Origin of the sequence: Parasaccharibacter sp. TMW 2.1884 (assembly GCF_023337695.1) — a bacterium.
GTDB lineage: Bacteria > Pseudomonadota > Alphaproteobacteria > Acetobacterales > Acetobacteraceae > Bombella > Bombella apis.
Map to the genome: position 1 here is coordinate 341,598 of NZ_QORR01000001.1, position 57,043 is coordinate 398,640.

At 61.8% G+C, this 57,043-nt stretch carries 50 protein-coding genes and 1 tRNA gene (2 of these 51 only partly in view); 23 read left to right on the top strand and 28 right to left on the bottom strand.

Features of this window, described 5'->3' with window-relative positions; translation table 11 throughout:
- Together DTI93_RS01505 and rfaE2 are read right to left on the bottom strand one after the other, a co-directional pair.
- Nucleotides 1–291, bottom strand: partial view of an AGE family epimerase/isomerase gene (locus DTI93_RS01505; RefSeq protein WP_249079419.1) — the start only. 843 nt of this gene lie to the left of the window's left edge; only the first 291 of its 1,134 coding nucleotides appear in the window; it begins with the start codon at nt 289–291; its stop codon lies off the left edge, out of view.
- Nucleotides 288–1,778 carry a D-glycero-beta-D-manno-heptose 1-phosphate adenylyltransferase gene (gene rfaE2, locus DTI93_RS01510; protein WP_249079421.1) on the bottom strand — a complete coding sequence of 497 codons (1,491 nt, stop codon included), beginning with the start codon at nt 1,776–1,778 and terminating at the stop codon, nt 288–290. The genes DTI93_RS01505 and rfaE2 overlap by 4 nt, the downstream gene beginning before the upstream one ends.
- A 254-nt stretch (nt 1,779–2,032) precedes the next feature.
- Here rfaE2 and DTI93_RS01515 point away from each other — a divergent pair, with 254 nt between their 5' ends.
- Entirely contained in the window at nt 2,033–2,851 is an 819-nt protein-coding gene (locus tag DTI93_RS01515; protein WP_249079423.1) for a sulfotransferase, read from the top strand.
- Nucleotides 2,852–2,864: 13 nt separating this feature from the next.
- Here DTI93_RS01515 and truA read toward each other — a convergent pair whose 3' ends face one another.
- The 3 genes from truA to def are packed head-to-tail and all read right to left on the bottom strand — an operon-like array spanning nt 2,865 to nt 5,136.
- A complete protein-coding gene (gene truA / locus DTI93_RS01520; RefSeq protein ID WP_248630409.1) occupies nt 2,865–3,656 on the bottom strand; it encodes a tRNA pseudouridine(38-40) synthase TruA in 792 nt (263 codons plus the stop codon).
- Nucleotides 3,649–4,581, bottom strand: coding sequence for a methionyl-tRNA formyltransferase (gene fmt / locus DTI93_RS01525; RefSeq protein WP_081563022.1), 933 nt, complete (start codon nt 4,579–4,581; stop codon nt 3,649–3,651). The genes truA and fmt overlap by 8 nt, the downstream gene beginning before the upstream one ends.
- Nucleotides 4,582–4,584: 3 nt before the next feature.
- Nucleotides 4,585–5,136, bottom strand: a complete 552-nt coding sequence (gene def / locus DTI93_RS01530; RefSeq protein WP_052349200.1) for a peptide deformylase — start codon at nt 5,134–5,136, stop codon at nt 4,585–4,587.
- A gap of 182 nt (nt 5,137–5,318) precedes the next feature.
- On the opposite strand from def, the gene DTI93_RS01535 reads away from it, so the two are divergent.
- Together DTI93_RS01535 and DTI93_RS01540 are read left to right on the top strand one after the other, a co-directional pair.
- Nucleotides 5,319–5,834: an Hsp20 family protein gene (locus DTI93_RS01535; protein ID WP_043560630.1), complete on the top strand. Its 516-nt coding sequence runs from the start codon at nt 5,319–5,321 to the stop codon at nt 5,832–5,834.
- Nucleotides 5,821–6,084 (top strand): DUF1150 family protein, encoded by a 264-nt coding sequence (locus tag DTI93_RS01540; protein WP_232317212.1) that lies wholly within the window; start codon nt 5,821–5,823, stop codon nt 6,082–6,084. Before DTI93_RS01535 ends, DTI93_RS01540 begins: the two co-directional genes overlap by 14 nt.
- A gap of 46 nt (nt 6,085–6,130) precedes the next feature.
- Here DTI93_RS01540 and DTI93_RS01545 read toward each other — a convergent pair whose 3' ends face one another.
- The 7 genes from DTI93_RS01545 to DTI93_RS01575 form a co-directional block, all read right to left on the bottom strand.
- On the bottom strand, nt 6,131–6,367 hold the full coding sequence (locus DTI93_RS01545) for a hypothetical protein (protein WP_249079425.1): 237 nt from the start codon (nt 6,365–6,367) through the stop codon (nt 6,131–6,133).
- A 70-nt stretch (nt 6,368–6,437) separates the two neighbouring features.
- Entirely contained in the window at nt 6,438–7,184 is a 747-nt protein-coding gene (gene lptB, locus DTI93_RS01550) for an LPS export ABC transporter ATP-binding protein (protein WP_043560625.1), read from the bottom strand.
- Nucleotides 7,181–8,110 carry an LptA/OstA family protein gene (locus tag DTI93_RS01555; protein ID WP_227449644.1) on the bottom strand — a complete coding sequence of 310 codons (930 nt, stop codon included), beginning with the start codon at nt 8,108–8,110 and terminating at the stop codon, nt 7,181–7,183. Before DTI93_RS01555 ends, lptB begins: the two co-directional genes overlap by 4 nt.
- Before the next feature lie 7 nt (nt 8,111–8,117).
- Nucleotides 8,118–8,858, bottom strand: coding sequence for an LPS export ABC transporter periplasmic protein LptC (gene lptC / locus DTI93_RS01560; RefSeq protein ID WP_043560612.1), 741 nt, complete (start codon nt 8,856–8,858; stop codon nt 8,118–8,120).
- Nucleotides 8,855–9,832, bottom strand: coding sequence for an SIS domain-containing protein (locus DTI93_RS01565; RefSeq protein ID WP_043560609.1), 978 nt, complete (start codon nt 9,830–9,832; stop codon nt 8,855–8,857). Before DTI93_RS01565 ends, lptC begins: the two co-directional genes overlap by 4 nt.
- Nucleotides 9,833–9,844: 12 nt before the next feature.
- Nucleotides 9,845–10,495 (bottom strand): ribonuclease D, encoded by a 651-nt coding sequence (locus DTI93_RS01570; RefSeq protein ID WP_043560607.1) that lies wholly within the window; start codon nt 10,493–10,495, stop codon nt 9,845–9,847.
- A gap of 60 nt (nt 10,496–10,555) precedes the next feature.
- Nucleotides 10,556–10,642 (bottom strand) — tRNA-Leu (locus DTI93_RS01575).
- A gap of 324 nt (nt 10,643–10,966) precedes the next feature.
- On the opposite strand from DTI93_RS01575, the gene DTI93_RS01580 reads away from it, so the two are divergent.
- From DTI93_RS01580 to DTI93_RS01595, 4 genes are all read left to right on the top strand, one after another.
- Nucleotides 10,967–12,397 (top strand): NAD(P)-dependent oxidoreductase, encoded by a 1,431-nt coding sequence (locus DTI93_RS01580; RefSeq protein ID WP_249079426.1) that lies wholly within the window; start codon nt 10,967–10,969, stop codon nt 12,395–12,397.
- Nucleotides 12,397–16,956: a glutamate synthase large subunit gene (gene gltB / locus DTI93_RS01585; RefSeq protein ID WP_408902092.1), complete on the top strand. Its 4,560-nt coding sequence runs from the start codon at nt 12,397–12,399 to the stop codon at nt 16,954–16,956. The genes DTI93_RS01580 and gltB overlap by 1 nt, the downstream gene beginning before the upstream one ends.
- 93 nt (nt 16,957–17,049) lie before the next feature.
- Nucleotides 17,050–18,909, top strand: a complete 1,860-nt coding sequence (locus DTI93_RS01590; RefSeq protein WP_249079428.1) for a M3 family oligoendopeptidase — start codon at nt 17,050–17,052, stop codon at nt 18,907–18,909.
- A gap of 72 nt (nt 18,910–18,981) precedes the next feature.
- The gene (locus tag DTI93_RS01595) at nt 18,982–20,340 is read left to right on the top strand and encodes an AarF/ABC1/UbiB kinase family protein (protein ID WP_249079431.1); all 1,359 of its coding nucleotides are present in this window, start codon (nt 18,982–18,984) and stop codon (nt 20,338–20,340) included.
- Between the two features lie 63 nt (nt 20,341–20,403).
- On the opposite strand, the gene DTI93_RS01600 is transcribed toward DTI93_RS01595, so the two are convergent.
- Complete coding sequence (locus DTI93_RS01600; protein ID WP_249079432.1) at nt 20,404–20,760, bottom strand: hypothetical protein; 357 nt, start codon at nt 20,758–20,760, stop codon at nt 20,404–20,406.
- A gap of 182 nt (nt 20,761–20,942) precedes the next feature.
- Between DTI93_RS01600 and uvrB the strand changes: the two genes are divergently transcribed.
- From uvrB to gshB, 4 genes are read left to right on the top strand one after another with little or no spacing between them, the layout of a single operon-like run.
- Nucleotides 20,943–23,060, top strand: a complete 2,118-nt coding sequence (gene uvrB / locus DTI93_RS01605; RefSeq protein WP_052349096.1) for an excinuclease ABC subunit UvrB — start codon at nt 20,943–20,945, stop codon at nt 23,058–23,060.
- 2 nt (nt 23,061–23,062) lie between these two features.
- Nucleotides 23,063–23,971, top strand: a complete 909-nt coding sequence (locus DTI93_RS01610) for an aldose 1-epimerase (protein ID WP_249079434.1) — start codon at nt 23,063–23,065, stop codon at nt 23,969–23,971.
- 6 nt (nt 23,972–23,977) lie between these two features.
- Nucleotides 23,978–24,478, top strand: coding sequence for a transcription elongation factor GreB (gene greB, locus DTI93_RS01615; protein WP_043560592.1), 501 nt, complete (start codon nt 23,978–23,980; stop codon nt 24,476–24,478).
- Between the two features lie 59 nt (nt 24,479–24,537).
- Nucleotides 24,538–25,524, top strand: coding sequence for a glutathione synthase (gshB, locus tag DTI93_RS01620; protein ID WP_249079436.1), 987 nt, complete (start codon nt 24,538–24,540; stop codon nt 25,522–25,524).
- Nucleotides 25,525–25,564: 40 nt separating this feature from the next.
- Here the strand turns inward: gshB and DTI93_RS01625 are convergent, their stop codons facing one another.
- On the bottom strand, nt 25,565–25,867 hold the full coding sequence (locus DTI93_RS01625) for a hypothetical protein (protein WP_249079438.1): 303 nt from the start codon (nt 25,865–25,867) through the stop codon (nt 25,565–25,567).
- Between the two features lie 184 nt (nt 25,868–26,051).
- Here DTI93_RS01625 and DTI93_RS01630 point away from each other — a divergent pair, with 184 nt between their 5' ends.
- The 3 genes from DTI93_RS01630 to DTI93_RS01640 all read left to right on the top strand — a co-directional run bounded on the left by DTI93_RS01630 (nt 26,052) and on the right by DTI93_RS01640 (nt 28,994).
- Nucleotides 26,052–26,708 (top strand): class I SAM-dependent methyltransferase, encoded by a 657-nt coding sequence (locus DTI93_RS01630; protein WP_103765432.1) that lies wholly within the window; start codon nt 26,052–26,054, stop codon nt 26,706–26,708.
- A 169-nt stretch (nt 26,709–26,877) separates the two neighbouring features.
- Complete coding sequence (locus DTI93_RS01635) at nt 26,878–28,017, top strand: hypothetical protein (protein ID WP_249079439.1); 1,140 nt, start codon at nt 26,878–26,880, stop codon at nt 28,015–28,017.
- Nucleotides 28,018–28,028: 11 nt separating this feature from the next.
- Nucleotides 28,029–28,994 (top strand): heme o synthase, encoded by a 966-nt coding sequence (locus DTI93_RS01640; protein ID WP_249079441.1) that lies wholly within the window; start codon nt 28,029–28,031, stop codon nt 28,992–28,994.
- 235 nt (nt 28,995–29,229) lie between these two features.
- Here the strand turns inward: DTI93_RS01640 and DTI93_RS01645 are convergent, their stop codons facing one another.
- From DTI93_RS01645 to DTI93_RS01675, 7 genes are all read right to left on the bottom strand, one after another.
- A complete protein-coding gene (locus DTI93_RS01645) occupies nt 29,230–30,207 on the bottom strand; it encodes a TIM44-like domain-containing protein (RefSeq protein ID WP_043560579.1) in 978 nt (325 codons plus the stop codon).
- A gap of 7 nt (nt 30,208–30,214) precedes the next feature.
- Entirely contained in the window at nt 30,215–31,564 is a 1,350-nt protein-coding gene (locus tag DTI93_RS01650) for a TldD/PmbA family protein (protein ID WP_249079443.1), read from the bottom strand.
- Complete coding sequence (locus DTI93_RS01655) at nt 31,561–32,829, bottom strand: pitrilysin family protein (RefSeq protein WP_249079444.1); 1,269 nt, start codon at nt 32,827–32,829, stop codon at nt 31,561–31,563. The genes DTI93_RS01650 and DTI93_RS01655 overlap by 4 nt, the downstream gene beginning before the upstream one ends.
- A 163-nt stretch (nt 32,830–32,992) precedes the next feature.
- The gene (gene thrC, locus DTI93_RS01660; protein ID WP_043560577.1) at nt 32,993–34,390 is read right to left on the bottom strand and encodes a threonine synthase; all 1,398 of its coding nucleotides are present in this window, start codon (nt 34,388–34,390) and stop codon (nt 32,993–32,995) included.
- Between the two features lie 26 nt (nt 34,391–34,416).
- Nucleotides 34,417–35,454: a hypothetical protein gene (locus tag DTI93_RS01665; RefSeq protein WP_192848060.1), complete on the bottom strand. Its 1,038-nt coding sequence runs from the start codon at nt 35,452–35,454 to the stop codon at nt 34,417–34,419.
- On the bottom strand, nt 35,451–35,771 hold the full coding sequence (locus DTI93_RS01670) for a hypothetical protein (protein ID WP_043560575.1): 321 nt from the start codon (nt 35,769–35,771) through the stop codon (nt 35,451–35,453). The genes DTI93_RS01665 and DTI93_RS01670 overlap by 4 nt, the downstream gene beginning before the upstream one ends.
- Nucleotides 35,768–37,222: a PepSY domain-containing protein gene (locus DTI93_RS01675; RefSeq protein ID WP_181005194.1), complete on the bottom strand. Its 1,455-nt coding sequence runs from the start codon at nt 37,220–37,222 to the stop codon at nt 35,768–35,770. Before DTI93_RS01675 ends, DTI93_RS01670 begins: the two co-directional genes overlap by 4 nt.
- Nucleotides 37,223–37,427: 205 nt before the next feature.
- On the opposite strand from DTI93_RS01675, the gene DTI93_RS01680 reads away from it, so the two are divergent.
- On the top strand, nt 37,428–39,689 hold the full coding sequence (locus DTI93_RS01680; protein WP_249079446.1) for a TonB-dependent siderophore receptor: 2,262 nt from the start codon (nt 37,428–37,430) through the stop codon (nt 39,687–39,689).
- Between the two features lie 46 nt (nt 39,690–39,735).
- On the opposite strand, the gene DTI93_RS01685 is transcribed toward DTI93_RS01680, so the two are convergent.
- Nucleotides 39,736–42,612, bottom strand: a complete 2,877-nt coding sequence (locus DTI93_RS01685) for a [protein-PII] uridylyltransferase (RefSeq protein WP_249079449.1) — start codon at nt 42,610–42,612, stop codon at nt 39,736–39,738.
- Nucleotides 42,602–45,319, bottom strand: coding sequence for a DNA mismatch repair protein MutS (gene mutS, locus DTI93_RS01690; RefSeq protein WP_249079451.1), 2,718 nt, complete (start codon nt 45,317–45,319; stop codon nt 42,602–42,604). Before mutS ends, DTI93_RS01685 begins: the two co-directional genes overlap by 11 nt.
- A gap of 185 nt (nt 45,320–45,504) precedes the next feature.
- On the opposite strand from mutS, the gene DTI93_RS01695 reads away from it, so the two are divergent.
- On the top strand, nt 45,505–45,972 hold the full coding sequence (locus DTI93_RS01695; protein WP_283162700.1) for a GAF domain-containing protein: 468 nt from the start codon (nt 45,505–45,507) through the stop codon (nt 45,970–45,972).
- A gap of 18 nt (nt 45,973–45,990) precedes the next feature.
- On the opposite strand, the gene murJ is transcribed toward DTI93_RS01695, so the two are convergent.
- Genes murJ through tsaD form a run of 4 tightly spaced genes read right to left on the bottom strand, consistent with a single transcriptional unit; the run spans nt 45,991 to nt 50,152 of the window.
- Nucleotides 45,991–47,547 (bottom strand): murein biosynthesis integral membrane protein MurJ, encoded by a 1,557-nt coding sequence (gene murJ, locus DTI93_RS01700; protein ID WP_248630422.1) that lies wholly within the window; start codon nt 47,545–47,547, stop codon nt 45,991–45,993.
- Between the two features lie 3 nt (nt 47,548–47,550).
- Entirely contained in the window at nt 47,551–48,048 is a 498-nt protein-coding gene (locus tag DTI93_RS01705) for a glutathione peroxidase (protein WP_103765443.1), read from the bottom strand.
- 8 nt (nt 48,049–48,056) lie between these two features.
- Nucleotides 48,057–49,028, bottom strand: coding sequence for an NAD(P)H-dependent glycerol-3-phosphate dehydrogenase (locus DTI93_RS01710; RefSeq protein ID WP_043560562.1), 972 nt, complete (start codon nt 49,026–49,028; stop codon nt 48,057–48,059).
- Entirely contained in the window at nt 49,025–50,152 is a 1,128-nt protein-coding gene (gene tsaD / locus DTI93_RS01715; RefSeq protein ID WP_154981572.1) for a tRNA (adenosine(37)-N6)-threonylcarbamoyltransferase complex transferase subunit TsaD, read from the bottom strand. The genes DTI93_RS01710 and tsaD overlap by 4 nt, the downstream gene beginning before the upstream one ends.
- A gap of 69 nt (nt 50,153–50,221) precedes the next feature.
- Here tsaD and hemC point away from each other — a divergent pair, with 69 nt between their 5' ends.
- A complete protein-coding gene (hemC, locus tag DTI93_RS01720) occupies nt 50,222–51,271 on the top strand; it encodes a hydroxymethylbilane synthase (RefSeq protein ID WP_043560559.1) in 1,050 nt (349 codons plus the stop codon).
- Between the two features lie 5 nt (nt 51,272–51,276).
- On the top strand, nt 51,277–51,957 hold the full coding sequence (locus tag DTI93_RS01725; RefSeq protein ID WP_249079454.1) for a uroporphyrinogen-III synthase: 681 nt from the start codon (nt 51,277–51,279) through the stop codon (nt 51,955–51,957).
- A 68-nt stretch (nt 51,958–52,025) separates the two neighbouring features.
- Here DTI93_RS01725 and secB read toward each other — a convergent pair whose 3' ends face one another.
- Complete coding sequence (secB, locus tag DTI93_RS01730; RefSeq protein WP_043560554.1) at nt 52,026–52,544, bottom strand: protein-export chaperone SecB; 519 nt, start codon at nt 52,542–52,544, stop codon at nt 52,026–52,028.
- Between the two features lie 276 nt (nt 52,545–52,820).
- Here secB and DTI93_RS01735 point away from each other — a divergent pair, with 276 nt between their 5' ends.
- The 5 genes from DTI93_RS01735 to DTI93_RS01755 all read left to right on the top strand — a co-directional run.
- Nucleotides 52,821–53,516: a Tim44/TimA family putative adaptor protein gene (locus DTI93_RS01735; protein WP_081563043.1), complete on the top strand. Its 696-nt coding sequence runs from the start codon at nt 52,821–52,823 to the stop codon at nt 53,514–53,516.
- Nucleotides 53,517–53,611: 95 nt separating this feature from the next.
- Nucleotides 53,612–54,847 (top strand): murein transglycosylase A, encoded by a 1,236-nt coding sequence (locus tag DTI93_RS01740; RefSeq protein ID WP_227449642.1) that lies wholly within the window; start codon nt 53,612–53,614, stop codon nt 54,845–54,847.
- Complete coding sequence (locus DTI93_RS01745; RefSeq protein ID WP_086431081.1) at nt 54,844–55,683, top strand: site-specific DNA-methyltransferase; 840 nt, start codon at nt 54,844–54,846, stop codon at nt 55,681–55,683. Before DTI93_RS01740 ends, DTI93_RS01745 begins: the two co-directional genes overlap by 4 nt.
- Nucleotides 55,684–55,687: 4 nt before the next feature.
- Nucleotides 55,688–56,251, top strand: a complete 564-nt coding sequence (locus tag DTI93_RS01750) for a Smr/MutS family protein (RefSeq protein WP_249079456.1) — start codon at nt 55,688–55,690, stop codon at nt 56,249–56,251.
- Nucleotides 56,252–56,405: 154 nt separating this feature from the next.
- A protein-coding gene (locus tag DTI93_RS01755) for an ABC transporter substrate-binding protein (protein ID WP_043560542.1) crosses the window boundary here: on the top strand, nt 56,406–57,043 show its 5' portion. It continues 502 nt past the right edge of the window; the window shows 638 of its 1,140 coding nt (coding positions 1–638); it begins with the start codon at nt 56,406–56,408; the stop codon falls past the right edge of the window.

The following is a 57,043-nucleotide window of genomic DNA, read 5'->3' on the forward strand; positions in this document are numbered from 1 at the left end:
GGCGAAGACCCAGCCTGCGCTGCTATCAGCCCGGTGATATCGCTGCGTGACATGGTCCAGCACCGTCAGGGCCTGCTCCCCGGCGTCGTAATGGCCGTTCAGGGCGGCCTGACAGTAGGTGGCGATCTGCCGGGCCTGCACCATCAGGCGGCGATGGGGCAGGGTGATGGGGGTGGCCTCAAAGGTCAGCCGTTCGTGATAGAGGCCTGCATCCCTGTCGAAACCGGCCTGGGACCAGAGGGGCAGAGCCTTGTGGAGCAGCCAGTCCTGCCATGTCTGTCTGTATGTCATTGTTGGGTGTCCTTTGCCGGGTGGCTGTCATCCATCGTCTGCACGATGCGGCTTGTGGAATGTCCGTCCAGCAGCGGGGCCAGACAGACACGCCCGCCATGCTCCCTGACGACATCACCCCCGATGACCTCATCTTCCCGGTAATCGGCCCCTTTCACGAGGACGTGGGGCTTCAGGGCGGAGATGATGTCCAGTGGCGTGTCCTCATCAAAGAGGACGACCAGATCGACATGCCGCAGGGCACGGATGACCGTGGCCCGGGCCTGTTCGGTCTGGAGCGGGCGGCGGGGGCCTTTCAGCCGCCTGATGGAGGCGTCGGTGTTGAGGGCGACGATCAGCTTGTCACCCTGGCTGGCGGCAAACTGGATGAGCGAGACATGGCCGGGATGGAGCAGGTCGAAACAGCCATTCGTCAGGACGACGGAGGCTCCGTGCCGTTTCCAGTTCTCCACGATGGCGCAGGCGTCGGGCAGGGGAAGGCAGGCTCCGCTGTCGGCGATTTCTTCCAGCAGCTTCTGGTGCAGTTCGTCCCGGGTGACAAAGGCCGTGCCCAGCTTGCTGACGGCAATGGCGGCGGCCGTGGTGGCCATGGTCACGGCGCTGGCCAGGGAGCGGCCACTGGCCAGGGCACAGGCGATCGTGGCGATGACGGTGTCCCCGGCCCCGGAGACGTCATAGACTTCTGAAGGATGGGCACGGCAGTGCAGCGGGGCGGCCTTCTGCTGCCAGAGCGTCATGCCTTTTTCGGAGCGTGTGAGGAGAATGTCGCCGCCCGTCAGCGGGGCGATGGCGGCGCAGGCCTGTTCCACCTCCTCATCATCCGTCAGTGTCCACGGGCGGCCTGCCGGGTGGGCGATGCCGGAGGCGGCAAGGGCCTTGCCGAGTTCCTGCCGGTTGGGTGTCAGCAGGCTGGCCCCCCGATAGGCGGAGAGATCGGCCCGCTTGGGGTCCACCAGAACGGGAATGTTCCGGCTGCGGGCGGCCTCCATGACGGCGTGCAGGACACGGTCGGAGAGGACACCTTTGGCATAGTCGGAGCAGATGAGAATCCGGGATGTTTCCAGTGCCTTCAGGGTGGAGGCGATGAGGGCTTCCTCGGTGGCCCTGGAGAAAGGGACGAGCTTTTCATTATCCAGCCGGACGATCTGCTGCCGCCCGCTGAGGACACGGGTCTTCGTGATGGTTGTCCAGCTGGCATCATCGACCAGACTGTCCAGCCTGATCTCCTGCCAGACCGAAAGGGCCTGACGGAGCGTTCTGGCCGCCTGATCCGTACCTACCACGCCGACCAGATGGACCGGATGACCGAGGGCGGCCACGTTCACGGCCACGTTGGCGGCTCCGCCGGGCGTGGACCGCTGGTGGCTGCTCAGCAGGACAGGGACGGGGGCTTCCGGCGAGATGCGGGTGACATCCCCGGTGATGTACTGGTCCAGCAGCAGATCACCCAGAATGGTGATGGCACCGTCATTCAGCGTGTCAGTCAAAAAACGTCCCTCCCTTCAGGAGACAGCACTGCCCGTGAGTGGCGTTCGGCAGCGTCCGTGGCCTCATGTCTGGAGGGGAAAGTTTAGGATGTTTTTACCGCTCTGTCGTCAGGGAAAGGGTCTTATCCAGCCCGGGAGAGGGTCTGCGGCACAATAAATAAATTTTTATACATTTTTTAAGTTGACAGTGGTAATTATGACACATACTCATGCAATACAGACTGAAACAAAAAAACAGGGCCGGGAAGTACGTAATGTCTCGTCATGTTTACTTTATATCCGGTCTTCCCCGCTCAGGAAGTACCCTTCTTAGTGTTCTTTTAGGGCAGCATCCTGACATTTACTGTGCAGAATATTCAACACCTGTCTGTTCTCTCATGACAAAGATGCTTTCCGTTATTTCAGAAGGTGAATATAAAACTGAATTCAGCGATGAAAAGGTCATGAATCTTCTTAAGAAGACAATGGATACATATCACGACATGCCATCAAGGCCGAATCTGGTCATTGACAATAACCGGGCCTGGTGCAGCAAGCTTCAGCTTCTGGACTATCTCTACCCTGATGCAAAAGTGATCTGCTGTGTGCGTGATCCTGTCTGGGTGATCAACTCCTTTGAGCGCATCATTGGCAGGGACCCGATGCTTTCATCCTATCTCGTGCCCGTGGAACATCGGGCCACGCTTCATCAGCGGGTGAATTATCTGCTGTCTCCTGCGGGGGCTTTCGGTTTTGCGTATCAGGCCTTGCAGGAGGCGTTTTTCGGACAGTTTTCGTCCAAACTGGTACTGGTTGATTATGACAGCCTGGTGACACAGCCCCTGTCCGTCATGCGTCTTCTGGAAAAGGAACTGAACGTTCCTGCTGCCACTTACGACATGAACAATGTCCGTTACACGCCTCCTACGGCATACGACAAGGCTCTGGAAACGCCGGGGCTGCATGAAATTGCCCAGAAGGTGGAACCTCAGAAGCATCCTCTCATATTGCCACCCGATGTCGTGAACCGTCTTGCTGGGGGTGCATTCTGGAGGGACAGAAGCATGAACCCGAAGTCGGTACGGATCATATGAAAACCAGCAGAGTTTATGGCCGGAAAGGATCATCCGGGTAGCCGACATCCATCAGGCATAGGCCATCGGGGGGAGCGGTGGGGCCAGCCTTGCAGCGGTCCCGGGCTTCCAGTACTTCTTTCACACGGTCCGGGTGCCACTGGTGATGGCCGACCAGAGCCAGCGTTCCGACCATGTTGCGGACCTGATGGTGCAGGAAGGACCGGGCCTGCACGTCCACATGGACATGGTCGCCGGAGCGGGTGATGGTGAGTTCATCCAGCGTCCGCAGGGCGTCCCGGGCCTGGCAGGCCGCCGCCCGGAAGGAGGTGAAGTCATGCCCGCCCAGCAGATGGTTGGCGCCTTCCTGCATGGCCTCGACATCCAGCGGGGCACGGATGTGCCAGACGAACCCTTCCTGCATGGCCGGACGGGCCGGACGGTTGAGGATGGTATAGCGGTAACGCCGCCATGTGGCGGAGAAGCGGGCGTTCCAGCCCTCGGGGGCCGGGGCGGCTTCCAGAATGGAAATGGGATGGGGCTTCAGATGGTAGCCGATGGCGTCCCGCACGGCCTTGCGGCTGAGGGGGGCATCATCGGGGAAGTCCAGATGGGCCACGAGTCCGGCGGCATGGACGCCTGAATCGGTCCGGCCCGCCGTCACGCTGCTGACCTTGCGGCCCTGCGTGAGATGCTCGGCGGCTTCCTCGATGAGCTGCTGGACGGAAAGGCCACTTTTCTGGCGTTGCCAGCCGACATAGGGCCGCCCGTCAAATTCGATGCGGATGGCCCAGCGGCTGATGCCGGGCGGGGCGGCGTCAGTCAAGGCGCATCCCTCTGTCCAGTTTCGTGCCACGGAGGAAGGCCTCCCGGTCCATCATGGCCCGGCCCGGTTTCTGGATGCGTTCGATCCGCAGGCAGCCTGTCCCGCAGGCAATGGTCAGCCTGTCATCCAGAACCGTGCCTGGAGCGGGAGCCGAGGCCATGAGGGCGGCAGTTTCGGCCTCGTCAGGCAGGCTGACGGCTCCGATGCGGTAGGTCTGCCCCTCCAGCAGCGTGTAGCTGCCGGGCCACGGAATGAAGGCCCGTACCTGACGTTCAATTTCCACGGCAGAACGGCCCCAGTCGATCTGCCCGTCCTTGCGTTCCAGTCTTGGAGCGTAGCAGCTCCGGGAATCATCCTGTGGAACGGCAGTTGGCTGTTCCTCCAGCGTGCGGACGACCAGCCGGGCACCGATCCCAGCCAGCCGGTCATGCAGGCTGCCTGCCGTGTCCTCGGGTGTGATGGGGGTGGCCTCGGAGAGAAGGACGGCTCCGGTATCCAGCCCCTTGTCCATCTGCATGATGCAGACGCCGCTTTCGGCATCTCCAGCCCGGATGGCGGACTGGATGGGCGAGGCCCCCCGCCAGCGGGGGAGCAGGCTGGCATGGATGTTCAGGCAGCCCAGCCGGGGAGCTTTCAGGATGGCTTCCGGCAGGATGAGGCCGTAGGCAGCCACGATGGCGGCATCGGCCTTCAGGCTCTGGAAGAAGGCCAGCTCCTCATCATTGTGGCGCAGTTTTTCCGGGGTCCGCACGGGAATGCCGAGCTCATCGGCCGCCTCATGAACGGGCTGACGCCGCAGGGCCTTGCCCCGGCCTGCGGGACGGGGGGGCTGCGTATAGACGGCGACAATCTCATGCCCGGCCTCGATCAGGCCGTGCAGGGCCGGGACGGAAAAATCCGGCGATCCCATGAAAACGAGGCGCATGGGTTATCGTCTCCGCTTCTGTTCCTTGGCCAGACGGCGCATGATCATGTTGCGCTTCAGGGAGGACAGATGATCGACGAACAGGATGCCATCAAGATGGTCGATTTCGTGCTGGATACAGGTGGCCAGCAGGCCGTCCGCATCCTGCTCGATGGTCTGGCCGTCCAGGTCACGATAGCGGACACGGATGGATTCCGGCCGGATGACCTCGGCATACTGGTTGGGGAGGGAGAGGCAGCCTTCCTCCCGCACGGCCAGGGTCTCGGTGGACTCGATGATCTCGGGATTGATGAGGACCATCGGTCGGCGGGGTTCATCCTCCCGGGCGACATCAACCAGCACGAAACGCTGGCTGAGCCCCACCTGCGGGGCGGCCAGACCGATGCCGGGGGCCTTGTACATGGCGGAGAACATGCCCGGCAGGGCCTCACGGAGGGCCGTCATGTCTTCCGGGCGGACCTCATGGGCCACCTGGCTCAGCACGGGCTGGGGGGCAACAAGGATTGATGTCGGGGCGATGTCATCAAGCCGGTCGAGAAACTCTAAATTTTTCATGGCAGACATGTTAGCGGCTGGCTGTGTGTAATGCCAGCCTGTTCTTTGATGCGGCAGGCCGGGGCATGGCGGGCCTTGCATCATGGTCTTTCCATCCTCATATCAGCGGGGACGGGCGATGCCTTGTGTAGGGTCGTTCGTCATCATTCACGTCTCGCTCCCTGAGGAGGCATTTTAGAGCCATGTCGTCTGGACGTCTTTTCACTTCCCCCATGTTTCTGGGGTTTGATCATCTGGAACAAATGCTTGAACGGGCATCAAAAACAGCATCGGATGGGTACCCGCCCTACAATATCGAACAGCTGAGCCGCACGGCACTCCGCATCACGCTGGCTGTTGCAGGTTTTGTCATGGATGATCTCCAGATCACCCAGGAAGACAACCAGCTCGTGATTCGTGGGCGGCAGGCGGATGACACGCAGGGGCGCGTTTTCCTGCACCGTGGGATTGCAGCACGGCAGTTTCACAAGGCCTTTGTTCTGGCAGAGGGAATCGAGATTGCTGGAGCCTGGCTGGATAATGGCCTGCTGCACATCGACCTTCATCGCCCGGAGCCGGAGGTGCGGGTGAAGCATATTGCCATCCAGCAGGGCAGTTCCGGGGGAGCCGTACGGGCCCCGGCACCACCAGCCCGTGATGTGGAGCTGGCCCGTGATCTTCCTCCTGTCGCAGAGGAGGAGCCTTTTGGCCGGGAATGATGAGAGGGGAGCCTCTGCCGACGCTGGGTTGGCAGGGGACATGCAGGTCCGGGCCCGTACCATGACGGGTGCGGAGCTGCGGGACTGGGGCATGAAGGAAGTTGCCTATTTCCGGACCATTACGCATGAAGGAGCCACGCTGGTGGCCATTCATGCAGCAGACGGTACTCCGGTCGGCATTGTCGAGGACGAGGACAGTGCCGTGGATGCCATTCTGGAGCAGGACATGGTGCCGACCTTCCTGCAATGAAGGGCCAGCCGTGGGGCTGTCCTTTTCTGACGGACGGAAGACTGGCTCATCGTTTGTTCTGTAAGCCGCAACGTGTCTGAATCCAGTCAAACAGCAGCCATAGGGGAAGGACTATGACGACCATGCAGGCGAGGTCGAGGAGGTCACTGTGTCCGATGCCCCAGTAGAGGCTCAGCTGGTGGGAGGTACGGTCCGAGATCATGCAGTACGTGACGAAAGAGCAGGATTGTGAACCTTTGAACAGGATTTTCTTCATGGCCTCCCCAGTATCCGGAGTGGACATGGGCACATCCACTTTTCCTGACAGATACTGGCAGCTCATTATGGCAGGGGTGTGAAAGAATTTTCTCCCCTTACAGGGAGAAATTTTCTCCCAGATAGACCCGGCGCACGTCCTCGTTGGCGACGATGGCTTCCGGCGTTCCTTCCATCAGGACACGGCCGCCATGAAGTATGTAAGCCCGGTCGATGACCTCCAGCGTCTCACGCACGTTATGGTCCGTGATGAGAACGCCGATGCCACGGTCCTTCAGATGGGAGACGAGGGCACGGATTTCACTGACGGCAATGGGGTCGATCCCGGCCAGTGGCTCATCCAGAAGGATGTAGTTCGGCTGGCTTGCCAGGGCACGGGCGATCTCGAGACGGCGACGTTCACCGCCTGAAAGGGCCAGGGCGGGTGAATGCCGCAGACGGGTGATGCCGAATTCAGCCAGCAGGCCATCCAGCATGGCCTGCCGCCTGTCCCGGTCTTTCTCGACGGCTTCCAGAGCAACAAGGATGTTCTGCTCGACATTGAGCCCTCGGAAAATGCTGGCTTCCTGCGGCAGATAACCGACTCCCAGCCTGGCCCGCCGGTACATGGGCAGGGGGGTGATGTCGGCACCATCAAGCGTGATGCTGCCCATGTCTGTCTGCACCAGCCCGACAATCATGTAAAAGCTGGTCGTTTTTCCTGCACCATTCGGGCCAAGCAGCCCGACAGCCTCGCCACGCTGCACGTGGAGAGAGACATCATGGACGACGGTGCGCTTTTTGTAGCTTTTGCCGATACCCCGGGCAGCCAGGCCTGGTTTCCCCTGATTTTCCTGCATGGTCATTTGCCTGCCTCATTGGGGACGATCAGCCCCTGTACGGGATCGCTGGAGCCGGAGAGCATATGGGAGACGCCGGTCTTCATGTTCACGATGGCCTGCGAACCATTGTTCTGGTTCTGCCCCTGCGTGACACGGACATGGCCGATCAGCCGGGCCAGCTCCGGTCCGGCCAGATAGACGCCACGGTCCCCGGTGGCGGTCTGCCGGTCCGTACGGATGACCACATGGCCCCAGCCATAGGCCCGGTCCAGATTGCCACTCTTCGCTTTTTCCCCACCAGCAGCCTGGCTGGCCCTGTTGGCGGCTTTCTGGGCATCGGAAAGTTCCACAGCCTGCATGACATCAGCTGTGATGCGTTTGCCGTCACTGGTATTGACGGTCGCTTCTCCCCAGCCAATGGAGGTATGGGTCTGGGGGTGATATTCCACAAGGTCCCGAGCTGTCATGAGCTGACGGGGCGTAGTGAATTTCATGGCTTTGCCCGTCATCAGCAGGACGGCCCTGTCAACATCGTACAGCCCGTGATCGCCCCAGCCCTGATTTTCCAGATTGTAGATATGGACATGGCCAAAGGCCTCAACACGGTACAGTTCCATGTCGCTGCTGCCACCATTTTTCTGGCTCTCATCAGTACTGGATGTGCCTGCGGCCTGCTTTTTCGGGCGCAGATAACCGATGAGTGTATCGGCATCGACAGTCATGTCGCCCCGCTGGGCACGGGCACCCCCCGTCAGGGTAACGGTCTGGCGGTTATGGTCGTAGATCTCTTCTTTCTTCCAGAAAAGATGGACGACCTGCCCATGGGCCTGATCCCCGGGTGTCGGGTCGGCTGCCAGAGCAGTGGGAGAGGGGGCCAGGGCCTCGGCCAGAAGAAAACCGGCAGCGGCAAGAAAAGCATGAGGGCGGGAAAAAACAGGGAGACGCATCATGCTTCCTTTATGGGCTTTTCGGCGTTGCGGGAGAAGAGGGGGCGGGTGATAAATCCTCAAAATGATCCGTACGTCCGGCACCGAGAAACTGGAGAGTCCCTGTCTGCTGGTCCATGAAGGCGCCTTCTGCATCCTGCGTGCCGAAGGGCCCTTCGGCATGGACCCAGTCATGCGTGGCGATGACCTGCTGGGGCAGGTCAATATCGGCTGAAGGGCTGTTCAGCAGGACGCCGTCACTGCGGTAGATCACGACATGGCCGTTCAGTGTCAGCGTCTGTTCGTGCTGGAGATACATGCCGCTATCCGCCCGGGCATGGACCCACTGATGATTGTGCAGCAGGATGTCTGCCTCAGGCTCGGTCATGTCGATGCGGTCCGGCTCGCTCTGGCGGGCAATGCGGGATGTGATGGTATAGGGGCGGTCCTGCGAATCAAGATCGTGGTAGGCGGCATGTTCCATCATGCCGCTATCCGTATGGGCATGACGCATGCTGGCCAGAATGGCGCTGTTCTGGTGGATCAGATGATTGATTTCCGGCCATATGGCGACCGAGAACAGCAGGAACATCGCAAGACCGGGGAGACCCCATTTGGCCCGCTTCAGCAGCAGGCTCCGTCTGGCCATGGCTTCGGCTGAAGGGGGCGTGCGCCGTCTGGCCATGCTTTCCTGTCGCATGGCATCCAGCTGGCGGGTCTTTTCCAGACGGTCCGGGTCAAAATCTTCCCGGTTGGGCTGCGGTGCGTTCATGAGAGACCTGCCCGCAGGAGATCATGCAGATGAAGAATCCCGACAGGGCGACGCTCTTCATCCAGAATGAAAAGACTGTTCACGGGGACAGGGCGGTCATTCATGAGGTGCCGTATGTCCTGAGCCCGCATGTCTGCCGTGCCTGTCAGGGGCGTGCGGTTCATGATCTCCACGGCCGTGGTGTTGTCGAGATCACGGTCCAAAGCGGGGCGGAGGTCACCATCGCTGATGAGCCCGGCAAGGCGGCCTTCGTCATCCAGAATGCCGATGCAGCCGAAACTCTTGTGGGTGATTTCCAGAATCACGGCACGGAGGGACATGTTTTCATGGCCCAGTGGCATGTCCTGCCCTGTATGCATGAAATTGCTGACGGGGCGGAGCTGGGCACCCAGCGTCCCTGCCGGATGCAGGAGACCGAAATCATGCGCATTGAAGCCACGGCGTTCCAGCAGGGCGATGGCCAGCGCATCCCCCAGGGCCAGCTGGAGCAGGCAGGAGGTCGTCGGGGCCAGTCCCATCGGGCAGGCTTCCGGCGCGGCAGGGAGGATGAGGGGAATCTGCACCGACTGGGCCAGTGTCGATGAGGCCCGTGTCGTAAAGGCGATCTGCGTGAGATTCAGGCGGGCTGCATGAAGCAGGACTGGCGCCAGCTCGTTGGTCTCGCCGGAATTGGAGAGATAGAGGATGACATCATCGGCCTCTACCATGCCGAGATCCCCGTGGGCGGCTTCGGCAGGATGAAGGAACAGTGATGGTGTTCCCGTGGAGGCCAGGGTGGCGTTGATCTTGCGACCGATATGGCCGGATTTCCCCATCCCTGTCAGGATGAGGCGGCCTTTCATGGACAGTATGGCAGTGAGAGCGGCTTCAAACCCTTCCTGCATGGGGCCACGCAGGCACGCCTCGAGCTGCTCAAGCCCCTGACGTTCTGTCTGGAGGGCACGGCAGGCGGTCGAGAGGGAAGATGAGGTCATGGAGCAGCTATGTCAGGCACGATGGGCGAAAATGTCCGACACATCATAGCCCAGAAGATCCAGCTTTGCACGGGCAGGGAGGAAATCATAGCAGCTCTGCGCAAGATCACGCCGCCCTTCCCGGATGAGCATGGCTTCCAGCTTTTCCCAAAGGGCATGGAGATGCAGCACATCGGAGGCTGCATACTGGCGCTGCTCTTCTGTCAGGGTCGGGCTGCCCCAGTCGGAGCTCTGCTGCTGTTTGGACATCTCGACGCCCAGCAGCTCCCGGCTGAGATAGGCAAGGCCATGCCTGTCCGTGAAGGTATAGACAAGACGGGCGGCAATCTTCGTGCAGATGACGGAATTCAGCGTGATGCCGAGATAATGCTGGAGAACGGCCACGTCGAACCGGGCAAAATGCATCAGCTTGGTGACAGAACTGTCCTGAAGGAGCGCCTTGAGGTTGGGGCAGTGCCCGTAGCCACGCCCGCCCAGATGTTCCGGCACGAACTGTACGAGATGCGCCTGACCATCCCCGGCGGAAATCTGCACGAGGCAGAGGCGGTCCCGGTGGGGGTTGAGCCCCATGGTCTCGGTATCAATGGCGATGGAAGAGCCCAGCTCAAGATTGTCCGGGAGGTCGCCCTCATATAGATGAATGGCGTTACGCGGAGTGCTCATAGATTCACCGGATTTTCTGAGAGGGGACAATTCTGCCCTGCATGTCAGGGGAGAAAGCCTTGGTGCCCAGAAGAAGACTCGAACTTCCACGTCCTTGCGGACACAGGCACCTGAAGCCTGCGCGTCTACCAATTCCGCCATCTGGGCATAAAGCTGTAAGAGGAAGCTGTCTCCGTGAGGAAGCCGCCTCAGCTCTGTTGAAGATGCTTTTACGGCGCAGGAGGGGGGACGTCAATGAGGAAAATGCATCCTTTTGAAAAAAAACGAATGGAATGATGTCAGGGTGATAATAGGTCCGTTTCGGACTTATTTTGTAAAATGAAAATGACAATCATGCGCATTTTCAGGATGTTATGACACTCATTAGGTAAGCGGTGCTGTCTGGTCTTTTATGGCTGAGCTGTTTAGTGCTGGGGCGACAAGGACCATTCTGCGCTTCACGGTGCAGGCAAGACGGGGATTGATGTCATAATGGCTGAACAGATGCTGCGGTTCGTAAACTGCTCCCAGAAACTCCCGGACAAACGCTCGGCTGCCGAGAGACGGAAGGATTTTGGCGAGATTTACGCCGGGTTCAGCCCTCAGAGGGCGCAGGAGCAGGCGTCACGCTGTTCCCAGTGTGGGATTCCGTACTGCACGGTCCACTGCCCGCTGGGCAATGTCATTCCCGAATGGCTGCGCCTGACGACGGAAGGGCGGCTGAAGGAAGCCTATGAACTTTCCTCCAGCACCAACAGCTTTCCGGAAATCTGTGGCCGCATCTGCCCGCAGGACCGCCTCTGTGAAGGGAACTGCGTCATCCGTCCGGGTTTCAGCAGCGTGACCATCGGGGCCGTGGAGCGGTATGTTACCGAGACGGCCTTTGCGGAAGGCTGGGTCCTGCCCCGTCTGCCCGCCGAGGAAACAGGGCAGAGCGTGGGGATTGTCGGGTCCGGCCCGGCCGGTCTTGCCTGTGCCGAGCGTCTGCGGGCCGCAGGGCATGAGGTGCACGTCTATGAACGGCAGGAAAAACCCGGCGGGCTGCTGATGTACGGGATTCCGGGCTTCAAGCTGGACAAGAGCGTCGTGGAACGTCGCTGGAAGCTGCTGGAGGAACAGGGAATCATCTTCCACCTGGGGCAGTCCGTCGGGCATGGCGATGGTGCTCTGCCTCTGGAGGAACTGCGTCAGCGGCATGATGCCGTGTTTCTGGCCACGGGTGTGTATCGTGCCCGGCAGGTGAAGGGGCCGGGGGCCGGTCTGGCCAACGTGGTGGAGGCCCTTCCTTACCTCAAGGCCTCCCAGACGGAGCATGAGACTGCTGGCCTGACAGCGAAAGGCAAACGTGTCGTGGTGCTGGGGGGCGGTGATACCGCCATGGACTGCGTCCGCACGGCCATCCGGCAGGGGGCGAAGGAAGTGGTCTGCGCCTATCGTCGGGACCGTGACAACATGCCCGGCTCCCGTCAGGAGGTTCTCAATGCGGAGGAAGAGGGAGCCCGCTTTGAGTGGATGCTGACACCGGAGGCCTTCCTTGGCGATGACAGGGTGAAGGCCGTCCGCCTGCGGGAGATGCGCCTCGGGGCAGCTGATGCGGCGGGCCGCCGGGCCGTGGAGCCGACGGAATCGACTCGTGAACTGAAAGCCGATCTGGTCATCTGTGCGCTGGGGTTCGAGCCGGAAGACCTGCCGGACCTCTGGAACCGGCCCGACCTTGCCGTGACACGGTGGGGCACGCTGGAGGTCTCCGGCAGCGGGCATGAAACCAGCCTGCCGGGGGTCTTTGCCGGTGGGGACATCGTCCGGGGGGCGAGCCTCGTCGTCTGGGCCATCCGGGACGGGCGGGACGCCGCTGACGCCATAATGAACCATCTGTCTGCCGGGGCTGCCCGGACCGCAACATCTGTCGGGGAGTGTGCCTGATGACCACCATGAACGAAACCACGACCATGACATCCGCTCCGGAAACGGCACGGGACTTCGTGAAGGCCTATCAGGCCAATGTTGAACGGCTGGAAGGGCTGTATGACCCGGCGCAGGAGCATGATGCCTGTGGTGTGGGGCTTGTGGCGGCGATGGATGGCAGGCCCAGCCGTGCCGTGGTGCAGGCGGGCATCGAGGCCCTGGGCAACATCTGGCACCGTGGTGCCGTCGATGCTGATGGCAAGACGGGGGACGGGGCTGGCATCCATGTGGAAATCCCGCAGAATTTCTTTGAGGATGCCATCCATAATGCGGGTGACCTGCGGATCGAGGGACGCATCTCCGTCGGGATGGTCTTCCTGCCCCGCACGGACCTGGGAGCGCAGGAACGCTGCCGCCAGATCATCGAGACGGAAATCCTGCGGTTCGGCTATGGCATCTATGGCTGGCGTCAGGTGCCGATTGATACGGCCTGCATTGGCGAGAAGGCCAACGAGACCCGCCCCGAGATTGAGCAGATCATGATCCGCAACACGCTGGGGCGTGATGAGGAAACGCTGGAACGGGACCTCTATGTCATCCGTCGTCGGATCGAGCAGGAGGCGACACGGGCACAGGTGGAGCTGTACATCTGCTCCCTGTCCTGCCGCTCCCTCATCTACAAGGGCATGTTTCTGGCGGAAAACCTGACGGATTTTTACCCGGACCTGCTGGATGAACGGTTTGTCTCCCGTTTTGCCATCTATCATCAGCGTTATTCCACCAACACCTTCCCGAAATGGAAGCTCGCCCAGCCTTTCCGCAAGATCGCCCATAACGGGGAGATCAACACGCTCTCCGGCAACGTCAACTGGATGCGGGCGCATGAGACACGGCTGAGCAGCCCGGTGCTGGATGACTACATGGAGGCCCTCAAGCCGGTCGTGCAGGTGGCGGGGTCCGACACGGCCGCTCTGGACAATGTCTTCGAGCTTCTGACCTTCGCTGGACGGACGGCACCATCGGCCAAGGCCCTGCTGATCCCGGCAGCGGCGGGGGCGAATTCTTCCCTGTCCGCCCGGGCCAAGGCATTTTACCGCTACTGCAATGCCGTCATCGAGCCGTGGGACGGTCCGGCGGCCCTGTGCGGGACGGATGGCCGCTGGATCATCGCCGGTCTGGACAGGGCCGGTCTGCGGCCGCTGCGCTACAGCATCACGAAGGACGGGCTGCTGATCGTCGGGTCCGAGACGGGCATGGTGCGTGTGCCGGATGAGGCCATCGCCCTGCGTGGGCGGCTCGGGCCGGGGCAGACCCTTGCGCTGGACCTTGATGAAGCCCGTTTCTACACGCCGGATGACGTGCTGGACATGCTTATCAACCGGCAGGATTATGAAAGCTGGATCAGGGACGGCATCGAGGATGTCGGGCCGCTGATGGCTCGGGTGACGGAACCGGACGGCATTGATGCGGAGACGCTGCGCCGTCGCCAGCTGGCCGTCAACCTGACCTATGAGGACATGGAGGCCACGCTCCAGCCGATGGTGGAGAATGGCAGCGAGGCTCTGGCCTCCATGGGGGATGACACGCCGCTTCAGGTGCTGTCCCGGCATTATCGGGGGCTGTCCCACTATTTCCGGCAGGGATTCAGCCAGGTGACGAATCCGCCGATCGACAGCCTGCGGGAAACACGGGCCATGAGCCTGGTGACGAGGCTGGGTAATCTGGGCAACATCCTTGCCGAGGAAGCGGGCCAGTGCCAGCTTCTCCAGCTTTCCAGCCCCATCCTGACGAATGGCGAATTCAGCCGTCTTCAGGAGATGTGCGGCAGGCAGGGTGAGGTCATCGACTGTACCTTCCCGCTGGCCGAGGGCGAGGACGGGATGCGGGCGGCCCTGACGCAGATATGCCAGAAGGCCGAGGATGCCGTGCGGGGGGGCTGTGCCCATCTCTTTCTGACCGATGAACACGCCACGGAGGACCGCGTGGCGGTTCCCATGGTGCTGGCCGTGGCGGCCGTGCATGTCCATCTCACCAATCACAGCCTGCGGACCTTCACCTCCGTGAATGTCCGGGCCTCCGATGTGCTGGACGTGCACAGCCTCGCCGTGATGGTCGGAGTGGGGGCCTCCACGGTCAATCCGTGGCTGGCCCAGCAGAGCATTGCCGATCGTCTCCAGCGGGGGCTGTTCGGAAAGATGACCCTGCGGCAGGCCATGGAGCAGTACCGCAAGGCCGTGGACAAGGGGCTGCTCAAGATCATGTCCAAGGCGGGGATTTCGGTCGTCTCGGCCTATCGTGGCGGGTACAATTTCGAGGCGATCGGCCTCTCCCGTGCGCTTGTGGCCGAGTTCTTCCCCGGCATGGCGTCCCGCATTTCGGGCATCGGCCTGCCCGGTATCGCCCGGAACGTCATCAAGGCGCACAGGCAGGCATGGCAGCCCGCCAACGTGTCTCCGCTGCCCATCGGGGGGCGGTACAAGATCCGCCCGGGTGGGGAGGCCCACTCCTTTTCGGCCAGTGCGGTCCACATGCTTCAGACGGCGGTGCAGGCCAGCAGCTACAGGCTCTTCCGCCGTTATGCGGACGCTCTGGAGGCGCAGGAGCCGGTCGCCCTGCGTGATCTGCTGGATTTCCGTTCCAGCGCACGGTCCATTGACGTGGATGACGTGGAAGGCATCACCCAGATCCGCCGCAGGCTGGTTGCCCCGGGCATCTCCCTCGGTGCGCTGAGTCCGGAAGCGCATGAGACGCTGGCCATCGCCATGAACCGCATCGGGGCGAAGTCCGATTCCGGCGAGGGAGGCGAGGACCCGGCCCGGGCCACACCACGGCCCAACGGGGACAATGCGTCCTCGGCCATCAAACAGGTGGCGTCCGGCCGCTTCGGCGTGACGGCGGAATATCTCAACAATTGCCGGGAGCTGGAGATCAAGGTCGCACAGGGGGCCAAGCCGGGTGAGGGAGGCCAGCTTCCGGGCTTCAAGGTCACGGAGCTGATCGCCCGTCTCCGTCATGCCACGCCGGGCGTCACGCTGATCTCGCCGCCGCCGCATCATGACATCTATTCCATCGAGGACCTTGCCCAGCTGATCTACGACCTCAAGCAGATCAATCCGGAGGCGACCGTGACGGTGAAGCTCGTGGCCCGGACGGGCATCGGGACCATTGCCGCCGGTGTGGCCAAGGCCAAGGCTGATGCCATCCTGATCTCCGGCCATTCCGGTGGGACGGGGGCCAGTGCCCAGTCTTCCATCTATTATGCCGGCCTGCCGTGGGAAATGGGGCTGAGCGAGACCCATCAGGTGCTGATGCTCAACCGTCTGCGTCATCGGCTGAAGCTGCGCGTTGATGGTGGAATCAAGACCGGGCGTGACGTGGTGATCGCCGCCATGCTGGGGGCCGAGGAGTTCGGCATCGGTACGGCGGCTCTTGTGGCGATGGGCTGCATCATGGTGCGGCAGTGCCATACCAATACCTGCCCTGTCGGTGTCTGCGTGCAGGATGAGGAGCTGCGGAAGAAGTTCGAGGGCACGCCGGAGAAGGTCATCAACCTTTTCACGCTGATCGCCGAGGATGTCCGCAACATTCTGGCCCGTCTGGGATACCGCTCCCTTGAGGAGATCATCGGCCGGACGGACCTGCTCCATCAGGTCTATCGTGGCTCGGATTATCTGGATGATCTGGACCTCAACGCCCTGCTGGTGCAGGCGGATACGGGTGGCTTTGCCCGTCACTGCACGCTGGAGGGCCGCAATGAGGTCCCGGACACGCTGGATGCACAGATCATCGCTGATGCGCAGCCGCTGTTCGAGCGGCGGGAGAAGCTGCATCTGCACTATATCGTCCGCAACACGCATCGTGCGGTGGGGACGAGGCTGTCATCCCTCATCACCCGTCGCTTCGGCATGGCCAGCCTGCCGGAAGGGCATCTGACGCTCTCCCTGCGTGGGTCTGCCGGTCAGTCCCTTGGGGCTTTCGCCGTACAGGGGCTGCGCATCGAGGTGGAAGGTGATGCCAACGATTATGTCGGCAAGGGCCTCTCCGGGGCCACTCTGGTGCTGCGGCCCAGCAGTGCGACACCCTGCGCCACGGAGAAGAATTCCATCATCGGCAACACGGTGCTTTATGGTGCGACGGCGGGAGCACTCTTTGCCGCCGGGCAGGCCGGGGAACGGTTCGCCGTGCGGAACTCCGGTGCCGTGGCCGTGGTGGAAGGCTGTGGCTCCAATGGCTGCGAATACATGACAGGCGGTACGGTCGCTGTTCTGGGCAAGGCCGGGGACAATTTCGGGGCAGGCTTCACGGGTGGTACGGCCTATGTGCTGGACCGTGATGGCGATTTCCCGAAACGGGTGAATCACGACACGGTCATGTGCCAGCCCGTGACGGCCAGACGGTGGAAAGATGAGCTGCGGGGCCTCGTGGAGCGGCACGAGCGTGAGACGGGCAGTGCCTATGCGGCGGATCTTCTTCACCACTGGGAGGAGGTTCTGCCGAAATTCTGGCATGTCGTGCCGAAGGATTATGCCCGCATCATCGGGTATGAGGAGGCCGATCTCAGAAGCCTGTCAGCCTGACAGGGGCCACCCGGGCAGGGCTGCGGGGCTGGAGGATGGACCGTGACAGAAAAGAGAGTTTTCACAGCCTCCTCGCTTGGCTAGTCTGCAGGGATGATGACATCATTTCTCAAGACACGCTCCTTTGCCCGTCTGCCGGAAGGCAGGCAGGTTTCCGCCCCGGAAGGTGAGGCGGCTGCGCCCGTGGCTGCCCCCCGCTGGGACCTTTCCGACCTCTATGCCTCCCCGGAGGACCCGGCCATTGAATCGGATTTCGTCCGGCTGGACCATGAGGCCCGGACATTTGAAAGCCGCTGGAAGGGTACGCTGGGCAAGGCCTCTCCGGCCGATCTGGCCCATGCCCTCCAGGGTTATGAGGTGATCGAGGAAGGGCTGGGGAAGATCGGTTCCTATTCCCAGCTTCTCTTTGCAGCCCACACGACCGACCCTGCCTGTGGCCGTTTCGCCCAGAGCGTGCGGGAACGTCTGACCGCCATTTCAGCTTTCCTGCTGTTCTTCCCGCTGGAGCTGAACCGGCTGGATGATGCAGCCCTTGAAAAAGGCTTCAGCGAGAATGCGGAGCTGGCCTCATGGAAGCCTTATCTGCGGGACCTGCGGGTCTTCCGCCCCTATCAGCTTTCCGATGAGGTTGAGCGTGTTCTGATGGACATGGCCGTCTCTGGCCGGAATGCGTGGGTGCGGCTGTTTGACGAGACCATGGCCGGGCTGATGGTCTCCTTCGAGGGGAAAGAGCAGCCGCTGGGCGACGTGTTCAATTACATGACGGACAGCGACCGGAAAAAGCGGGAAGGGGCGGCCAGGGCCATCAGTGCCACGCTGGCAGCCAACAACAAGCTGCTGGTGGGCATCACCAACACGCTGGCCAAGGACAAGGCCACGATTGATACCATGCGGGGTTACCCCCGGCCTGTCAGCAGTCGCAACCGGGCGAACATGGTGGAAGACGAGGTGGTGGATGCGCTGGTGGATGCCGTGCAGTCGTCCTTCTCCCGTCTCTCCCACCGTTATTACGGCATGAAGGCCCGCTGGCTGGGGCTGGACAAGCTGGAACACTGGGACCGCAATGCCCCGCTGCCCGATGTGCAGGACAGGCGGCTGAGCTGGGATGAGGGCAAGGCGATCGTCCAGCGTGCCTATCAGGATTTTGATGAGGAGATGGGCCGCCATGCCAGCACGTTCCTCAACAGCCCGTGGATCGATGCGGCAGCCGTACCGGGCAAGTCTTCCGGGGCGTTTGCCCATCCGGTCGTGCCCTCCGTGCATCCTTACCTGCTGATGAACTATCATGGCCGTCCCCGTGACGTCATGACGCTGGCCCATGAGATGGGGCACGGCATCCATCAGATGCTGGCCGGGAAGAAGCAGGGCTATCTCCGTTCCGACACGCCGCTGACGCTGGCCGAGACGGCCTCTGTCTTCGGGGAGATGCTGACCTTCCAGTCCCTGCTGGATGCGGAGAGTGATCCGAAACGCCGTCATCATCTGCTGGCCTCCAAGGTGGAGGACATGCTGAACACGGTCGTGCGGCAGATCGCCTTCTACCAGTTCGAGGTGCAGGTGCATGATGAACGCCGCAGGGGCGAAATCCCTGCCGAGCGTCTTGGTGAAATCTGGCGGGACGTGCAGACACGCAGCCTTGGCCCGGCCTTCAGCTTCACCCCGGATTATGACCTCTACTGGTCATACATTCCGCATTTCATCCACTCGCCCTTCTACGTGTACGCCTATGCCTTTGGCGACTGTCTGGTGAATGCGCTTTATGGCGTGTATCAGGACAGCCCGGCAGGCTTTGCGGAAAAATACAAGGAGATGCTTGCCGCTGGTGGCACGTTGCGCCATCAGGAGCTGCTCGCACCGTTCGGGCTGAATGCCGGTGATCCGTCCTTCTGGAACCGTGGTCTGGATGTCATTTCCGGGCTGATCGACCAGCTTGAGGTTGAACCGGCTGCATGAGGATGAAAGCCGGCCTGCACGCCATGCAGGCTGGCACACTGCCTGACAGGGCAACAGGTAAGGGTTGAGATCATGGCACGTGAACGTGACATCGACAGGACGGGCTTTGTCGATAACATGCAGCGCATGTTCCGGGCCTCCAGCATGGTGGGGGGTGTTGCGGCCCGCATGGCCGGGCACAAGCTGGGCCTGCGGAGCAACACGACCAGCCATGCGGAGGAGCTGCGGGCCGTTCTGGGCAACCTGAAAGGCCCGATGATGAAGGCTGCCCAGCTTCTCTCGACCATTCCCGGTGCCCTGCCTGATGACTATGCCGAGGAGCTGGCCCATCTCCAGGCCAATGCGCCGCCAATGGGATGGAACTTCGTCCAGCGGCGGATGAGGGCCGAGCTGGGGGCGGGGTGGGAATCCCGCTTCCGGTCTTTCAGCCATGAGGCCGTGGCGGCGGCGTCACTGGGGCAGGTGCATCGTGCGGCTCTGGCCGACGGGCGGGAGGTGGCCTGCAAGCTGCAATATCCCGGCATGGCGGGAGCCATGGAGCAGGACCTCCGGCAGCTGAAGCGGGGTCTGGGCGTGTTCAGCCTCGTGGGCAATGCCATCCGGCAGGATGAGGTCTATGCCGAACTGGCCGAACGGATGCGGGAAGAGCTGGACTACACACGGGAGGCCAGCCACCTGCGGCTCTACAGGCTCATGCTGGCGGACGTGCCGGAAGTTACCGTGCCTGCTCCCGTACCCGGGCTGGTCACGGAACGGCTGCTGACGATGGACTGGGTGGGGGGCCGCTCCATGAAGGCCGTGCTGGAGGAACAGCTCCCGCAGGAAGAGCGCAACGCCATTGCGGTTGCGCTGTTCAAGGCCTGGTACAGGCCCGTCTATCATTATGGCGTCGTGCATGGTGACCCGCATATGGGCAATTTCACCGTGCGGCAGGATGGTGGGCTGAATCTGCTGGATTTCGGTTCCGTACGCATTTTCTCGCCCCGGTTTGTCGGTGGTGTCCTGTCTCTCTTCGATGCCCTGCGGGATGGCGATGAGGAACGGGCCTACGAGGCCTATCATGACTGGGGCTTCAGGGACATTTCACGGGAGCGGGCCGCCGTGCTCAATGAGTGGGCACGCTTCTTCTATCGTCCTCTCATGACGGATGAAATCTGCAACGTGGAAGAGAGCAACAACCCGCAGGAGGCCCGCCGGGTGCTGGAGCATGTCTATGACGGGCTGAAGCGCACGGGCGGCATCACTCTGCCACGGGAATTCGTCATGCTGGACCGCTCGGCCATCGGGCTGGGCAGTGCCTTCCTGCGGCTGGGAGCACGGGTGAACTGGCACCGGCTCTTCATGGAGCTGACGCAGGATTTCAATGTGGATGTTCTGGCGGCCCGGCAGAAGGACGCCCTGCGGAAGGCGCAGGTCCAGCCCACCAGATGAAGGAAAGGCCGGACGGGTGAGCCTACCGGTCCGGCCTTGCCTGTCAGGGTGGGCAGGGAACTGTCAGCGGAAGAATTTGCTCAGCAGGTTGCCGCCGATTTCCTGGATCACGTCCTGCTGGAGGGCCTTGCCGAAGCTGGCGAAGCCGCTGCTCTGCTCACCGGAGCTTTCGCCCCCGTTTTTCTCGCCGAGATGGCTCACCAGACCGGCCAGCTGGCCGACGAGGTCTCCGGCATGGCCCTGGCCATTCTGGAAGATGGAGGAAATCTGCTGGAGGCTCGCAGCCCATTCCCCGGCCTGTGTGTTGCCATTCTGCGAGGCATCCTGCATCTGGCCGATCAGCCGGTCAATCAGCTGGAAGGCCTGCTGCGCCGTGTTGCGGAACTGCGTGTAGCTCTGCTCGATCTGTTCGATATCCATAAGGTTCTGACCTTTTTGTGGAAGTGGAGCCTCATTGGGCAGTGAAGAGGCGGTGTGATGGTAAACGACCCTGTAAAAACTGCCAGTCTTTTTATGAGGAATGAACAGCCGGAAACGGGTGGCTCCATTTATTCCGTCAGAGGCATCTTGTGGTGGCAGGAACATGCTCCCATCTAGGGGCCATGGCAGTTTCTTCGTCGTCCCGCAAAAAGAAAAAACCGGTCGCGCCCCGTCAGACGGATTTTTTCCCTGAAAAACAGCCCGCCAAACCGAAGACCAACCGGTTTGTCGTGAAGTCCGATTACGAACCCTCCGGGGACCAGCCGCAGGCGATTGCCGCCCTGCTGGACGGGTTGCAGGCCGGGGAGCGGGATCAGGTGCTGATGGGTGTGACAGGGTCGGGCAAGACCTTCACCATGGCCAAGGTGATCGAGGCGGCGCAGCGGCCCACGCTCATCATGGCTCCCAACAAGACCTTGGCGGCCCAGCTCTATAGTGAGATGAAACAGTTCTTCCCCGACAATGCGGTGGAATATTTCGTTTCCTACTATGATTACTATCAGCCGGAAGCCTATGTGCCCCGCTCGGATACCTTCATCGAGAAGGACAGCCAGCGCAACGAGCGCATAGACCGGATGCGCCATGCTGCCACGCAGGCCCTGCTGGAAAGGAACGATGTCATCATCGTGGCCTCCGTGTCCTGCATTTATGGTATCGGCTCGCCCGAATCCTATGCCCGCATGAAAATCCGCCTCGTGCCGGGGGAGATCATCGATCGGGACGACCTGATCCGCCATCTGGTGGAGCTGCAATACCAGCGGAATGATCTGGCCTTCGAGCGTGGGTCATTCCGGGTGCGGGGGGAGCAGGTGGACATTTTCCCCATCCAGAACGAGGACAGGGCGTGGCGTGTCATGCTCTTCGGGGATGAGGTGGAAAGCATCACCGAATTCGACCCGCTGACGGGGGAGAAGACGGCTGATCTGGAAGAGGTCAGCCTCTATGCCAGCTCCCATTATGTGACGCCCCGCCCCACGCTCAATCAGGCGATGGTCAGCATCAAGGATGAACTGCAGGACCGCATCCAGTATTTCAGGGACAAGGGAAAGCCGCTGGAGGAAGAACGCATCCTTCAACGGACCAATTTTGATCTGGAAATGCTGGAAACGACAGGCGTCTGCAAGGGAATTGAGAACTACTCCCGCTATCTTTCAGGTCGCCGTCCCGGTGATCCGCCGCCAACCCTCTTTGAGTATCTGCCGGAAGATGCCCTGCTGATCGTGGATGAAAGCCATGTCGGTGTGCCCCAGATTGGCGGGATGGAACGGGGGGACCGTGCCCGCAAGGAAACGCTGGCAGATTTCGGGTTCCGTCTTCCCTCCTGTCTGGATAACCGGCCCCTGTCTTTTTCGGAGTGGGATGCCTTCCGGCCGCAGAGCATCTTCGTGTCCGCCACGCCGGGGCCGTGGGAGATGGAACAGACGGAAGGCGTGTTTGCCGAGCAGATCATCCGTCCGACCGGCCTGACAGACCCCATCACCATCATCCGACCCGTGGAAGGGCAGGTGGACGACCTGCTGCATGAGGCCAGGGCGACCATTGCCGAGAATGGCCGTGTCCTCGTCACGACCCTGACCAAGCGCATGGCTGAGGACCTGACGGAATATCTTTCCGAACATGGCGTGAAAGTGCGGTATCTCCATTCCGACATTGATACGCTGGAGCGCATGGAGATCATCCGGGACCTGCGGCTGGGGGCCTTTGATGTTCTTGTGGGCATCAACCTGCTGCGGGAAGGGCTGGATATTCCCGAATGTGCCCTTGTGGCGATTCTCGATGCGGACAAGGAAGGCTTCCTGCGGTCCCGCACCTCTCTTGTGCAGACGATCGGCCGAGCCGCTCGCAACGTGAATGGCCGTGTCCTGCTCTATGCGGACAAGGAGACGGACAGCCTGCGTTACGCCATCGAGGAAACGGCCCGCCGCCGGGAAAAGCAGATGGCCTGGAACGAGGCGCACGGCATCACGCCGCAGACGGTCCGCAGCCGCATCAGCGACACGCTCTTTCAGGAAGAGCTGGCGGGCAAGGAAGCCCCGCCGGAGTCTGATCCACAGCTCACCATTGACGATCTGCGCAAGAAAATGCGTGAAGCAGCAGCTGAGCTGGACTTTGAACAGGCCGCCGCCCTGCGGGACGAGATTCACCGGCGGGAGGCCAGCGACATTGGCCTCATTGCTCCGGCCCCGGCAGCTTCGCAGGCCAGACAACGCAAGACGACCAGACGGAAAAAGAAGGACTGACCATGCTGGAACTCAAGAGAGACGGGCAGAGCCTGACCATCCTGCCGGAGACGGGGGCTGCCCTTGGCCAGTGGCAGGTGCAGGGGCATGACATGCTCCGTCCGGTCGCCAATCCGGCCCTGCGGAACCAGAAGGGCGTGGCCGTGGGGGCCTATCCTCTGCTGCCCTATGTCAACAGGATTGCAGACGGCCATTTTGCCTTCGGGGGAGAGGAGCACAGGCTTGTCCCCAACATGGAGGGCTGCCCGCATCCCATCCATGGCAATGGCTGGGAGCATGAATGGCAGGTGGCGCACAGAACGGACAGTCACGCCATCCTGACTTTCGATCACACGCCTTCTGATGATGAAGCCGGTCGGGGGGAATGGCCCTATGCCTATCGGGCCGTCATGTCCTACGAGCTGCGGGCGGACGGGCTGCATGTCTCCATCGTGATCCGGAACAGCGATACGGTCGATCAGCCGGTCGGTCTGGGGTTCCATCCTTTCTTCCATTCAGAGGCCAAATCCCGCCTGAAATTCGCAGCCGACTCGGTCTGGCTGACGGACGGTCACGGCCTGCCGACCGAAAAAAAATCCTGCGAAGGTGAGTGGGATTTTTCGAAAGGGCAGGCCCTTGGGGAGCTGAAGCTGGATAACGGGTTTGCCGGGTTTGCCGGTCAGGCTCGGCTGGAGCAGCCCGGGGGTCTGCCAGACCTGACGGTGGAGGCGGACCGGATTTTCTCGCATCTGGTGGTCTTCTCCCAGCCGGAGGAGGGCTATGTGGCCATCGAGCCGGTCACGAGCATGACGGATGCCCTCAACAGGCCGGAGATCGCCGGGCGTGGCGTGCATGTGCTGGCACCGGGGCAGAGCCTTGGTGGCATGATCCGCTTCCGTGCTGATGTCTCACGTCGTCCGGCGGAAGGCTGACGCCGCATGGCCGCCGAGAAGATTGCCCTGCACCGTTATCTTTCCCCACAGGGTGCGGCCCGGATGCGGGCTGAGCTGAAAGAGCTGACCCAGAAGGAGCGGCCGCAGGTCGTGGAGGTCGTCTCATGGGCGGCGAGTAATGGCGACCGTTCGGAGAATGCGGACTACCAGTATGGCAAACGCCGCCTGCGGGAGATCGACCGGCGCATCCGGTTCCTGACGAAACGGCTGGATCAGGCCGTGATTGTGGACCCGGCAGCCCAGACCAACCGGAACCGTGTCTTCTTCGGCGCCACAGTCTGCTATGCGGATGAGGAGGACCGTCATTATACCGTGACGATCCTTGGCGTGGATGAGTCCCGGCTGGAGCATGGGGAGGTCAGCCTGCAGGCTCCGGTGGCCCGTGCTCTCATGAAAGCTGCCGTGCATGACGAGGTCACCATGCAGACACCATCCGGCCCTGTCCTTGTGGAAGTGCTGTCCATCGCCTATCCAGACCCGGCCTGATATGGTGGGGGCCTGAAAGAAACCGTTCGGTCCTGAACTGCTTTTGCGGAGTTATTCTTATGGTCCAGTCCTCTTCCTCCCGGCGGCGTGTTGCCGTGCAGATGGACCCGCTGGAAGATATCAACATCGATGGTGATTCCACCTTTGCCCTGATGCTGGAAGCCCAGCGTCGTGGGCACGAGCTGCATGTCTATCACCCCACCACCCTGTCCCTGCTGGAAGGAAAGGGCACGGCAGGCCGTCTTCAGGCCCGGAGCCGCAGGGTGACCGTACAGCGGAAGAAAGGCGATCATGCTGCCTTTGGCCCGGAGGAGGTTCTGGACATCGGCTCATGTGATGTCGTGCTCATGCGGCAGGACCCGCCTTTCGACATGGGCTACATCACGGCCACCCACATGCTGGAGCATGTTCATGGCACGGGCGAGGGGCAGGCCCTCGTGGTGAATGATCCGGTATCCGTACGCAATGCACCGGAGAAGCTGCTGGTCACGCATTTTCCCCAACTCATGCCGCCAACGCTGGTGACGTGGGACCGGGAGGCGATTGCCGCTTTCCGGCAGAAGCACAGGGACATCATCCTGAAGCCGCTTTATGGCAATGGCGGAGCGGGCATCTTCCGGGTGAAGGAGGATGACGAGAATTTCTCCTCCCTGCTGGAGATGCACTTCTCCCGCTCCCGTGAACCGCTGATGGTGCAGCGTTATGAGCCTGCCGTGCGGCTGGGGGACAAGCGCATCATCCTTGTGGATGGCGAGCCGATCGGGGCAATCAACCGTGTTCCTGCGCAGGGTGATGCCCGGTCCAACATGCATGTCGGCGGCCGTGCCGAGCGTGTGGAACTGACGGACCGTGACATGGAAATCTGCCGGACCATTGGTCCGTACCTGAAGGAACATGGCCTCATTTTCACGGGGATTGACGTGATCGGGAACTGGCTGACGGAGATCAACGTCACCTCCCCGACGGGCCTACAGGAACTGGACCGTTTTGATGGCATCAACAGTGCCGGGATGATCTGGGACTGCATCGAGGCCCGTCTTTCCTGAAAGGAAACATGGAAGCGGCCTGGCCCTATGGTCAGGCCTTTCACCTGTTTGGTGTCTGGTCCGTTTTCCGTGTTACGGTCTCGTGGGGAGGCTCTTCCGGTGATGTGGAGCCGTCCTCTGCCCTGGCATCTTTTTCAGGGTCGGAAGGATAGAGATTGTCCCGGAATGGAATGGGTACGCCATCAGAGAAATATCCATTTTCCACCTTCAGGTCCCTGGATGGTCTGTCCCGGCTGAACCTGTTGATGAGCCATGGAAACAGTCTTTCATGGTAATAGACAACATAAAGGGCCACCCAGAAAAACAGGCAGAGAAGGGCCAATATGAGATCGAGATGCTTCATCGTGTGATCCAGTCATGAGTTCTGGTTCTGTTCTGGACAGGTAGACCAAATTTTTTCGCATAATATCGTCAGAATACCTTGTCAGCCAAGGGCGTTGGGGGGCAAGAAAGGGGCGGACTGATCGGTATCAGTAGCGATAATGCTCCCCGCTTTGTTGGGGGCAGACAGTTGAGGCTGCATTTTCATGGTGTCTTCCCTTAAACCCCGTTCTTCCCTCGATGCTGACAGCGTACGTGATGCCTATCGCCGTTGGGCCCGCATGTACGACAAGGTTTTTGGCGGTGTATCTGCTTTCGGGCGACGGCGGGCCGTGGCGGCTGTCAATGCGCTTCCGGGCACGCGTGTGCTGGAGGTGGGAGTTGGAACCGGGCTGGCCCTTCCTTCCTACAGGTCCGACAAACGCATTACAGGAATCGACCTCTCGGAAGACATGCTGGCCCTTGCCCGGGAGCGTGTGAAGAGGGAAGGTCTCCGTAATGTTGATGAACTTATGGTGATGGACGCCGAACATACCACCTTTGCCGATAACAGCTTTGATATCGCCGTCGGCATGTTCGTGGCCTCTGTCGTGCCTCATCCGGACCTGCTTCTGGCAGAGTTGAAGAGGGTGGTGAAACCGGGGGGACACATCCTTTTTGTCAACCATTTCCTTGCCCGTGGGGGCCTTCGGCTGAAGGTGGAGAAGGTCATGGCCCGGGCCTCCCGTGCGCTGGGCTGGCATCCTGATTTTGCCATTGAATCCCTGCTTCCACCGGAGGATATGGCCCGGGCGACCATCGTGCCCGTCCCTCCGGCGGGTCTGTTCACCCTCGTGACATTGCCGCCTGAGAAGACTAAGTAGGGGAAATCCATCTGCCTTCGAGCAAGGCAGATGTTTCATGGTGGCAACAGGCTGGCGGAATAGAGTGACTTCAAGGCCGTTATTTCAGACAGTATCTTCATCCCGTCATGGGAGAAGCGGTGGGGCGTTTTTTCTGCTGGCGTTGTTTGCTGGCATGTTGGGGGGCGCCATGGGGTTGCCTTTCCTGCATGTGCATCCGTCTCCTGGTGTCGTTGTGTCCCATGCCGTGCTGATGACATTTTATGTTGTATGCCCGGCTTTTCTGGGCGGGATGGCCCGCTGGTTCCTGCCGGACCTGCTGAAAGGCGAGGGCATGGCTCTGCCGTTTGCGGTCCGTACCGGTTTTGGCGTGCTGGCTGTAGGTGCCTTTCTGCTGCCGGTCATGCCGTTTGTCGGGCTGGCTCTCTGGAGCATTGGCGTGCTGGCGCTGGCTTTCAATGTGCTGGCCACGGTTCTGGAGATGCGGTCCATCCCCTTCCGTGATTGTCCGCCGCTGGTCTGGGCGTTTCTGGCCAATGCTCTGTCTGTGCTCATCATCGCTCCCGTTCTGCTGGCTTTTCTGCTGCGGAGTGGTCTGGCTGGTGCCGGGCCTGAAGCCCTTCTGACGGTTCTGCGTGGCAGTGTGGAAATGACCCTGCTGAGCGTGCCTTCGCTTGGCATCATCATGGCTGCTCTTCTGCCCGGGCAGAAGAAGCAGGGGTGGGTACCCCGCTGTGCTCCCCATGCGTTTGGCGTCATGGGTGTGGTGCCTGTTCTGCTCTGGGCTGACCATCTCTTCGGCGGGTTTCCGTCATCGGTTTACAGTGCTGGATTGAGCATCGGGCTAGGGGTTCCCTGTCTGGTTCTTCTCGTAGCCTTTGCCAGGGATATATGGCGTACTGCCCTGCCATCGGGGCCAGTGGCGGCCTGGGCTTCCGGTGGGCTTGTATTGCTGCTTGCTGGCTGGGCCGCCATGCTGACCGAACCAGTCTGGGGCATACAGGGGGTGCCGCCGGGGGCCTTCGTTCTGGGGGCGGCAGGGCATCAGCTTGTGATGTTCGGCAGCCTTCTTGCTCTCAGTGCAGCTTTCTATGGCTGGTGCGGGGCCAGACTGGCACGGTGGGGGCGATCTTTTTCCATTTTTGGCATGATTCATGCTTTCATCACGTTTGTCGGGGCGCTCTGTTCCATTCTGCCGCAGTTGATCGTGCCTGCCGTGCTGTTGATGGGCTGCAGTCTGCTCATGTTCGCCCTGTCTGCCGGAATGGTCTGGTATGGCCTGCTGGTAGAGCGGACCCAGGGGACAATGGGGCTTTTTCCTGAAGAGTAAGGTGTTTTTCCATGCAGGCATCATCCGGTCTTTCGGCCTCTCCACTGGCCCGTTTTCTGGGGGCGCTGCGTGTCGAGGGACATGCTGGTGATACGGCTCTGCAAGATTGGGTGGCGCTGCTCAAACCACGAGTGATTTCACTTGTGGTCTTCACCGGGTTGGCGGGCATGGCTGTAGCGCCGAAATGGCCGTCCGTACCTGTCGGGCTGGTCATCATTGCCTGCATCTGCATCGGGGCCGGTGCGGCGGGTGCCATCAACATGTGGTATGATCGTGACATTGATGCGATCATGAAGCGGACCCGCGTTCGTCCTGTTCCCGGAGGGCGGGTCGAACCAACGAGTGCGTTGGTTTATGCGGTTGTGCTGTCGGTAGCCTCCGTTGTGCTGCTCTGGTTGGCGACCAACCTGCTGGCGGCAGGGATTCTGGCTTTTTCCATCTTTTTTTATGGTGTGATCTACACCATGTGGCTCAAGCGCAGCACGCCGCAGAACATCGTGATTGGCGGTGCAGCCGGAGCTTTTCCCCCCATGATCGGTTGGGCAGCGACGATGGGATCGCTGGACGTGCTGCCGGTGGTGATGTTCGCCATCGTCTTTCTGTGGACGCCTCCGCATTTCTGGTCGCTCTCCCTTTATGCGTGCAAGGATTACGAGAGTGCGGGCATCCCCATGCTGCCGGTCGTGAAGGGCGCACGCCATACACGCTGGCAGATCGTCATCTACACTTTCATTCTGGGGGCCGTGTCTCTCGTGCCGAGCGTGGCAGGGCAGTGTGGCTGGTTCTACACGGTCTGTGCCAGCCTGCTGGACCTCGGTTTCATCTATTACGGCCTGCGGGTCCTGTTCGACAGACAGGATGAGAAGGGGAACAGCCTGACGAAAGATAAACCGGCCCGTCATGCGTTTCGCTATTCACTGGCCTATCTGTTCTTCCTCTTCTGTGGCCTTCTGATTGACAGGGTTCTTCTGGCATGAGCGATCATAACACTCCTTCCCGCCGCCAGGGCCGTCTCTTCGGCATCGTTCTCGGGCTTTCCTTTTTCACGCTGGCCCTGTTCGTGGTGGCTTTGTACCGACTGTAACGTCTTCTCGTAGATGGGAAAGAAAAACCCCGCCTGCCTGTCCATGAAAGGTTCAGGCAAGCGGGGTTTTTTCATTCAGGTGAGGGCGGCTGAGAGGCAGGGTGGCTGCCTCTCGCCCAGGGGAGTGGTCACCCGGCCTGCTGGATGGCGGAGAGGATCCAGTTACCCCGGCCATCGGCACGGAGGAAGGTCCAGAGTTCCGTGATGGTCTGGCGTTCGGTTTTGCTGCCGTCCAGAACATTGCCCATGCTGTCGGTCGTGACATCAATGGCGGAATATTGCAGGGCCACGGTGGCGTAGGTGATTGTGCCTTCCCGCCAGGCTTCGGCAAGGTCACCCCGCAGGAACTGGATATCAGAGACGATGTTGCGGGCACCACGGCTTGTCAGCTCGGAAAGCTGGTTGTTGAAGTAACTGACCATTTCAGGCGTCGCCATGCGCTGGAGGGACATCATGTCCTGTGCGCTCCAGGCAGCCTGTACGTTTATCAGCAACTGCTGGAAGGTGCTGTAATCATCAGGCGTCAGGGTCACGCCCTGCGAAGGAGCCTGCTGCGGCTGGCTGGTGAAGGGGGAGGAAGCGCCACCGGCTGCACCAAACAGGCCAGAGCCACCTGCATTGCTGGACATGGTGTTGTTGGAAGACCGTTTCCGCCAGAGTTTGATGAGGAAATTGATGATGAAGGCAACGACCAGCACCTGAATGAGGAAGCCGAAGAAGGACCCACCGCCCCCGCTGAAACCGCTGAAGAAGCCATGCCCGCTCAGCATTCCGAACAGCCCGGCCCCAAGGAAGCCACCAGCCAGCCCGGTCAGAAAGGGGTGCCGCATGGCAAAGGGTGGTCGCATGCTGTTGCCGAAGTTTGGCCGACTGAAGCCGCTCTCCGGTGCCGGAGAGGCATAGGACGGCGTGCGGGGCGTCATGCTGCGGTCCATGGGCCGGGTCCAGTTGGGGGTGAGGCTGGTGCGGGGCGGGGGGCTATAGGTGCGGGAGCCCCGGCTGCCCAGGGAAGACCCCATGCCAGCTCTGGCATCGGCAGCCGGAGCAAGGGCAAAGAGTGGCAGGCACAGGGCTGCCGCTGCGAGGGGGAAAAGACGAATACGCATAATCTGGTCAGTCTCCAGCAAGACTCATCTGGTCAATACGGATGGTTGGGGCGTGATGGCCCGTCATCAGGTTGAGGTCATTGGCGGGGATGAGCCGCGCAAACATGTCAAGCAGATTACCTGCCACCGTGATGCCTGATACAGGCTCGGCAATCTCGCCATTGCGGATCATGAAGCCTGAACCGCCCCGGCTGTAATCGCCTGTCAGCATGTTGATGGCGTTGCCCATCAGTTCGGTGATGAGCACACCCTCCCTGATATCACGTCTCAGTTCTTCAGGGGAGTGGGTGCCCGCATGAAGGAACAGGTTGGACGGACCGGGGTGGACATTGCCCCCGCTGGTCCGGTTGGCCCGGCCATTGCTGGCGGGCAGACCCAGCCTGCGGGCACAGCGGCTGTCCAGCAGCCAGTGGCGAAGCTGCCCGTCTTTCACAAGGTCCAGCGGCAGGCAGGCCGTGCCCTCACCATCAAAGGGGCGGGAACCGGCAAGACGGGGCAGGGTCGGGTCATCGGTGATGGTGACGCCAGACCCAAATACCGCTTCATCCAGCCTGTCCTTGAGGAAGGAAGTCCCCTGCACGATGGCGGATCCATTGATCGCCCCAGCGAGATGCCCCAGCAGGGAGCCGGACACGCGGGGGTCGAACAGGACCGGATAGAGGCCCGTTCTGGGGCGGGTAGGGTTCAGCCGGGCAAGGGCACGGCGGGCCGCCTCATGGCCCAGCCGGGCAGGATTTTCTAGGTCGGTCTGATGCACGGCACTGTGCAGGGCATAATCCCGTTGCATCCCTGTTCCTGTTCCCGCCAGGACGCTGACGCCACAGCTGTGGCCGCTGCGCTGATACTGGCCGGCAAAGCCGGCACTGGTGGCCAGGGCGATGTCCTGAAGGGTCGTGCTGGTTGAGGCACCACTGCTGTTGGTGATGCCTGCATGTGAGAGGGCTGCGTCTTCCATCTCACGGGCTCTGTCCAGCAGGGCCGGCGTATCCGGCGTGCCAGAGGGGTCGAGCAGGTCGAGCTTTGCAATCGTGCTGGCAGGAACAGGCATGAGCGGTTCGTCTGCCAGACCGTCATCAGGGGATGGAGGAACGACCCTGGCCATGGCACAGGCCCGTTCTGCAAGCTGTGAGAGGGCTTCCGGCGTTACGTCATTGCCGGAGACCGTGGCCACACGGCCCTGATGGAAGACACGCAGCCCGAGGGACAGGCTCTCCGCATGGCGGAGGCCTTCCGCCTGACCCTGCCGGATCATGGCGGAGCGGCTCCGGCCACGGAGCATGACCGCATCGGCATGGTCGGCACCGTGCTGGCGGGCAAACTTCAGGGCGGCCTCAAGATGGGGGAGCAGATCGGTCATGCGGATTTCAGTGCGGTGTGGATGGCATCTGGCCCGGGGATGTTGCGGGCTGGTCCCATGGTGGTCAGCGTCGGAGCCCCGTTGAAGATGGTCCGGGCCATGGCCAGGACGTCCTCTTCCGTTACGGCATCGATCTTGCGGATCATGTCGCTGGTGGGAATGATGCGGTCATGGACCTGGATCTGGCGGGCGATCTGGGCACAGCGGCTGCCTGTGCTCTCCAGCGACATGAGCAGCGAGGCCTTGAGCTGCGTGCGGGCACGGTCCAGTTCTTCCTTGCTGATTCCCTTCTGGAGGGTGCTGAGCTCAGTCAGGGCGGCAGGAATCAGTTCGTCCGTCTTGTCTGGCCCGGTCCCGGCATAGAGGCCGAACATGCCGCTGTCCGCAAAGGGGCTGGCAAAGGTGTAGACGCTGTAGACGAGCCCGCGCCGCTCCCGGATTTCCTGGAACAGACGGGACGACATGCCACCTCCCAGCAGGGTGGAGAGGATCATGGCACTGTAATAGCCTTTTTCCCGATAGCCGGGGGCGGGGAAACCCAGCAGGAGGTGGACCTGGTCCAGCTTGCGGTCCGTCTGCTTCATCCCGCCGACATACCGGCCCGGTACGGCCTGTGGTGGCGTGTGCGTGGGCAGGTCGGCAAAATGGGTACGGACGAGGTCGACAACCTCATCATGGTGGAGATTGCCCGCTGCGGCGATGACCATGTTCTGCGTGCTGTAATGCTCATGCATGTAGGCCATGAGCGTCTCCCGGCTCATGCTGGCGATGCCATCTTCCGTGCCAAGGATGGGGCGGCCCATGGGCTGATCGGGGTAGGCACATTCCTGGAAATGGTCAAAGACGATGTCATCAGGCGTATCATTCGCCTGACCGATTTCCTGAAGGATGACACCACGTTCCCGCTCCACTTCTTCTGGCAGAAAGGTGCTGTGGGTGAGGATGTCGCCGATGAGGTCCACGCCAAGGGGCAGATCATCCTTCAGCAGCTTGACGTAATAGGCTGTATTCTCCCTGGCCGTGTAGGCGTTGAGATAACCGCCCACATTTTCGATTTCCTCGGCAATGCGGATGGCAGAACGACGCCCTGTTCCTTTGAAGGCCATATGCTCGAGAAAATGGGCTGCTCCATTGGTGGCTTCGCTTTCATGGCGGGTGCCAGCAGCCACATAGGCTCCGAACGAGACGGTTTCGACACGCTCCATCCGTTCCGTCACGATGTTGAGGCCATTTTCAAGAGTCGTACGTCTGATCTGTTCGCTCATGCAGTTCTGCGTGTCCATGATGTGAGAAGAAGCGGAAAGTGTTTGCAATATGGGGTGCCGGGAGTCTTTTTCCAGTCCCCCCGTTTTTCACGGGGCAGACGGAAAAGGGGACAGCCTGACAGGGCCATCCCCTTTTGCCCATGTGTAGCAGCCAGCGCAGGACTCAGCGTCCGCGATGCGCCCGGACAGCCGCTTTGACCTTTTCGAGGTCGTTGGGAAGAACCTCATAACGTTCCTTGCGGGAGAAGAGGTCTGCCAGATGCGGCGGCAACTCCGGATGGATGCCGGTTGCTTTCTTTACGGCATCGGGGAACTTGGCCGGGTGGGCCGTGGCGGCGGCCACCATCGGCACGCCTGCTTCACGGAAGCGCCGCCCCGCTGCCAAGCCGATGGCGGAGTGAGGGTCTGCCAGATAATGGCTTTCAGCGTAAAGTGCCTTCATCGTGGCGGTCGTCTGCTCGTCACTCAGGGCAACGCCGTGGAAAGTTTCCCGGATCTGCTCCCAGGCGTCATGTGGCACGGCCATGCAGCCCGTCTGCCGGAATTCTTCCATGATGGCACGGCAGCGGTTGGGATCACGGCCCAGCATCTCGAACAGCAGACGCTCGAAGTTGGACGAAACCTGAATGTCCATGGAGGGGGAGAGGCTCGGCTCCACCTGCCGCTTCGTCATGTCGTTGTTCAGAAGGAAGCGGGTCAGGATGTCGTTCCGGTTGGAGCCGACACAGAGATGATCGACAGGCAGCCCCATCTGGCTGGCCACCCAGGCGGCCAGGATGTTGCCGAAGTTGCCGGTTGGCACGGCGAAGGAAACCGGGCGGTCCGGCCCACCAAGAGCGAGGGCGGAGCGGACATAATAGGGAATCTGGGCTGCAATGCGGGCCCAGTTGATGGAGTTGACGGCGGAGAGGGCGCAGTCCGTACGGAAGGATTCATCGGCGAACATGGCTTTGACCATGTCCTGACAGTCATCAAAGTCGCCTTCCACGGCGATGTTGAGGACGTTGTCCTCCAGCACTGTGGTCATCTGGCGGCGCTGGACTTCCGACGTCCGGCCATGGGGATGGAGAATGACGATGGACACATGTTCCCGGCCACGGAAGGCCTCGATGGCGGCGGATCCTGTATCGCCCGATGTGGCACCGACAATGGTCACATGGTGGTTGCGCTGTTTCAGTACATGTTCGAAGAGGCGGCCAAGCATCTGCATGGCCATGTCCTTGAAGGCGAGCGTCGGGCCGTGGAACAGCTCCAGCGAAAAGAGACCATCCTCCACTTCCACCAGCGGTGCTACGGCGGCGTGGTCGAATTGTCCGTAGACGTCGTGCGCCATGGTACGGAGTGTGTCACGGTCTATGCTGCCCTCGGTGAACAGGCCGATGACCTCTGCCGCAAGGTCGGCATAGGAGAGGGTGCGCCAGCCTGTCAGGGTCTCGCGGGGGATATGCGGCCAGTGATCGGGCATGTAGAGCCCGCCATCACCAGCCAGACCGCTGAGCAGAATATCGGAAAAGTCGGGGGCAGCGGCATCCAGTGTGCCGCGGGTAGATCGATAACGCATGCCCCCACTATATCACCGAAACGCCATCAGGGCAGGGTAATTTCCAGAAGATGCTGGTGATTGGTTATTGGGGCCGGATTCGTGCCGTTTTCCGGCATGGCGGAACCGGTCAGGACAGCCAGCCGTCCCGGCACGCCTGAGCGGCCTTTGAGCAGTGTGACGGCCTGGGCATCATAGAGTTTCTCATCATGAAGCAGGCGCCAGGGCAGGCGGTCGGCACCAAAGGCGAGCAGGTCTCCATGTTCGATGTCGATCATGTAGATCGTGTCATCCCGGCTGATGGTCATGCCGCCAAGGCTGGGGGTACGGCGCCAGTTTGTCATGGCTTCTATCCGTTCCGCCGGGCCAAGGCTGGAATCGGTCAGAATGTCAGTTCCGATTCGGTAAAGTGGTCCTGTCGGGGTCTGATAAAACAGCCAGTTTTTGCCGTGGTCCAGTAGAAGGAAGCGTACGTTGCCCCCCGTTTTGGGCTGCCCCTGTGCCGTCGTGACGGGCTGGCCATGCCGGATGAGAGGGGCATGGCTGCTGAGGGAGGGGGCGCCTTCCAGCAGACGCTCTGCATGACCGCTCCTGAGGTCGATGATGACGAAAGCCGGAACGCCGTCATCGACCAGAAAAGCCTTGCTGTCCGTGACCTGAAGGGCCGAAATGTGGCTGCCGACGGCCAGGGCGTTGCTGAAGCCGATATGGTTGAGGATGACCCCTGTATCCGGTGCGATATTGAGCAGTGCGGGCGTGGGCGCCTGTGTTACGGCCCAGAGGCCCTGGGATGTCGCCGTCAAGGCCGTGATGGCGGGCAACTCGTCCATCAGGAGAGTGAGGCGGCTGTCCACGGGGTCCAGACGATAGATCTTGCCCGTCATACCCAAGGCGAAGGGGGACCCATCGGGAAGGGAATTCAGCGAGGGGGCCAGCGGCAGGCTCAGCTCATGTTCGCCAACAATCCGGGCCTGCACATGGGCGTCCTGCCAGGGGCGGTCTGCTCTGGCAGCGGGGCTGAGCCCCAGAACGGCGGCCGACATGATAAGGGCTGAGGTCAGCAGTGAGGACAGACGTATTTTCATGGCAGGTATCTGGGTGTTCCCCGATGGTTTTGCAAGTTCCGGCCTTTGGGAGCTGGTGAGTGTGGCAGATGGGGGAGGGTCAGGCCGAGCAGAAAGCCCGTGGCTGGAGCTGTGAAGGCCCAGAGGAACAGTCCGTCCAGTCCTTCCAGAAGGCAGGCTCCGGTCAGGCCGGCGGCAGGCAGGGCCAGGCGGAGAAGCGTCTGTAGCGTTCCGGCAGGGGGAAGATGGCAGGGATTCTGTCGCCTGTAGGTGGGCAGTCTGTTGAGATGGAGCAGCCAGACAGCAGCCCAGAGGCCCATGAGGAACAGGATGATCATGCCGCCTGCTTTCGGAAAAGATGCAGAAGAACGGACAGGGCAGCCAGTCCAAGGCAGGCTGCCAGAAGGTCCACGGCGCCGAAGAGGAGAGGTCGCCCCGTATGAAAAGGGCGAGTCAGCAGGTCGAGTCCTGTAGTGCCAGTGCCCATAACAGCCACAAGGGCGAGCTGCTGGCAGGTTGCCGGTCTGATGATGAAGGCATGGAGCAGTGAGAGGCTCCAGAGACCGAAGAAAACACTTTTTTCCCAGAGAATGGGCGACAGGGAAAACGGCGTGGGGAGGCGTGTGCTCCAGAACAGGGCCAGCGTGGCCAGGGGCAGCCCCAGTGTGGTGGCGATGGTGACGGCCTCATGACTGCGCTGGAGGCGCTGCCGGATTGTGGAGGAAACAGGGTGATGGGTGATGCTGTTCCTTTCCGACTGCAGGAAGAGGACCAGGCCGGACCCGATGATGATGCAGCCCATCAGACCGCTGAAGCAGTAGAACCAGCGTGTTGCCAGTCCGGCCCAGCGCAGGTTGTGCAGTCCCACGAAGAAGCTGTGTACGGTCGGGCAGACGGACCGGGGCGGCAGGGTGGGGTGGGAAGGTGTCAGGGCCTGCCTCTGGAGGCAGAAATGCAGGGTGTCAGGGCCATAAAGGCCGATTTCCCTGCCGGTCTGCATGAAGAATCCATCTGCTACCGTGCCCCACTGCCGCAGGCCGTTTTCGGTCAGGCTGCTGATGATGGCGGGAGACAGGGACGGTGGTATGGCTGTGTGGGCCTGATGGCGACTGGCATGGCCTGCGGGGTGATGGGGCGGGTTCATCATGTGGATGAGCTTCTGGGACTGAAGGATCACGCCGGACAGGCCGATGATGAACAGGACGGGCAGGCTCAGCGTGCCGCACAGCAGGTGCAGGTCCAGCCAGCGGCGTTGGGAGGCAGCCCGGGGGCGGAAAAGCAGCAGGTCCGGCAGGAAGCGGCGCAGCTGGAGCCACAGGCCGGTCAACAGTGTCACGAGCAGACCGATGCCTACGGTGGTTGTCAGTATCTGCCCCCATGGGTTGGGCAGGTGAAGGCTGGCATGGAGGGTCACGAAAAACGTGCCGCCGGTGACGTCATGGTCTGTCAGCGGCAGGCCCGTGTCAGGCGCAAGGGCCGGGCCGAGGAAGATGCGCCCATCATAGTGCCAGAGGCGGAAAACGGGGTCCCGTGGAGAGGGAAGTTTCAGGAAAGCGAAGATGCCCGTGTCGAGCTGTGTCTTCAGATTCTGTCCGGCCTTCAGCAGGCCGGTGCGTGTCATGGCGGGCAGGGGACTGTGGAGGGCGGTGCGGGGCTGCATCCAGCCCTGTATTTCCGGAGAAAAACAGGCCAGCGAGCCGGTGAAGCAGAGAACGAACAGGAAAAGGCCAGCCGGGAAGCCGATCCAGCGATGGAAAAGGCGTAGTGCGGTGCGGAGCCTTGGAGACATGATGGACGCAACACGGCATAAATGAGAATGATTCTCATTTATTACGAGGTTTTGGCAGTTCTGTAAATGGGGCAGGACGCAAAAATGACAGGGGTGTAAAAAACGGTAAGAGGAAAAAGGTTTTTTTATGAAAAAAAGTTGAGAATAATTATCGTTAACATATAAAGCGGCACTCATTCAGTTTCACAGTTCAGGATGGGCACGCATGGTTATTCCTTTCCGTTTTTCCCGCAGAACCGTCACTCTCTGGTGCCTTCTGGCAGGCAGCATGCTGACGGGGCATCCCGTCTGGGCTGCCGGAGATGAGGGCAGAGAACAGACAGCAAAGGGCCAGATGGCCCGGCCCGGCCAGCCGGACGGCAAGGCTGACATCAGGAAGAAGAGCGTCGGAAAGGACCGTCAGCAGGCGGACGCACCCCCGGTGGAAACCATCCTCGTCAAGGCACGGCGGCGGGAGCAGATGGAGGTGAAGCTGGGCGGGCAGGCCGGCGTGCTGGGCAACAAGAAGGGGCTGGACCTGCCCTTCAACCTGCGCAGCTATACGTCCAGCATGATCCTGAACCAGCAGTCCCAGACACTGGGGCAGGTGCTTCAGAACGACCCGTCCGTGCGGACGACATATGGTTTTGGCAATTTCTCGGAGACGTTCATCATCCGGGGGATGCCGGTTTATGGGGATGATGTGGCCATCAACGGCCTGTATGGAATCAGCCCCCGCCAGCTGATCTCTCCCCAGCTCTATGATTCGGTGCAGGTGCTGAATGGGGCAAGTGCCTTCATCAACGGGGCCGCTCCGGGGGGAACGTCGGTCGGTGGCAACATCAACCTCCAGTTCAAACATGCGGGGAGCGAACCGCTCGCCCGTCTGACGGGCGACTATACCAGCAGGGGTCAGGGAGGCGGCAGTCTGGATGTGGGGCGTCGCTTTGGCAGGAATGACCAGTTCGGCATCCGTTTCAATGCGGCGGGCATGGACGGCCAGACCTCCATTTCTGGTGAGCGGCGTCATTCCGTTGCGCTGGGCCTGGATACGGACTGGCACAATGACGACACCCGGATCAGCCTCGACATCAACTACCAGAACCAGAACGTCCAGCAGGGGCGGGGGTCCGTGGTGCTGAATTCCGGTCTGACGGCCGTTCCCAGACCCACGAGACCGGGGCGCAACTGGAGCCAGGGCTGGAGCTATGAGGACATGCACTATGTGTTCGGGCTGCTCAATGTCGAGCATGACCTGAACAGCCATGTCATGCTCTATGGCACGTTCGGGGGCATGACAGGCCATGAGGAAGGCAATTACGACACGGTCTATGTCTCGGACGGGCTGAAGGGCACCGGCTTCGGATACGGGTCCTACGTCCCCTACCAGCAGACCAATGAAAGCACCCGGGGTGGCGTGCGGGCGCATTTCAGGACAGGTTTCCTGAAGCATGAGGTCAATGCCGGTGGGTCGGCCCTGTGGTCGGAGGCCTCCACGGGCTATGCGGGCGGAATGGTCGGCGATACGAGCCTGTATGCTCCCGGGGTCCAGGCCAAGCCGGCGTCGGTCCATCACGTTTCGGCAACGCCAGCCACGAAGACGCAGCTTTACAGCCTGTTCTTCTCGGATACGATGTCTTTCTGGCATGACCGCATCGCCCTGACGGGAGGCTTCCGGTATCAGCACATTCTCCAGAACAGCTACCAGTACACGCCGACCCATTATTCCCGGGATGCCATCACGCCTGTGGTTGGGCTGGTGGTGCATGTGGCCCGCCATGCTTCTCTCTATTTCAACCGGGTGGAGGGGCTGAACCAGGGGCTTCAGGCCCCGGCACGGAGTTCCCTGTATCCCAATCTGGTCAATGCGCAGCAGTTCCTGTCACCCACACGGACCGTCCAGTATGAAGTTGGCGGGAAATATGACATTGGCCGTTTCAGTGCGTCCCTGGCCTTTTACCGGTTGGACCGGCCGACAGGGCTGGTCGAGGATTATGGGACGGAACAGATATTCAAGGCCAGTGGCAGGCAGCGCAACCAGGGCATCGAGCTGAACGTCAATGGTGAGATCATTCACGGGCTGCGCTTCAACGGGGGCAGTGCCCTCATCCAGGCCAAGCAGGTCAAGGGGGACTATGTCGGCAACAGGGCTGTCGGCATTCCCGGTTATACGATCAACGGGAATCTGGAGTATGACATTCCTTTCGTGAAGGGACTGACCCTGACGGGGCGTGTCACCCATACGGGCCATCAGTGGGTCAATGTCCAGAATTCCCTGCGGATTCCGAACTGGACGACCTACGATCTCGGTGCCCGCTACACCTTCATGATGACACCGAAACGCCCGATGACCTTCCGTTTTGGTGTGGAAAATCTCACCAACAGCCATTACTGGGCTTCATCCTACACGGCGTTCAGCAGCGTGAACGGTTATCTGACCCAGGGGCTGCCACGGACCTTCAAGGCGTCTTTCTCGACCGACATGTGAGTCGAACCGGACGGGGCCATGCCATGCAGGCACGGCCCTGTTCCCGTCAGGAGATGTCCGCCTCCGTGTGGCGGAGCGTTTCCAGCAGGGCCGTCTGAAGGGCCCCTTCCTGCTCTGGCGTTGCCAGCTTGTGACCTTCCGCATCCGTCACATAGAATACGTCCACAGCCCGCAGCCCGTAGGTCATGATGTGGGCGGAAGAAATGTGCAGCTTCAGGCGGCTGAGCGTGGCGGTGATGTTGTACAGCAGGGCCGGTCTGTCCCGCCCGTTGACCTCGACGATGCTGTGATTTTCTGACGCATCATTGTCGATGAGAACACGGGAGGGAATGGGAAGGGCTTCCAGCCGCCGGACGAGGGGGAAGCTGGCGGCACTGAGCGTCTCGTCCAGATTGACATCCCCTTCCATGACCTGCGTGATTGTCTCACGCAGGCGTTCTACATGTTCCGGCTCCAGAAAAGCCTCGCCGTGGGGGGTCTGGAACCAGAATGTGTCCAGCACCATGCCATTGTGGAGCGTATGGATGCGGGCATCGGCGATGGTGGCCCCGCAGAGGGCCAGTGCCCCCGTGATGCGGGAGAAGAGGCCCGGCTTGTCCTTGCAGAAGACGGTCAGCTCCGTGATTCCCCGGCTCGGGAGGGGGACGATATCCATGATGATGGCGTTGTCACGCCCGTCTTCACGGTGTTGGCTGATCAATCCGGCATGGCGGACATGGCTCTGCGGGTCGAAGCTCAGCCAGTAGCCGGGGCTGCCAAGCTTCATGAAGGAGGCGATGTCTGCGGGGGCCATGTCTTTGTCCATCAGCTCCTGCCGGACGAAGGCCTTGTTGTGTTCCACCCGTTCATCATCTTCCCGGGCCTGCAGGCCGCCTTCTAGCACATCGGCTATGCGGGCATAGAGGCGGCCCAGCAGGGTGGCCTTCCATGCGTTCCATGCCCGTGGGCCAACGGCCCGGATGTCGGCAATGCTGAGCAGGAGCAGCATCCGCAGCCGCTTGGGGGACTGGATGGTGTCAGCGAGGTCCAGAATGGTCTGGGGGTCATCAATGTCCCGGCTGAAAGCCGTGCGGGATAGCAGCAGGTGGTGGAGCACCAGCCATGAGACCGTATCCGTGTCGCTGGCGGAGAGACCAAGCTGCTGGCAGATATGTGTGGCGATTTCGGCCCCGATCTCGGAGTGGTTGCCGCCCCGGCCCTTGCCGATGTCATGCATCAGCGTGGCAAGATAGAGCAGGGGCCGTTGTGTCATGGTACGGGCCAGCCTGTAGGCCAGCGGCAGCTCGTCTGCCATGCGGTTCTGCTCAATCATCCGCAGGATACGGATGGCTTCGATCGTATGGGCATCCACGGTATGGATGTGATAGCCATCAAACTGCGTCCGACCGAGGATGCGGGACCAGCCAGGCAGGAGATGGGAGAGGATGCCCGTCTCGTTGAGCAGTGGCAGCCAGAAGAGGCGGTCCTGCCATTGCTCGGGATATTGCTCCGGTACAGTAGCTGTGCCTGGTGCCGGAAGCTCAGCAGCCGGTTCGCAGAGCAGCCTGATGAAGAGGGTGGAGGCCTCATCATCATGGCGGAGGAAGGCGCTGTGCCGTTCAAAACGGATGATATGCTGTATGGCAGCAGGGTGCAGAGCCAGTTGATGGAGGCGTGCACAGTCCAGAAAACGCAGGACGGTCACAGGTTCCCGGACAAGGGCCAGCGGGTTGGGGAAACTGAGGCAGCCATCAATGCGCTGGAACCCGTCTGGCCCCGGTTCCACCCGCGGGGGGCGCTGCTGGAGCTGGTTGCGCAGGTGCAGAAGGATGGCAGGCTGGAAGACATGGGTCAGCCGCATCACGGCCCGGGCCATGAGGAAATGGTGGCGCATGAAGCGCTCCACCCCTCGCTGATGACCATGATTGCCATAGCGCATCCTGGCCCCGATAATGGGCTGGACATCAAATGTCAGACGTTCTTCATTCCGGCCGGTGATGTAATGAAGGTTGAGCCGCACCGTCCAGAGGAAGTTCCAGAGGCTGCGGGTACGGGATATTTCCCGTTGTGTCAGCAGGCCGAGCAGGGTACAGGCCGGGGCCAGCCCCTGGGCACGCTGGAGGTTGGATTTTATTGAAAGACCATTTCCCAGCACGGCATAGCCAATCCAGTTCAGGACCTGAAGGTCCCGCAGCCCGCCTTTGCCTTCCTTGATGTGTGGCTCGACCAGATAGGGTGTATCACCAAACCTCTGGTGCCGCTCCTCCCGCTGGGTGATGGCCTGGAGGACGAAGCGCTCCAGTGCAGGGCCTTTCAGATAGGCTTCCAGCTTTTCCTGGAGAGCCAGGACGAGTGATTTCTGTCCGTGGAGAGGGCGTATGTCCAGCAGGGTCGTGCAGGAGGTCTGGTCTGTTCTGGCCATCTCCATGGCACTGTCGATGGTGCGTGTGGCATGGCCGACCCGCAGCCCTAGGTCCCACAGTGTATAGAGGATGTACTCGATGGCTTTGATGAGGTTCGCAGAGGGAGGGGCCTCGGTCAGGAAGAGCAGGTCCACATCACTGAAGGGAGCCAGCAGTCCCGCACCATGTCCGCCCGTGGCACAGAGGCAGAAGGCCTCACCTGTTCCATCTTCCTGTGGGGCAGAGGGCAGCCCGGCATGGCGGGCCAGTTCTGCAATGACATGGTCCATCAGCAGGGCGAGGTTGCGGGCTGTTTCCACACCGCTCGTTTCCCGTTTTTCAAACTGCTGGCGGATACGCTCCCGTTGCAGGCCGAGTTCTGTTCTCAGCTGTTCCAGAGCTTCCTGGCGGGGCACGACGGGCTGCCAGGCCTGGCTCATGTGTGATGGAGGGGTGGAGGTGAGGGGAGCAGACATGACAGCTCTCTTGTTGGCGGCAGGCTCTGGCAGGTTTTGCAGGGTACCCGTTGCGTCATTCTGCATCCGCAACATCCTTTTTGGCAAGGCCATCCATCAGGCTTTTCAGCTGATAGAGGGCTGAATGGGCCTCCCGGGGGGAGAGGGAGTCCGGGTCCAGCCCTGCCAGTTCGTCACGCAGGGCATGGAGGGTGGCCAGTCCGTCGGTGGAGGTATGGCCAGTGGGCAGGGGGGCATCCGGTGGAGGGGTTTCCATGGCGGCCTGTTCAAACAGGGGCAGGCTGGCAGGCTGGCGGGTCTGTCCCCGTTCGCCCTCGAGGCGTGCCAGCAGGACCCGTGCCCGCTGGAGGACGGAAGCTGGAATGCCCGCCAGCTTTGCCACATGCAGGCCCCAGCTTTTCTGGGCCAGCCCGGGTCGGACCTCGTGCTGGAAGACGACATGCCCCTTCCATTCCCGCACGGCCATGGTGCAGGCGGCCAGCCGGGGGAGGGTTTCCAGCAGGGCACCGAGCTCATGAAAGTGCGTGGCGAAGATGGTGCGGCAGCGCAGCTGGGAGTGCAGGGCCTCCAGCGTGGCCCAGGCGATGGAGAGGCCATCCAGCGTCGAGGTGCCCCGCCCGATCTCATCCACCACGACAAGGGAGCGTGGCCCCGCCTGATTGAGGATGGCGGCGGTCTCCGTCATTTCCACCATGAAGGTGGAACGCCCACGGGCCAGATCGTCGGCCGCCCCCACACGGGAGAAGAGCCGGTCCACGATGCCGATCGTTGCCTCCTGTGCCGGGACGGGCAGCCCGGCCTGTGCCAGAATGACGGCCAGGGCGTTCTGGCGCAGGAAGGTCGATTTCCCGGCCATGTTGGGGCCTGTCAGCAGGATGGCGTGTTTTTCCGGTGGCAGGGTGCAGTCATTGGCGATGAAGGCCGTGTCATGAGCGGCCTGGTCGTGCAGGGCAGCTTCCACCACGGGGTGACGGCAGGCACGGAGCGTGAAGTCCTGCCCGTCCGTCATGGTGGGGCGGCACCATGTGCCACGGTCCATGATGCGGGCGCAGGAGATCAGCGCATCCAGCTCGGCCAGGGCACGGCCGACATCATCAAGGGCAGGGGTGTTGAGGCAGTGCTGGGCCAGGTCGGCAAAAAGGTGACGTTCCAGCTCGTCGGCTTTTTCCGACGCTTCCAGAATGGCCTGGTTGAGCGAGGAGAGTTCTTCATTGGAGAAGCGGGCGAGACTCGCCGTGCCCTGCCGCAGGCTCAGCCCCTCATGCTGGCGCAGTTTCCGGCCTGCCGCCGCAGGAACCTCGATGACGTAGCCGAGCTGGTTGTGATGGCGGATGCGCAGGCTGGAAATCTCATAGTCTTCCGACAGGCGGACCTGCAGCTGGGCGATCAGGCGGCGGCTGTTGTCCCGCAGGTCCCGCTGGCGGTCCAGCTCGGCATCAAAGCCGGGAGCGATGACCCCACCATCCTCGATCTTGACGGGCAGTTCGGCATTTAGGGCGGCCTCAAGCCGTTCCAGCAGGGCGTCGGCCCGCCCGTACAGGCTGGCTCCGACATGGCGGATGCGCTCGGGCATGCCGGTTTCTGTCAGTCCGCCGAGTATCCCGGTGATCTGATCCGCTGCCCGGAGCGTGTCCCGGATGGCGGCAAGGTCCCGTGGCAGGGGACGGCCGCTGGAGATGCGCCCCAGGGCACGGGCGGAATCGGGAGCCTGCCGGAGGATGTCCCGCAATGTTCCCGTGGGCTGGGGATGCTGGTGAAGCCAGTTCCAGCCCTCCTGCCGTTGCGTGATGAGGGTGAGGTCCGTGCTGGGGGTGCTGACCCAGTGGGACAGAAGGCGGGTACCGGCCGCTGTGGCTGTCTGATTGACACTGGTGAAGAGCGTGTGCCTGCTGCCGCCATCCCGGGACTGGAGAATGTCGAGACTGCTGCGGGTGGCCGGGTCCAGCCCCATGATGCTGTCCAGCCCGTGGTCGATGGGAGGGGCCAGCCGGGGGAGCCTGCCCGCCTGGCTGCGGCGGACATAGTCCAGCAGCATGGCACAGGCGATGATCTGTTCATCCCGGAAATCCCCCAGCGCATCCATCTGGGCGACCTGATAGGCGTCTGTCACGGTGCGTTCTGCGGCCTCCCGGCTGGGGGCGGCCGTGGAGGGGGTGATGATTCCGGCATGGTCCGCCGGGATCAGGGCCGGGTCGGAGAGAATTTCCGAGGGGGAGAGGCGGGCCAGCAGCTCGGCCAGGGTGTCTGCCTCCAGCCGGAGCAGTTCCAGCGTACCGGTGGAAATGTCGATCCAGGCCGCCCCGAGGCAGTGCCTGCGGCGTCTGTCCGGGGCGACGATGGCCAGGAGCGTGTTGGCCCGTCCGGCTTCCAGCAGCTCATCTTCCGTCAGGGTGCCGGGGGTGATGACACGGACGATCTCCCGGCGGAGCGGGCCTTTCTGGCCCTTGCGGGGGATTTCCGTCTGTTCGGCCACGGCCACCCGGAAGCCCCGGCGGATGAGCCGGGAGAGGTAGACCTGCGCCGTGCCCACGGGCACGCCACACATGGGGATGGGTTCCTCATCATGAGTTCCCCGGTGGGTGAGGGTGATGTCCAGCGCAAGGGCGGCCGCATGGGCATCGCCAAAGAAAAGCTCGTAGAAGTCTCCCATGCGGAAGAAGAGCAGGGCATCAGGTTCCTGCTTTTTCAGGGTGAACCACTGCTCCATGGTCGGCGTGACCTTCCCCGTTACCTGCGGGGGAATGGGAGGGACGGATGGTTTCTGGTCGACCATGCAGAAAAAAGACCTCACCGCTTTGTCGTGGCTGGGCAGCCCATGAAGATTAATAGAAGGTTAAGTTGAGATGCGATGCTTCTTATTATCATGAAATGGTGAGGGGAAGGCCAGAGTCATGATGGCAGGGCAGGGTAGAGTGGTTTCCCTTGCCACAACCTGCCCCGGGGCGGCATGGTGGCCTCATGAGTAATGCACCGGAAAATCATGTTGTTTTTGAAGATGTTCTCCCGATGGCTCAGGGGCTGCTGGAAGCCGAACGGGACGAAATCGCCAATCTGGCCAATATTGCTGCCCTGCTGTTCGAGGCGATGGCGCAGGTCAACTGGGTCGGTTTTTACCTGATGAAAGGTGGTGAGCTGGTCCTTGGTCCGTTCCAGGGCCGGGTGGCCTGCACGAGGATTGCCGTGGGCAAGGGTGTCTGCGGGGCTGCCGTGGCAGAACGGGCCGTGCAGCGTGTGGCGGATGTTCATGCCTTCCCCGGTCACATCGCCTGTGATGGAGCCTCGGAATCGGAGATCGTCCTGCCCATCATGAAGGGTGGGGAAGTGCATGGCGTGCTGGACATCGACAGTCCCGTGAAGAATCGCTTTTCGGCAGAAGATCAGGCACAGCTGGAAGCCCTTGTCCGGCTTCTGGAATCGCATCTCTGAAATTGTTTTTCCGCCTGCCTAGCGCCTGAAACGCCGGAGTAGGCGGGTACGGAGCTCCTCCAGTCCCAGCACACGCAGGGCCACGAGCAGCCCGCCATAAAGTGCGGCGCTGCTGCCGATCAGGATGATCAGGGCGCAGAGTCGGGGCAGGGCGTGCCATTCCGGCAGGCCGGTGGCCAGAAAGCGGGCACAGCCCCAGGCCCAGACGCCCATGATGAGAGCGGCCACCATGATGCGGATGGCCCGTGACAGGCTCGTGACGGTGGGGCGGAACGAGTCCCGTCTCCAGAGCAGCAGGGCCAGTGCCCCCATGTTGACGATGGCGGCCAGCGTGCTGGCCAGTGGTGGAGCCAGATGGGCCAGCGTGCGGTACAGCAGCAGGTTGAGGGCCAGATTGATCCCCATCGTGACGAAGCCGATGCGGACCGGTGTCGTGGTGTCGCCTTCGGCAAAAAAGGCCGGAGCCAGCAGCTTGATGATGATGAAGGCGGGCAGCCCGAGCGCATACATGCGGAGGGCTGCGGCGGAATTCTGCACGTCATGGGGTGTGAAATGCCCATAGCCGAACAGGGTGGCCATGATCTCCGGTGCCAGGCTGAACAGGCCGATCATGGCGGGGAGGCTGAGCAGCAGGGCGTAGTTCAGGGCCTGGTTCAGGCTGGTCTGGAGGGCGGAGCGGTCATTGGCAGCGACGTGACGGGTGAAGAGCGGCAGCAGCGTCGTGCCGAGGGCCGCCCCCAGCACGCCAAGAGGAAGCTGGTTGACCCGGTCTGCAAAATAGAGCCACGAGATGGAGCCTGTTGGCAGCAGGGTGGCGATGATGGTGTCGATGGTCAGGTTGATCTGCGTGACGCCGGAGCCGACCAGCCCCGGCAGCATCCGGCGGAGTAGCAGCCGGATGTCGGGCGACAGCGCCGGGCGGACCAGTGGCACCGTCAGTCCGGCCTTTCGGGCTGCCCAGAGCAGCCCGGCAAGCTGGGCGATACCGGAGAGGGTGATGCCCCATGCGCTGGTCGGGGCGACATGCTGGTGCCCCCAGAAGGCCCCCACAAGAATGGCGGCGATCCCGACGATGTTGAAGGAAATGTACGCCGCCGAGGCGGCTGCGAAATGGTTGCGGGCATTGAGGATGCCGGCGACCAGGGCTGCCCCGCAGATCAGCACCGTATAGGGCATGGTGATGCGGGTGAGCTGCACGGCGATGGCGAAACGGCCCGTGCCGTGGGAGCGGAAGCCGGGGGCAATGAGGTCGATCACCCACGGCATGAAGATTTCTGCCAGAATGGTCAGCAGGCTCAGCCAGAGCAGCAGGAGGGAGAAGGCCTGCCCGGCCAGCAGAAGGGCAGCCGGTGGGCCTTCCTTCTCATAACGGGATGTGAAAAGCGGAACGAAAGCGGCGTTCAGGGCCCCTTCTCCGAAGAGGCGGCGGAACATGTTGGGCAGGCGGAAGGCGATCTGGTACGCATCCTGCACGGGGCCGGCCCCCAGAAACATGGCCAGAAGCTGGTCCCGCACCAGCCCCAGCAGGCGGGACAGCATGGTCCAGCTGCCAACGGTGAGAAGGTGACGCAGCATCGTTCAGGCGTGTTTCCGGCTTACCCGGCGGATCTCCTCCAGCAGGCGGGGGGCCTGGGGGTCTGTCAGCGGGGTGAACCAGCGGTGCAGCTTTCCCTGACGGTCGATGAGATATTTGTAGAAATTCCAGCGGGGCAGGGAGAGGAAGCCTCCTTCCTTCGCCAGCCAGTGGAACAGCGGAATGGCTTCCGTTCCCCGGACGACGGAGCGTGCTGCCAGAGGGAAGCTCACGCCATAACGACGCTGGCAGAACTGGCTGATCTGCTCCGATGTCCCCGGCTCCTGTCTGCCGAAATCATTGCTGGGCACGCCAAGCACGATGAGGCCATCCGGCGTGGAATGTCCCATGTCACGCCACAGGGTCTGGAGGCCCTCATACTGTTTGGTGAAGCCACATTCGGAGGCTGTGTTGACGACCAGTACGGGGCGGCCCCGCCACTGGGAGAGGTCAATCTCGCCGCCTTCAAGGGCGGGGAGCCGGAAATCATAAAAGCTGGTCATGATGGGGCCTATTCAAAACGGGTGGGGCGGTCCAGCAGCTCGTCACGGGCCTGATGGGGGGTCAGCTCCCCGGACAGGAGACGGGTGATGACATTGATGATGGGGGTTTCGATGCCGAAACGCTGGCCAAGCTCCTGCAATGTCGGGGCTGTCAGAACGCCCTCGGCCACCGTGTCACGCTGGGCGAGGATGTCCTGTATGTTCTCGCCTTTCCCCATGGCCACGCCCAGGCTGTAATTGCGGGATCCAGCCCCCGTGGCGGTCAGGATCAGGTCGCCCATTCCGGCCAGGCCGTACATGGTACGGCCCTGCCCCCCCATGGCATCGACAAGGCGGGCCGTTTCGGCCAGCGCACGGGTGATGATGGCGGCTCTGGCATTTTCACCCATCCCGGCACCGACACTGATGCCCGCCCCGATGGCGATGACATTCTTGGCCGCCCCGGCGATCTGCACGCCCAGCGGGTCCGTGCTGGCATAGAGGCGCAGGGTGGGGGTGGTGAGGCGTTCGGTCAGCGCCGTGACGAAGGCGAGATCATGCGCGGCCAGCGTGGCTGCGGCGGGCATGCCCCGGGCCACCTCGATGGCGAAGTTGGGGCCGGAGAGAACGGCAGCCGGTCGGCCGGGCATGGTCTGCTCCACGATCTGGAGAGGGAGCAGGAAGGTGCCCCGCTCCATCCCCTTGCAGCATGTGATGACCGGCACGTCGGGCTTCAGATGCTTCTGGAGGGCCATGGTGACATCCCGCAGCCCCTGCGTGGGGACAACAAGCACCACGATGTCGGCTTCCGTCGGCAGGTCGCTGGTGACGGTGACGGCCTCTGGCAGGGTGACCTGTGGCAGGTGCGGCAGGGCACGGATGCCTGCCGGAACGGGAGTGCGTGTCCAGAGGGTGATCCGGGCGATGTGGGAGAGGGTGCAGGCCAGAGCGATGCCCCATGCTCCGGCACCGATGACGGCAATATGTGGCTGGACGGTCATGCGGATGGTTCCATCAGAGAGCTGTGTCCGGTGGAGGACGTTTCCTGTGTGGCCTGTGGCCGGTAGGGCTGGCGTTCACTCAGCGGCCAGCGGGGGCGGGGGGCCAGGGTGATGTCGTCCGGCACTTCACCCTGTTTCAGCCGTTCCAGCGCAGCCCAGCCGATCATGGCGGCATTGTCGGTGCAGAGACGTAGCGGGGGCGCAAGGAAGGTGATCCCGTGCTGGCTGGCAATTTTTTCCAGCCTCTGGCGCAGCACGCTGTTGGCCGCCACACCACCGGCCACCACGAGTGAGGTGACCTGCGGTGCCAGAGCCAGAGCATTGAGGATGCGGTCCGCCATCACGTCCGTCACGGCCTGCTGGAAGGAGGCGGCGAGGTCGGCGGCCACCTGCCGGGGTAGTGCCTCACGTCCGTATGGTTCGATGTGGCGGGCGACGGCCGTCTTGAGGCCGGAGAAGGAAAAATCGCAGCCGGGGCGGCCTTTCAGCGGGCGAGGCAGGCTGTAGGCCTGCGGGTCGCCTTCTCTGGCGAGCTTCTCCAGTGCCGGGCCGCCGGGCCAGCCCAGTCCCAGCATCTTGGCCACCTTGTCGAAGGCTTCCCCGGCGGAATCGTCAATCGTGCCTCCGAGGCGGCGATACTGGCCGGTATCCTCCACGGTGATGCACTGGCAGTGCCCGCCAGAGACGAGCAGGGCGAGATAGGGGAAAGCCGGGGCCGTTTCATCCGGCCGCAGGGCCGCAGGCAGGCGGGGGGTCAGGATGTGGCCTTCGATATGGTTGATGCCCATGAAAGGCTTCCCGCAGGCCATGGCCAGCCCCTTGGCGTAGGAACTGCCAACAATCAGCCCGCCAATCAGGCCGGGGCCGGTCGTGGCGGCAAAAAGGGCGATGTCCTCCAGCTCCAGTCCGGCCCGCTGGAGGGTCAGCTCCACCAGTTCCGGCAGGGCCTTCAGGTGGGCACGGGCGGCCAGCTCCGGCACGACACCGCCCAGGGCAGCATGATCCTCCTGCGAGAGGACGCTTTCCCCGAGCAGGGCTCCGTGGGCGTCCAGAATGGCGCAGGCGGTGTCATCGCATGAGGTCTCGATGGCCAGAAGCGGCGTCAGGTGGGAAATGTCAGACATGATTGGTTCATTATGGCGGATTCTTCGGAGCATGACACCCCTTCCAGAATCGGTTATGGAGGGAACACCATGAATGCTTCAAACTTTTCCTCCGCAGCACTTCAGAAAATTGCTGCCGAAGCGGCTCGCCGCTCCCATGCGCAGGCTCCACCGGACCGGCGCAAACTTCCCCTGCGGGTCGGGACACGGGCGTCCCCGCTGGCACTGGTGCAGACGCGGCACTTCCTGACCCGGCTGACCCGTTTCTGTCCCGTTCTGCGGGACATGGGGGCCTTCAAAGAAGAGCAGATGCAGACCTCCGGGGACCTGAACCTCAAGGACCGTCTGGCCGAGATCGGTGGGAAGGGGCTGTTCTCCAAAGAGATTCATGAACTTCTGGCCGTGGGCGGGATCGATTTTGCCGTCCACAGCCTCAAGGACCTTGAGACCCACCTGCCGCCGGGACTGGTGCTGGCCTGCACGATGAAGCGTGAGGATGCCCGTGATGTGCTGATGCTGCGCAAACGGGGCGTGACGGTTGATCCTGAAAGGCCGTTCGACTGTCTGCCAGAAGGAGCACTCGTGGGCTGTGCGTCTGTCCGCCGCCAGGCGCAGATGCTTCATGTCCGGCCGGACCTCCGCTTCACCCTGCTGCGGGGCAATGTGCAGACCCGGCTGGACAAGCTGGGGGCGGGACAGTGCGATGCGACGCTGCTGGCCTACGCCGGGCTGAAACGCCTCGGCATGGAAGACCGCATCGACGTGCCGCTCTCCCCCGAGGTGATGCTTCCGGCCTCCGGGCAGGGCATCGTGGGCGTGACGGTACGGGAGAGCGACCATGAGCTGAGGGAGCTGCTTTCTGCCATTGAGGACCCGGAGGCCCGTGCCGTGGCCACGGCGGAACGTGCCCTGCTGGCGGAACTTGATGGCTCCTGCCGGACTCCGATTGGCGGTTATGCCCAGCTGAAGGAAGGGCGGCTTCATCTTTCCGGCCTCGTGGCCAGCGAAGATGGCACCTTCCTGCTGCGCCGGGAAACTGAAGGACTGCCGGAAGATGCGGCTCGTCTGGGCTATGAGCTGGCCTGTGAGCTGCGGCGGGATACACCTCCTGCCATCTTTGCGAAGATCGTCCAGCCATAACGACCATGCGTCAGACTGTGCTGGTAACCCGGCCTGAGCCGGGGCTGAGCGAGACAGTCGGTGCTGTGCAGGCGCAGGGTTGGCGGGCCGTTGCCAGCCCTGTCATGACCATACGGCAGGAACCACCAATGGCGGACCGGCCCTGTCATGCTCTGCTGGTAACGAGCGGTCAGGCCCTGCCTTTTCTGGTCCATCAGGACCGTGACAGGCTGCTGCTGGCAGTGGGGCACCGTACGGCGGAGCGGGCTGTGGCGATGGGGTTCCGGCGTGTCGAGGCGGCATCAGGGACACAGGCCGGTCTGGAAGCGCTCTGCCGCCAGAAGGGGTTGTCTGGCTCCGGTCTTGTGCTGGCCTGCGGGCGGGGGCGGCATGGACAGCCCTACGGGGCCGATCTGGCGGCCAATCTGGGGGCGCAGCGTGTTGAGGCCTATCGGGTACAGCCTGTCAGACAGCTTGCTGCGGCGGCAAGGACCGCCTTGGCGAGCAAAGAGGTGAGTGCTGTCCTTTTTTATTCCAGTGAGACGGTTTCCCTGTTCATGGAGCTGTGCCCGCCGGACCTGTACCGGCAGCTTGGCCATTGCAGGGCCATCTGTCTCTCCCAGGCCATCGCCGGGCGTGTCGGGGAGAGCGGCCTGTGGGGGCAGGTTGAGGTCGGTCCTCCCCTGAGGCTGCTGGGAAGAGGATAAGAAAAAGGCGAACCCTCATTGGGTCCGCCTTTCCTTGTTGTGGTCTGGCCACAGCGTGTTTCCCGGCTTCAGGCTTCGCCTTCCGGCTCGGGGAAATTCTGCTCCTGCTTGGCCTGCCACAGAGCGGCAAAGTCGATGGGCTGGAGAGCCACCGGCGGGAAGCCGCCATCCCGTGTGACATCGCTGATGATGGCCCGGGCGAAGGGGAAGATCAGGCGGGGTACTTCCACCAGCAGGATCGGCTCAATGATTTCCTGCGGCGGGTTGTCCAGCGTGACGATGGCGGCATAGGCGAGCTCCGTGATGAACACCACTGGCCCGGGGGTCTGGCTTCCTTCTGCCGGGGCCTCGGTGGCCTCGGTGCGGATGATCAGCGTGACCTCATAGATGGACTGTTCTTTTTCGATGCGGTTCGCCTGCACGTCGATGTTCACGCCAACCTGCGGCGGAGCCTGAAGGGAGGTGAAGGTTGACGCACCACGGGGAACTTCGAAGGAGAGATCCTTGGTATATTGCAGGTTGATGGCCAGCGGCAGGGAGGGAGGGGTGTTGTCCTGCGGGGCCTCAGGGTTTGTCTTGTCGGACATTCGGGATCATCCTTGCGTGAACGTAACTCTAGATGGGGCGCCCGCAGGGATGAAGCCGCTTTCCGACGGGGGGATGGGCCCGCCTCCTGCGTACGCACGTCTTTTATGGCGGTAGCATGTCTTGAAGAAGGGGCCAAGCAGATGCGGTTCTTCTTTTGCTGCTGCGGTGCGAGAGGGTGGTCACTCTTGAGATTGCCGACGGGGCGGCCTACCTTTAGGGCATGATGAGGAGAGGGCCGTGCAGGCCGGCTCCGGGTGTGATGATTGGGACTTGAGATGACGGATTTCCCCTGGGATATCGTTTTTTGGGCTCTGCTGGCCGTGGCCGTGGGCAGTGCCGTGTTTTTTGTTCTGGGGCGCCGCATGGGGGCGCAGGCCATCCGGCAGGAACAGATGCCGGCAGCCCGTGCTGTTGGCCAGCGGCAGGAGGGGGGCGTGGCCGATGCCCCCAAGCCGCCGCCGTTGCCCGGCCGTGTCGGCGGAGAGCAGAAAGCGACGGAATACAGGCTCCCGGAGGCGGATACGCAGCTCGGACAGGCTCTGGCCCGAGTCGGAACGGATGTCAGCGGGTTCTCGGCAGAATATTTCCTGAAGAAGGCTGAGGATATTTTCGCCCGTACCATCAAGGCCTTTGCCTGCGCTGATCTTCCTGCGCTGGAGAAGGTTCTGTCCCCCGCCGTGCTGGAAACGTTCAGTCACGTTCTGGAGGAGCGGAAGAAGCGTCATGAGCAGGTTCATCTGGAACTGCGACGGATCGAGCGGCTGGATTATGCATCCGTGCATCCGGGAGATGGGGAGGGTGGTGCCTGCCGTCTCGGTGTCCGCATCGTGTCGTGGCAGGTCAGCTACTGCCGGGATGAGAAGGGGATGCTCGTCGAGGGAACGGAAGCCCTGACGGAGTTTCGTGATCGCTGGACCTTTGAACAGGGCGAAAATGGCCAGTGGAAGGTGGTTGCCACAGAAGCGGACTGAGGCTACCCCGCTGGGTAAGGTTGGTCTCCCGCACGGGGAGGCCGGGTATGATGAAGACCCGGTGCTTGTTCATGCCGGGGTGGGGTAACTCTGTCATGATGAAACGTCGTTTCTCCTCTGCTGGTCTGGTGCTGGGCCCTCTGATGCTTCTTCTTGCCGGGTGTATGCCCGGCGCTCCCAAGGGCAGGATGGATGTTGCTCCTGTCAGCTTCAGCCAGCTCCCCGGCTGGGAGGGAGAGGACCATACGGCGCTGGTCAACATGGTGCGGCTGGAGTGCCTGCGTATCGCCCATCTGCCTGCGGGGACTTCTCTTGGAGGCGCCGTTACCCTGCCTTATGGCCGTGACATGAAAGACTGGAAGAATGTCTGCGTGGCAGCCTCGTCGGTGCGGAGTAACAGGACGGAGGCCAGACAGTTCTTCGAGAGCTGGTTCCAGCCCTACCTCGTCCAGCAGGATGCTTTCTATACGGGATACTATGACCCTGAGGTTTCTGCCTCGCTTACACAGGGTGGAGAGTATCAGATTCCTGTTTATGCCCGCCCGAAAGACCTCCTGCGGGGGCGGGATGAAAATGGCGAGCTGGAATATGGCCATTGGGTGAATTCCGTGTTCCGGCCCTATGATGACCGGGCAACCATCAATTCTGGTTCTCTGGAGGGGAAAGGGCTGGAGCTGGCCTGGCTGAAAAGCCCTGTCGATCTGCTGTTCCTGCAGACGCAGGGCTCTGGCCGTTTGCGCCTGCCGGACGGCCAGCAGGTGTTTCTTGGTTATGATGGCCGCAATGGGCGGCCTTATGTTCCGATTGGCCGCGTGCTGGTCAAACGTGGGCTGATGAAGTCGGAAGATGTGGATGCCCAGAGCATCCGGGACTGGCTGGCCAACAATCCGGATCAGGTTGCTTCTGTCCTGGAGGCAAACCCCAGTTATGTCTTTTTCCGCCGTACGCAGCGCACGGCTGATGAAGGACCGACAGGGGGCTTTGGCCTGCCGCTGACTCCTCAGCGTTCTCTTGCCGTGGACAGGCGCTTCGTGGGGTATGGGATGCCTGTCTGGGTGAATATTAGTGGCAAGGATGCGCAGGGGCGTTTCGTGACATGGTCCCGGATGGTCTTTGCGCAGGATACCGGGAGCGACATACGGGGTGCAGCGCGTGGGGACCTGTTCCTCGGGTGGGGTGAGAAGGCCGCCAGGATTGCTGGGGATATGAAGAATCACGGTCAGATGATGGTTCTCGTCCCCCTGCCTGAGGCAAAGCAGGCTGGTGAGCAGCCGGTCGTCGGTACGGCAACGGAGGTCATGGCAGCAGGGGCGGGGCAGACAGCCAGATGATTCGTGCGCGTCGTGAGACGCTGGGGATGCATACGCTCATCCGGGGAGATTGTCTGAGTGTCATGCGGCGTATGCCCGCAGGCAGTGTGGATGTGGTGGTGACATCCCCTCCCTATAATCTGGGGCTTGCTTACCGCAGCTACAGGGACAGCCTCTCCGAGGAGAGTTATCTCGACTGGATGGAGATCATCTGCTCCAAGGTAGCCCGTGTGATGCGGGATGATGGGTCTTTTTTTCTCAATATAGCCGGGTCATCTGCCCAGCCATGGTTGCCATTCGAGCTGATGGTCCGGTTGAGGAAGCTGTTTACCCTTCAGAACCATATTTCATGGATCAAGTCCGTATCGGTAGGGGAGGTGACGCATGGGCACTTCAAGCCGGTCAATTCACCTCGCTACGTCAACCGGAACCATGAGCATATTTTCCACCTGACCAAACAGGGAGATGTGGAGCTGGACCGGCTCGGGGCGGGTGTTCCTTTCACGGACAAAAGCAACATCCATCGTCGCCAGCACAGGGAGGACCGGCGGTGTCGGGGTGATACATGGTTCATCCCCTATGAAACGGTACGGAGTCGTTCAGCCCGCTACAGCCATCCGGGGACCTTCCCCGTTGCCCTGCCGGAGCGTTGCATCCGCCTGCATGGGGTGCATCCTGAGATGATGGTGCTGGACCCGTTCATGGGAACGGGGACGAGCCTTGTGGCCGCAGAGTCGCTGAAGGTCCGCTCCATCGGCATTGAGGCCGATACGACCTATGTCCGGTTTGCACGCAAGCGTCTGCGTGCCATGATAATGCAGGGTGATACCGGCGCAGTGACGGAAGACGGGGCATAACAAGGTGGCAAGACGGACTCTGGATGATGATGAAGCGGCGCTGTGGAAAGCTTTCGTCCGGGATGTTGCCCCGTTGCGGGGGCGAAGGGAGGCTGCGGGCGGGTTTGTTCGGGAGGAGACTGGTAAGACGGAGAATACGGTAGCCCGCCAGTCGGAAGGGGGGCGGAATACAGGGATGATGACGGTCAGGCTGGTGATGGCCCAGCCGGCCAGGGCACCCCGTCCTGCCCCGCATGTGGGGGTCCGTGCTCCTGGCCTTGATGATACGCAGTGGCGTCGTCTGTCCCGTGGGCAGATGCGTGTGGATGCCCGGCTCGACCTGCATGGCTACGTCGTGCAGGAGGCTTTTGAGGAGTTTCACCGCTTCATGCAGCGCAGTCGTGTCATGGGGTGGCGCTGCGTCGAGGTCGTTACCGGGCTGGGCAGTGGCATCCGGGGAGGGAGCATCCGCCGGGAATTGCCTCATTGGCTGCATCGTGCCGACATAGCGCCCATGGTGCTGGGTGTGGTGCACAGCCATCAGGGAAATCAGGGTGCCTTGCGGCTTCTTTTGCGGAAAAAACGCTAGAAGAGAAAAGGGAGGATCATTCCGATCTTGGAGAAGGGGAAGAGGTTTTCTATAACATTAATGTCGAGAATGATTATCAATTAAAGCAGGAGGTTTCATCCATGGGGGGCACGGTGTCCCTGCGGGATGACCTTTCCGGGAAAGGCGCAAGATCATGGTTTCATTGAAAGCCCTGTTTGGCTCTGCCGGCGTCATGCTGGCAGCCCTGGCTGGCGGTATGTGGCCAGTCCATCAGGCTCAGGCGAAGGATGTGCGGGACATCACGGGGGCGGTCGTGTCCGTTCCGGATCATCCCCAGCGCATCATTCTGGGAGAAGGGCGGCTGATCTACGCCCTGGAGCCTCTGGAGGGAAAGCATCTGTTTGACCGTATCGTCGGCTGGCAGGGGGAATTCCGGGAGGCCGACAGACAGAATTATGAGCAGATGCTCAAGACATTTCCGGAGGCTGACAAGGTCGCCGTGATCGGACGGACAACCGCTGATACGATCAGTCCGGAGAAGGTGCTGGACCTTCATCCTGATCTCGCCATTTTCAGCACGACCGGCCATGGTCCCGGGCAGACTGGTGATGTGACGGCCAGGCTGCGGGCAGCGCATGTGCCTGTCCTGTTTGTGGATTTCCGGCAGGACCCGGTAAAAACGACCGTCCCCAGTATGGTCATTCTCGGCCAGGCCCTCGGGCGTGAGGCAGAAGCAAAAGCCTATACGGATTTTTATGAAAGCCGCCTGAAGGCCATCCAGTCTGTCGTGGAGACAATCCCGGAGGCCCAACGCCCCAGCGTGTTCATCAA

Coding starts and splice junctions, on each gene's coding strand:
- DTI93_RS01515 (WP_249079423.1), top strand. CDS start 2,033: ATGTCTCGTCATGTTTACTTTATATCCGGTCTTCCCCGCTCAGGAAGT.
- fmt (WP_081563022.1), bottom strand. CDS start 4,581: ATGCGCCTCGTTTTCATGGGATCGCCGGATTTTTCCGTCCCGGCCCTG.
- def (WP_052349200.1), bottom strand. CDS start 5,136: ATGAAAAATTTAGAGTTTCTCGACCGGCTTGATGACATCGCCCCGACA.
- DTI93_RS01535 (WP_043560630.1), top strand. CDS start 5,319: ATGTCGTCTGGACGTCTTTTCACTTCCCCCATGTTTCTGGGGTTTGAT.
- DTI93_RS01545 (WP_249079425.1), bottom strand. CDS start 6,367: ATGTCCACTCCGGATACTGGGGAGGCCATGAAGAAAATCCTGTTCAAA.
- lptB (WP_043560625.1), bottom strand. CDS start 7,184: ATGACCATGCAGGAAAATCAGGGGAAACCAGGCCTGGCTGCCCGGGGT.
- DTI93_RS01555 (WP_227449644.1), bottom strand. CDS start 8,110: ATGATGCGTCTCCCTGTTTTTTCCCGCCCTCATGCTTTTCTTGCCGCT.
- lptC (WP_043560612.1), bottom strand. CDS start 8,858: ATGAACGCACCGCAGCCCAACCGGGAAGATTTTGACCCGGACCGTCTG.
- DTI93_RS01565 (WP_043560609.1), bottom strand. CDS start 9,832: ATGACCTCATCTTCCCTCTCGACCGCCTGCCGTGCCCTCCAGACAGAA.
- DTI93_RS01570 (WP_043560607.1), bottom strand. CDS start 10,495: ATGAGCACTCCGCGTAACGCCATTCATCTATATGAGGGCGACCTCCCG.
- DTI93_RS01580 (WP_249079426.1), top strand. CDS start 10,967: ATGGCTGAACAGATGCTGCGGTTCGTAAACTGCTCCCAGAAACTCCCG.
- gltB (WP_408902092.1), top strand. CDS start 12,397: ATGACCACCATGAACGAAACCACGACCATGACATCCGCTCCGGAAACG.
- DTI93_RS01590 (WP_249079428.1), top strand. CDS start 17,050: ATGATGACATCATTTCTCAAGACACGCTCCTTTGCCCGTCTGCCGGAA.
- DTI93_RS01595 (WP_249079431.1), top strand. CDS start 18,982: ATGGCACGTGAACGTGACATCGACAGGACGGGCTTTGTCGATAACATG.
- DTI93_RS01600 (WP_249079432.1), bottom strand. CDS start 20,760: ATGGATATCGAACAGATCGAGCAGAGCTACACGCAGTTCCGCAACACG.
- uvrB (WP_052349096.1), top strand. CDS start 20,943: ATGGCAGTTTCTTCGTCGTCCCGCAAAAAGAAAAAACCGGTCGCGCCC.
- DTI93_RS01610 (WP_249079434.1), top strand. CDS start 23,063: ATGCTGGAACTCAAGAGAGACGGGCAGAGCCTGACCATCCTGCCGGAG.
- greB (WP_043560592.1), top strand. CDS start 23,978: ATGGCCGCCGAGAAGATTGCCCTGCACCGTTATCTTTCCCCACAGGGT.
- gshB (WP_249079436.1), top strand. CDS start 24,538: ATGGTCCAGTCCTCTTCCTCCCGGCGGCGTGTTGCCGTGCAGATGGAC.
- DTI93_RS01625 (WP_249079438.1), bottom strand. CDS start 25,867: ATGAAGCATCTCGATCTCATATTGGCCCTTCTCTGCCTGTTTTTCTGG.
- DTI93_RS01630 (WP_103765432.1), top strand. CDS start 26,052: ATGGTGTCTTCCCTTAAACCCCGTTCTTCCCTCGATGCTGACAGCGTA.
- DTI93_RS01635 (WP_249079439.1), top strand. CDS start 26,878: ATGGGGTTGCCTTTCCTGCATGTGCATCCGTCTCCTGGTGTCGTTGTG.
- DTI93_RS01640 (WP_249079441.1), top strand. CDS start 28,029: ATGCAGGCATCATCCGGTCTTTCGGCCTCTCCACTGGCCCGTTTTCTG.
- DTI93_RS01645 (WP_043560579.1), bottom strand. CDS start 30,207: ATGCGTATTCGTCTTTTCCCCCTCGCAGCGGCAGCCCTGTGCCTGCCA.
- DTI93_RS01650 (WP_249079443.1), bottom strand. CDS start 31,564: ATGACCGATCTGCTCCCCCATCTTGAGGCCGCCCTGAAGTTTGCCCGC.
- DTI93_RS01655 (WP_249079444.1), bottom strand. CDS start 32,829: ATGAGCGAACAGATCAGACGTACGACTCTTGAAAATGGCCTCAACATC.
- thrC (WP_043560577.1), bottom strand. CDS start 34,390: ATGCGTTATCGATCTACCCGCGGCACACTGGATGCCGCTGCCCCCGAC.
- DTI93_RS01665 (WP_192848060.1), bottom strand. CDS start 35,454: ATGAAAATACGTCTGTCCTCACTGCTGACCTCAGCCCTTATCATGTCG.
- DTI93_RS01670 (WP_043560575.1), bottom strand. CDS start 35,771: ATGATCATCCTGTTCCTCATGGGCCTCTGGGCTGCTGTCTGGCTGCTC.
- DTI93_RS01675 (WP_181005194.1), bottom strand. CDS start 37,222: ATGTCTCCAAGGCTCCGCACCGCACTACGCCTTTTCCATCGCTGGATC.
- DTI93_RS01680 (WP_249079446.1), top strand. CDS start 37,428: ATGGTTATTCCTTTCCGTTTTTCCCGCAGAACCGTCACTCTCTGGTGC.
- DTI93_RS01685 (WP_249079449.1), bottom strand. CDS start 42,612: ATGCAGAATGACGCAACGGGTACCCTGCAAAACCTGCCAGAGCCTGCC.
- mutS (WP_249079451.1), bottom strand. CDS start 45,319: ATGGTCGACCAGAAACCATCCGTCCCTCCCATTCCCCCGCAGGTAACG.
- DTI93_RS01695 (WP_283162700.1), top strand. CDS start 45,505: ATGAGTAATGCACCGGAAAATCATGTTGTTTTTGAAGATGTTCTCCCG.
- murJ (WP_248630422.1), bottom strand. CDS start 47,547: ATGCTGCGTCACCTTCTCACCGTTGGCAGCTGGACCATGCTGTCCCGC.
- DTI93_RS01705 (WP_103765443.1), bottom strand. CDS start 48,048: ATGACCAGCTTTTATGATTTCCGGCTCCCCGCCCTTGAAGGCGGCGAG.
- DTI93_RS01710 (WP_043560562.1), bottom strand. CDS start 49,028: ATGACCGTCCAGCCACATATTGCCGTCATCGGTGCCGGAGCATGGGGC.
- tsaD (WP_154981572.1), bottom strand. CDS start 50,152: ATGTCTGACATTTCCCACCTGACGCCGCTTCTGGCCATCGAGACCTCA.
- hemC (WP_043560559.1), top strand. CDS start 50,222: ATGAATGCTTCAAACTTTTCCTCCGCAGCACTTCAGAAAATTGCTGCC.
- DTI93_RS01725 (WP_249079454.1), top strand. CDS start 51,277: ATGCGTCAGACTGTGCTGGTAACCCGGCCTGAGCCGGGGCTGAGCGAG.
- secB (WP_043560554.1), bottom strand. CDS start 52,544: ATGTCCGACAAGACAAACCCTGAGGCCCCGCAGGACAACACCCCTCCC.
- DTI93_RS01735 (WP_081563043.1), top strand. CDS start 52,821: ATGACGGATTTCCCCTGGGATATCGTTTTTTGGGCTCTGCTGGCCGTG.
- DTI93_RS01740 (WP_227449642.1), top strand. CDS start 53,612: ATGATGAAACGTCGTTTCTCCTCTGCTGGTCTGGTGCTGGGCCCTCTG.
- DTI93_RS01745 (WP_086431081.1), top strand. CDS start 54,844: ATGATTCGTGCGCGTCGTGAGACGCTGGGGATGCATACGCTCATCCGG.